The sequence below is a fragment of the Simiduia aestuariiviva genome (assembly GCF_014192475.1).
In the GTDB taxonomy this organism is placed as follows: Bacteria; Pseudomonadota; Gammaproteobacteria; order Pseudomonadales; family Cellvibrionaceae; genus Simiduia; species Simiduia aestuariiviva.
This window is the reverse complement of sequence record NZ_JACHXZ010000001.1, coordinates 113,875-171,545: the sequence shown is the minus strand read 5'-3', so window position 1 is coordinate 171,545 and position 57,671 is coordinate 113,875. Positions and strand designations below refer to the sequence as shown.

The 57,671-nt window shown below is 53.5% G+C and carries 55 protein-coding genes (2 of these 55 only partly in view); 22 read left to right on the top strand and 33 right to left on the bottom strand.

The window, feature by feature from the left end; translation table 11 throughout:
* From FHS30_RS00790 to FHS30_RS00780, 3 genes are all read right to left on the bottom strand, one after another.
* On the bottom strand, window positions 1–509 hold the 5' portion of the coding sequence (locus tag FHS30_RS00790) for a calcium/sodium antiporter (protein WP_183907344.1). Its footprint begins 550 nt before the window's first position; only the first 509 of its 1,059 coding nucleotides appear in the window; it begins with the start codon at window positions 507–509; its stop codon lies beyond the left edge, outside the window.
* Between the two features lie 125 nt (window positions 510–634).
* On the bottom strand, window positions 635–946 hold the full coding sequence (locus FHS30_RS00785) for a DUF4156 domain-containing protein (RefSeq protein WP_183907343.1): 312 nt from the start codon (window positions 944–946) through the stop codon (window positions 635–637).
* 135 nt (window positions 947–1,081) lie between these two features.
* Entirely contained in the window at window positions 1,082–2,575 is a 1,494-nt protein-coding gene (locus FHS30_RS00780; RefSeq protein ID WP_183907342.1) for an aldehyde dehydrogenase, read from the bottom strand.
* Between the two features lie 494 nt (window positions 2,576–3,069).
* Between FHS30_RS00780 and FHS30_RS00775 the strand changes: the two genes are divergently transcribed.
* Genes FHS30_RS00775 through FHS30_RS00765 form a run of 3 tightly spaced genes read left to right on the top strand, consistent with a single transcriptional unit; the run spans window position 3,070 to window position 5,916 of the window.
* Window positions 3,070–4,215, top strand: coding sequence for a Re/Si-specific NAD(P)(+) transhydrogenase subunit alpha (locus tag FHS30_RS00775; protein ID WP_183907341.1), 1,146 nt, complete (start codon window positions 3,070–3,072; stop codon window positions 4,213–4,215).
* A 28-nt stretch (window positions 4,216–4,243) separates the two neighbouring features.
* Complete coding sequence (locus tag FHS30_RS00770) at window positions 4,244–4,552, top strand: NAD(P) transhydrogenase subunit alpha part 2 (protein WP_183907340.1); 309 nt, start codon at window positions 4,244–4,246, stop codon at window positions 4,550–4,552.
* A complete protein-coding gene (locus tag FHS30_RS00765; protein ID WP_183907338.1) occupies window positions 4,549–5,916 on the top strand; it encodes an NAD(P)(+) transhydrogenase (Re/Si-specific) subunit beta in 1,368 nt (455 codons plus the stop codon). Before FHS30_RS00770 ends, FHS30_RS00765 begins: the two co-directional genes overlap by 4 nt.
* 384 nt (window positions 5,917–6,300) lie before the next feature.
* On the opposite strand, the gene nhaA is transcribed toward FHS30_RS00765, so the two are convergent.
* From nhaA to FHS30_RS00745, 4 genes are all read right to left on the bottom strand, one after another.
* The gene (gene nhaA / locus FHS30_RS00760; RefSeq protein ID WP_183907336.1) at window positions 6,301–7,506 is read right to left on the bottom strand and encodes a Na+/H+ antiporter NhaA; all 1,206 of its coding nucleotides are present in this window, start codon (window positions 7,504–7,506) and stop codon (window positions 6,301–6,303) included.
* Between the two features lie 294 nt (window positions 7,507–7,800).
* Window positions 7,801–9,315 carry a trehalase family glycosidase gene (locus FHS30_RS00755; RefSeq protein ID WP_183907334.1) on the bottom strand — a complete coding sequence of 505 codons (1,515 nt, stop codon included), beginning with the start codon at window positions 9,313–9,315 and terminating at the stop codon, window positions 7,801–7,803.
* A complete protein-coding gene (locus FHS30_RS00750) occupies window positions 9,312–10,565 on the bottom strand; it encodes an MFS transporter (protein WP_183907332.1) in 1,254 nt (417 codons plus the stop codon). Before FHS30_RS00750 ends, FHS30_RS00755 begins: the two co-directional genes overlap by 4 nt.
* A 172-nt stretch (window positions 10,566–10,737) precedes the next feature.
* Window positions 10,738–13,017 carry a TonB-dependent receptor gene (locus tag FHS30_RS00745; protein WP_183907330.1) on the bottom strand — a complete coding sequence of 760 codons (2,280 nt, stop codon included), beginning with the start codon at window positions 13,015–13,017 and terminating at the stop codon, window positions 10,738–10,740.
* A gap of 202 nt (window positions 13,018–13,219) precedes the next feature.
* Here FHS30_RS00745 and FHS30_RS00740 point away from each other — a divergent pair, with 202 nt between their 5' ends.
* Window positions 13,220–14,218, top strand: coding sequence for a LacI family DNA-binding transcriptional regulator (locus FHS30_RS00740; protein WP_183907328.1), 999 nt, complete (start codon window positions 13,220–13,222; stop codon window positions 14,216–14,218).
* 23 nt (window positions 14,219–14,241) lie between these two features.
* On the opposite strand, the gene FHS30_RS00735 is transcribed toward FHS30_RS00740, so the two are convergent.
* Window positions 14,242–15,648: an HDOD domain-containing protein gene (locus tag FHS30_RS00735; RefSeq protein WP_183907326.1), complete on the bottom strand. Its 1,407-nt coding sequence runs from the start codon at window positions 15,646–15,648 to the stop codon at window positions 14,242–14,244.
* A gap of 134 nt (window positions 15,649–15,782) precedes the next feature.
* Here FHS30_RS00735 and traF point away from each other — a divergent pair, with 134 nt between their 5' ends.
* Window positions 15,783–17,207 carry a conjugal transfer protein TraF gene (traF, locus tag FHS30_RS00730; protein WP_183907324.1) on the top strand — a complete coding sequence of 475 codons (1,425 nt, stop codon included), beginning with the start codon at window positions 15,783–15,785 and terminating at the stop codon, window positions 17,205–17,207.
* Between the two features lie 75 nt (window positions 17,208–17,282).
* Here traF and FHS30_RS00725 read toward each other — a convergent pair whose 3' ends face one another.
* From FHS30_RS00725 to FHS30_RS00705, 5 genes are all read right to left on the bottom strand, one after another.
* The gene (locus FHS30_RS00725) at window positions 17,283–18,596 is read right to left on the bottom strand and encodes an amidohydrolase (RefSeq protein WP_246341100.1); all 1,314 of its coding nucleotides are present in this window, start codon (window positions 18,594–18,596) and stop codon (window positions 17,283–17,285) included.
* 48 nt (window positions 18,597–18,644) lie between these two features.
* Window positions 18,645–19,127 carry a thioredoxin family protein gene (locus FHS30_RS00720; RefSeq protein WP_183907320.1) on the bottom strand — a complete coding sequence of 161 codons (483 nt, stop codon included), beginning with the start codon at window positions 19,125–19,127 and terminating at the stop codon, window positions 18,645–18,647.
* A gap of 73 nt (window positions 19,128–19,200) precedes the next feature.
* Window positions 19,201–19,752: a hypothetical protein gene (locus FHS30_RS00715; protein WP_183907318.1), complete on the bottom strand. Its 552-nt coding sequence runs from the start codon at window positions 19,750–19,752 to the stop codon at window positions 19,201–19,203.
* 40 nt (window positions 19,753–19,792) lie between these two features.
* Entirely contained in the window at window positions 19,793–20,533 is a 741-nt protein-coding gene (locus FHS30_RS00710; protein ID WP_183907316.1) for an SDR family oxidoreductase, read from the bottom strand.
* A gap of 61 nt (window positions 20,534–20,594) precedes the next feature.
* Window positions 20,595–21,278, bottom strand: coding sequence for a fumarylacetoacetate hydrolase family protein (locus FHS30_RS00705; RefSeq protein ID WP_221197109.1), 684 nt, complete (start codon window positions 21,276–21,278; stop codon window positions 20,595–20,597).
* Window positions 21,279–21,563: 285 nt separating this feature from the next.
* Here FHS30_RS00705 and serA point away from each other — a divergent pair, with 285 nt between their 5' ends.
* The 9 genes from serA (at window position 21,564) to FHS30_RS00660 (ending at window position 28,388) form a co-directional block, all read left to right on the top strand.
* Window positions 21,564–22,790, top strand: a complete 1,227-nt coding sequence (gene serA, locus FHS30_RS00700; protein ID WP_183907314.1) for a phosphoglycerate dehydrogenase — start codon at window positions 21,564–21,566, stop codon at window positions 22,788–22,790.
* A 111-nt stretch (window positions 22,791–22,901) separates the two neighbouring features.
* Complete coding sequence (rarD, locus tag FHS30_RS00695) at window positions 22,902–23,801, top strand: EamA family transporter RarD (protein ID WP_183907312.1); 900 nt, start codon at window positions 22,902–22,904, stop codon at window positions 23,799–23,801.
* Between the two features lie 140 nt (window positions 23,802–23,941).
* Window positions 23,942–24,799, top strand: a complete 858-nt coding sequence (locus FHS30_RS00690) for an SPFH domain-containing protein (protein ID WP_183907310.1) — start codon at window positions 23,942–23,944, stop codon at window positions 24,797–24,799.
* An 8-nt stretch (window positions 24,800–24,807) separates the two neighbouring features.
* Entirely contained in the window at window positions 24,808–24,999 is a 192-nt protein-coding gene (locus FHS30_RS00685) for a type II toxin-antitoxin system antitoxin (RefSeq protein WP_221197194.1), read from the top strand.
* Window positions 24,996–25,403, top strand: coding sequence for a PH domain-containing protein (locus tag FHS30_RS00680; protein WP_183907308.1), 408 nt, complete (start codon window positions 24,996–24,998; stop codon window positions 25,401–25,403). The genes FHS30_RS00685 and FHS30_RS00680 overlap by 4 nt, the downstream gene beginning before the upstream one ends.
* An 89-nt stretch (window positions 25,404–25,492) precedes the next feature.
* Window positions 25,493–26,272 carry an SDR family oxidoreductase gene (locus FHS30_RS00675; protein ID WP_183907306.1) on the top strand — a complete coding sequence of 260 codons (780 nt, stop codon included), beginning with the start codon at window positions 25,493–25,495 and terminating at the stop codon, window positions 26,270–26,272.
* Window positions 26,273–26,406: 134 nt separating this feature from the next.
* Window positions 26,407–26,895: a 2TM domain-containing protein gene (locus FHS30_RS00670; RefSeq protein WP_183907305.1), complete on the top strand. Its 489-nt coding sequence runs from the start codon at window positions 26,407–26,409 to the stop codon at window positions 26,893–26,895.
* Window positions 26,896–26,920: 25 nt separating this feature from the next.
* A complete protein-coding gene (locus FHS30_RS00665; RefSeq protein ID WP_183907304.1) occupies window positions 26,921–27,277 on the top strand; it encodes a VOC family protein in 357 nt (118 codons plus the stop codon).
* A gap of 484 nt (window positions 27,278–27,761) precedes the next feature.
* Window positions 27,762–28,388 carry a PEP-CTERM sorting domain-containing protein gene (locus FHS30_RS00660; protein WP_183907303.1) on the top strand — a complete coding sequence of 209 codons (627 nt, stop codon included), beginning with the start codon at window positions 27,762–27,764 and terminating at the stop codon, window positions 28,386–28,388.
* Between the two features lie 380 nt (window positions 28,389–28,768).
* On the opposite strand, the gene FHS30_RS00655 is transcribed toward FHS30_RS00660, so the two are convergent.
* From FHS30_RS00655 to tkt, 19 genes are all read right to left on the bottom strand, one after another.
* A complete protein-coding gene (locus tag FHS30_RS00655) occupies window positions 28,769–29,503 on the bottom strand; it encodes a hypothetical protein (RefSeq protein ID WP_183907302.1) in 735 nt (244 codons plus the stop codon).
* 251 nt (window positions 29,504–29,754) lie between these two features.
* On the bottom strand, window positions 29,755–30,060 hold the full coding sequence (locus FHS30_RS00650) for a hypothetical protein (RefSeq protein WP_183907301.1): 306 nt from the start codon (window positions 30,058–30,060) through the stop codon (window positions 29,755–29,757).
* A gap of 80 nt (window positions 30,061–30,140) precedes the next feature.
* Complete coding sequence (locus FHS30_RS00645; protein ID WP_183907300.1) at window positions 30,141–30,563, bottom strand: hypothetical protein; 423 nt, start codon at window positions 30,561–30,563, stop codon at window positions 30,141–30,143.
* A gap of 690 nt (window positions 30,564–31,253) precedes the next feature.
* A complete protein-coding gene (locus FHS30_RS00640; protein ID WP_183907299.1) occupies window positions 31,254–31,553 on the bottom strand; it encodes a hypothetical protein in 300 nt (99 codons plus the stop codon).
* Window positions 31,554–31,629: 76 nt separating this feature from the next.
* Window positions 31,630–31,956: a hypothetical protein gene (locus tag FHS30_RS00635; RefSeq protein WP_183907295.1), complete on the bottom strand. Its 327-nt coding sequence runs from the start codon at window positions 31,954–31,956 to the stop codon at window positions 31,630–31,632.
* A 120-nt stretch (window positions 31,957–32,076) separates the two neighbouring features.
* Window positions 32,077–32,514 (bottom strand): hypothetical protein, encoded by a 438-nt coding sequence (locus tag FHS30_RS00630; protein ID WP_183907298.1) that lies wholly within the window; start codon window positions 32,512–32,514, stop codon window positions 32,077–32,079.
* Window positions 32,515–32,599: 85 nt separating this feature from the next.
* A complete protein-coding gene (locus FHS30_RS00625) occupies window positions 32,600–32,905 on the bottom strand; it encodes a hypothetical protein (protein WP_183907297.1) in 306 nt (101 codons plus the stop codon).
* Between the two features lie 82 nt (window positions 32,906–32,987).
* Complete coding sequence (locus tag FHS30_RS00620) at window positions 32,988–33,284, bottom strand: hypothetical protein (protein WP_183907296.1); 297 nt, start codon at window positions 33,282–33,284, stop codon at window positions 32,988–32,990.
* 64 nt (window positions 33,285–33,348) lie between these two features.
* Window positions 33,349–33,675 carry a hypothetical protein gene (locus tag FHS30_RS00615; RefSeq protein WP_183907295.1) on the bottom strand — a complete coding sequence of 109 codons (327 nt, stop codon included), beginning with the start codon at window positions 33,673–33,675 and terminating at the stop codon, window positions 33,349–33,351.
* A gap of 842 nt (window positions 33,676–34,517) precedes the next feature.
* The gene (locus tag FHS30_RS00610; protein ID WP_183907294.1) at window positions 34,518–34,895 is read right to left on the bottom strand and encodes a hypothetical protein; all 378 of its coding nucleotides are present in this window, start codon (window positions 34,893–34,895) and stop codon (window positions 34,518–34,520) included.
* A 106-nt stretch (window positions 34,896–35,001) separates the two neighbouring features.
* The gene (locus FHS30_RS00605; RefSeq protein WP_183907293.1) at window positions 35,002–35,394 is read right to left on the bottom strand and encodes a DUF6228 family protein; all 393 of its coding nucleotides are present in this window, start codon (window positions 35,392–35,394) and stop codon (window positions 35,002–35,004) included.
* 102 nt (window positions 35,395–35,496) lie between these two features.
* Window positions 35,497–35,781: a hypothetical protein gene (locus FHS30_RS00600; protein WP_183907292.1), complete on the bottom strand. Its 285-nt coding sequence runs from the start codon at window positions 35,779–35,781 to the stop codon at window positions 35,497–35,499.
* 140 nt (window positions 35,782–35,921) lie between these two features.
* Window positions 35,922–36,389, bottom strand: coding sequence for a hypothetical protein (locus FHS30_RS00595; protein ID WP_183907291.1), 468 nt, complete (start codon window positions 36,387–36,389; stop codon window positions 35,922–35,924).
* 47 nt (window positions 36,390–36,436) lie between these two features.
* A complete protein-coding gene (locus FHS30_RS00590) occupies window positions 36,437–36,862 on the bottom strand; it encodes a hypothetical protein (protein WP_183907290.1) in 426 nt (141 codons plus the stop codon).
* Window positions 36,863–37,364: 502 nt separating this feature from the next.
* Window positions 37,365–38,378, bottom strand: coding sequence for an alpha/beta fold hydrolase (locus FHS30_RS00585; protein WP_183907289.1), 1,014 nt, complete (start codon window positions 38,376–38,378; stop codon window positions 37,365–37,367).
* Between the two features lie 35 nt (window positions 38,379–38,413).
* Complete coding sequence (gene fba, locus FHS30_RS00580; RefSeq protein WP_183907288.1) at window positions 38,414–39,478, bottom strand: class II fructose-bisphosphate aldolase; 1,065 nt, start codon at window positions 39,476–39,478, stop codon at window positions 38,414–38,416.
* Between the two features lie 282 nt (window positions 39,479–39,760).
* The gene (locus tag FHS30_RS00575) at window positions 39,761–40,924 is read right to left on the bottom strand and encodes a phosphoglycerate kinase (RefSeq protein ID WP_183907287.1); all 1,164 of its coding nucleotides are present in this window, start codon (window positions 40,922–40,924) and stop codon (window positions 39,761–39,763) included.
* Window positions 40,925–40,985: 61 nt separating this feature from the next.
* On the bottom strand, window positions 40,986–42,014 hold the full coding sequence (locus FHS30_RS00570) for a glyceraldehyde 3-phosphate dehydrogenase NAD-binding domain-containing protein (protein ID WP_183907286.1): 1,029 nt from the start codon (window positions 42,012–42,014) through the stop codon (window positions 40,986–40,988).
* Window positions 42,015–42,044: 30 nt separating this feature from the next.
* Window positions 42,045–44,045, bottom strand: coding sequence for a transketolase (gene tkt / locus FHS30_RS00565; protein ID WP_183907285.1), 2,001 nt, complete (start codon window positions 44,043–44,045; stop codon window positions 42,045–42,047).
* A gap of 280 nt (window positions 44,046–44,325) precedes the next feature.
* Here tkt and FHS30_RS00560 point away from each other — a divergent pair, with 280 nt between their 5' ends.
* From FHS30_RS00560 to FHS30_RS00540, 5 genes are all read left to right on the top strand, one after another.
* Entirely contained in the window at window positions 44,326–47,946 is a 3,621-nt protein-coding gene (locus FHS30_RS00560; protein WP_183907284.1) for an Ig-like domain-containing protein, read from the top strand.
* A gap of 117 nt (window positions 47,947–48,063) precedes the next feature.
* On the top strand, window positions 48,064–48,450 hold the full coding sequence (locus FHS30_RS00555) for a BlaI/MecI/CopY family transcriptional regulator (RefSeq protein WP_183907283.1): 387 nt from the start codon (window positions 48,064–48,066) through the stop codon (window positions 48,448–48,450).
* Between the two features lie 17 nt (window positions 48,451–48,467).
* Window positions 48,468–49,916: a M56 family metallopeptidase gene (locus FHS30_RS00550; protein WP_183907282.1), complete on the top strand. Its 1,449-nt coding sequence runs from the start codon at window positions 48,468–48,470 to the stop codon at window positions 49,914–49,916.
* Window positions 49,917–49,983: 67 nt separating this feature from the next.
* Window positions 49,984–50,604, top strand: a complete 621-nt coding sequence (locus tag FHS30_RS00545; RefSeq protein WP_183907281.1) for an energy transducer TonB — start codon at window positions 49,984–49,986, stop codon at window positions 50,602–50,604.
* Between the two features lie 81 nt (window positions 50,605–50,685).
* Window positions 50,686–51,405: an SIMPL domain-containing protein gene (locus tag FHS30_RS00540; RefSeq protein ID WP_183907280.1), complete on the top strand. Its 720-nt coding sequence runs from the start codon at window positions 50,686–50,688 to the stop codon at window positions 51,403–51,405.
* 75 nt (window positions 51,406–51,480) lie between these two features.
* Here the strand turns inward: FHS30_RS00540 and FHS30_RS00535 are convergent, their stop codons facing one another.
* The gene (locus FHS30_RS00535) at window positions 51,481–54,393 is read right to left on the bottom strand and encodes a S8 family serine peptidase (RefSeq protein WP_183907279.1); all 2,913 of its coding nucleotides are present in this window, start codon (window positions 54,391–54,393) and stop codon (window positions 51,481–51,483) included.
* A 179-nt stretch (window positions 54,394–54,572) separates the two neighbouring features.
* On the opposite strand from FHS30_RS00535, the gene FHS30_RS00530 reads away from it, so the two are divergent.
* The 3 genes from FHS30_RS00530 to ahcY all read left to right on the top strand — a co-directional run.
* Window positions 54,573–55,556, top strand: coding sequence for an ArsR/SmtB family transcription factor (locus FHS30_RS00530; protein ID WP_183907278.1), 984 nt, complete (start codon window positions 54,573–54,575; stop codon window positions 55,554–55,556).
* Between the two features lie 30 nt (window positions 55,557–55,586).
* Complete coding sequence (gene metK / locus FHS30_RS00525) at window positions 55,587–56,741, top strand: methionine adenosyltransferase (RefSeq protein ID WP_183907277.1); 1,155 nt, start codon at window positions 55,587–55,589, stop codon at window positions 56,739–56,741.
* A 78-nt stretch (window positions 56,742–56,819) separates the two neighbouring features.
* Window positions 56,820–57,671: the 5' portion of an adenosylhomocysteinase gene (ahcY, locus tag FHS30_RS00520; protein ID WP_183907276.1), read on the top strand. The gene runs 573 nt beyond the window's last position; only the first 852 of its 1,425 coding nucleotides appear in the window; the start codon lies at window positions 56,820–56,822; its stop codon lies beyond the right edge, outside the window.

Sequence of the window (57,671 nt, the reverse complement as noted above, 5' to 3'; positions counted from 1 at the left end):
CCCAGGTCCCGCCAGTAGGGGCTGTGTTGCGAGGTATCAATCGGCAGCGCTAGTTCGCTATCGGTACGACGACTAAAGTAAAACAGATAGCTCAAGTAGGCCGCCAACCCCGCGAGCAATAGCCCGCCTTCTACGCGAGAAAATTGCCCATCGCGGGCCAACCACCACACCACACCGCTGACCAAAATCATCACCGGCACATCAAATCGAATCAGCTGGTGTGTGACCACCAAGGGCACAATGAGCGCCGTCAATCCCAATATGAACAGCACGTTAAAGATGTTGCTGCCCACCACGTTGCCCAAGCCCACCGCCGCTTGACCCGCCATGGCGGCTTTCACACTCACCGCCAACTCTGGCGCACTGGTGCCAAACGCGACCACCGTCAAACCGATCACCAGCGATGACACACCCCACCGGCTCGCAATTGCCGTTGCGCCGGCGATTAACCAGCGCGCACCCAGTACTAAACACCCCAAACCGACAACAAACTGCAATAGACTAAACATAGCGGCTACCTTAATGAACCTCGGTTAATATAGGGCCAGCGACACATAAAAAATAGCGTGAAAAAAAATATATTTTGGGCACAAAAAAGCCGGCAATTGCCGGCTTGTTAACGCGAAAAAACACCTTAGGGGCAGCGGTAGATGCCAAAGGTCATGGAGCCATCTTCCTGCAATTCCGACTCGCGCACCAAGCGATTGCCGCCCATGCCGTAGGCAGAATCTTTGGCTAGCGCCGCCAGCTCGGTAACCACCTTTTCGTCTTTGCGCACAAAAATGCCCACTTTATTCACACCTTTGGCGGTGGTTTCGCCCAAGCGCTCGCAGTGCTGCACCTGGTTGAGCGCCACCACCGATATGTGGGCCGCTTCGGGCTTGGGCTCAACCCATGTACAGGCAGCCGCCAACGCCGATAAACCAACAAGAGAAAAAATTCGCATAACACACTCCGTAACTGGGGGGTGAACATCAACAGCGCCCACTTTACCGCAGCGCGGCGGCAACGCAAGTGCACACCGTCGCAAGGCAGGCAAAAAAAAAGCGCCGCAAGCGACGCCGAAGGAAAGCCGTTAGCGCTAGTCGAATTCCACCCAGGTGGTTTTCAGCTCGGTGTAATCATCAAAGGCGTGCATAGATTTATCGCGCCCGTTACCCGATTGTTTAAAACCGCCAAAGGGCACGGTCATGTCGCCACCAAAGTAGTTGTTGATGCCCATGGTGCCCACGCGCACGGCCTTGGCAACGCGGTGCGCAACATTGATGTCGCGACTCCAAACCGCACCCGCCAAGCCAAAGATGGAATCGTTGGCGATGGCGATGGCCTCGGCTTCGGTATCGAAGGGAATCACGGTCATTACCGGGCCAAAAATTTCTTCCTGAGCAATGCGCATTTGATTGTTGGCGCCGGTGAAGATGGTGGGCTCGTGGTAGTAGCCACCCGCCGTCACTTCCACGCGCTTGCCGCCGAAGGCCAGAGTAGCGCCCTCGTCACAACCAATGCGCACGTACTCGGCCACGGTGTTGTATTGGGCTTCATCTACCATGGGCCCCATGCTGGTGGCGGGGTCCAGTGGGTTGCCCGGCATCCAGCCCTGAGCGTGCTCGATGACCTTGGCCATAAATTCATCGTGAATACTGCGCTGCACCAACAGGCGCGTGCCCGCGGTACAGGTTTGGCCACCGTTGTAAAACACCGCAGTGGCCGCCATGGCTGCCGCCTTTTCCAAATTGGCATCGGCGAAGACGATGTTGGGGCTCTTGCCGCCAAGCTCTAAAAAGGTGCGCTTTAAATTGGATTCGCCCGCGTAACCCATGAGCATTTTGCCCACCGGGGTTGAGCCGGTGAAGGTCAAACCCTCCACATCCATGTGTTTGGCCAAATGGCTGCCGAGGCTGCCGCCCGGCCCTGGCAATACTTGCAAGACGCCATCAGGCAGCCCCGCTTCTTTGGCTAGGCCCGCGACCCGCAGCGCCGTGAGTGGCGTATTCGAGGCAGGCTTCAACACCACCGAGTTGCCCGTGGCAATGGCCGGCGCAATTTTCCAGGCCGTGGTGGAGAAGGGAAAGTTCCACGGCACAATGGCCGCCACCACGCCCAGCGGCAAGCGCGTAACTAACGCCAGCGTATCGTGGGGCGTGGGCGCCACCTGATCGTAAAACTTGTCGATGGCTTCGCCGCTCCAGCGGATGGTGCGCGCCGCTGCGGGGACATCCACATTAAGCGTGTCGCTAATGGGCTTGCCCACATCCAAACTTTCCAGCAGCGCCAACTCTTCAGCATTGGCCTCAATCAATTCCGCCCAACGCACCATCACTTTTTTGCGCTCGGCAGGCGCTAAGTTTGACCAGGTGCCCGCCTCAAATACCGCTTTGGCAGAGGCCACCGCGCGGTCTGAGTCCACCGGCCCACAGCTGGCGACCTGCGCCAACACTTCACCGGTGGCGGGGTTTTGGGTGGGGCGGGTATTGCCATCGGCGGCATCCACATAGGCGCCATCAATAAAAGCGCGACCCTCAATGGTTAGGCTCTGGGCGCGTGCCACCCAGTCCTGCAAGGTCAAATCCGACATAGTGTTTACTCCTGATTAATGGCCCTATTGTAGCGTCTTGCAGAGAAACCCAAATGACCCAAATTGGTATCCACCAAACTGATTGAGCGTCAAAACGACATACAGCAAGGAAATACAAAATTTCCACTGCGCAGGGTGAGATGGGGCAAGGCCGGTTAATTAAGGCATTAAATCTATCTATTGTCGTTATTGCGACAGCAAATACTGTAACTGCACTATTTTAATTGCCCGTTTTTTGTACAAGCCGTCAGCGTTGCAGGGCAATAAATTCAGGACTATGGACAATCACACGCAATTCCCGCTCACACTTTGTAACTAAACTACATAATCATACCCTTTATTTATGACATCTATAGGTAGCCGCTGACCAATAGCCTTAGTTATGATGTCCTACCGCGAATTTCCGGCTGAGGGTTCAGCCGTGGCCAAAGGCTGGAAACACAGCCGGTGTCATACCGACAATAAAAGGGCGGGTGCTACAGAGGAAGACAAACATGCTAATCGGTATCCCCAAAGAAACGGATGCAGGTGAAACCCGCGTCCCCCTATTGCCAGATGGGGTCAAGAAATTGGTGGCCGCCAACGCCACCGTGGTCATCGAATCCGGCCTTGGCGCGTCACTGCAGATTCCAGACAGCGCCTATACCGACGTAGGTGCCACACTGGCCGTAAATCGCGATGCCCTGCTCAGCCAGGCCGACCTGATTTTGCGCTTGCGTAAACCACCGCTCGACGAAGTGGCCAAGCTCAAGCGCGGGGCGATTCACATTTCGTTTTTGGATCCCTTCAATGAGCACGCACTGGTAGACGCCTTTGCCGCACAGGGCGTTACCGCCATCAGCATGGAAATGATTCCGCGCATTACCCGCAGCCAAAAAATGGATGCGCTGTCTTCGCAGGCCAATCTCGCCGGCTACGCCATGGTGCTGCTGGCCGCTGAACGCCTCGATCGCATTCTGCCCATGATGATGACGCCCGCGGGCACCATTACACCGGCGCGCGTGTTTGTTATTGGCGCCGGCGTTGCGGGCTTGCAGGCCATCGCTACCGCCAAGCGCTTGGGTGCGCGCGTAGATGCATTTGACACCCGCCCCGTGGTGAAAGAACAAGTGGAATCCTTGGGGGCAAAATTTTTAGAAATTGATTTGGGCGAGACCGGCCAAACGGCGGGCGGCTACGCCAAGCAACTGACGGAAGAGCAGATTGCCAAGCAACGCCAAGGCCAGATGGATGTCATGGCCAACAGTGACATCGTCATTACCACCGCACAGGTGTTTGGCCGCAAAGCGCCGCGCATTATTACCAAAGACATGCTGGCGGTGATGAAGCCCGGCGCCATTGTAGTCGACATGGCCGTCGACAGCGGTGGCAATGTGGAGGGCAGCGAGCCCGATCGCGAAGTGAATATTGGTGGGGTAAACGTCATTGGCTATCGCAACCTGCCCGGTCGCGTGGCGCAAAACGCGAGCCAGATGTACTCCAATAACTTAATCAATTTGGTGTTTGATTATTGGCAAAAAGACGAAGGCACTTTCACGCTAAACCTTGAAGAAGAAATTCTAAAAGGGTGTGTGATCACCCACGGGGGTGAGCTGGTGAATGCCGTCATAAAAAATGCCCGCGCACAAGCCGCCGCTTAACGCGCCACACCAATTAGGAAGACATACCATGACACCTGAAATTCAACAGTTGGTTTACTTAACGTTTATTTTGATGCTCGCCATTTTCGTGGGCTTTGAACTCATCGCCAAGGTGCCCGCCACCTTACACACACCGCTGATGAGCGGCTCTAACGCCATCTCTGGCATCACGCTGGTGGGTGCACTGGTTAGCGCCGGCGCCGAACATGCGCAACTTGCCACCTGGCTGGGCGCAGCAGCCGTTACCCTGGCCACCATCAACGTGGTTGGCGGCTACCTCGTCACCGATCGCATGCTCGCCATGTTCAAAAAGAAAGCGACCGGAGGTGCTAAATGAACAGCGCGCTGATCATTAATTTCGCCTACATCCTCTCGGCATTGGGGTTCATCATCGGCCTAAAAATGCTGGGCTCACCGGCCACAGCACGCAAGGGCAACGGCCTCTCGGCGCTCGCCATGTTGCTGGCCATTGCCGTGACCTTACTCGATAAAGAAATTATTACCTTTAGCTGGATTGTGGGCGCCATGGTGCTGGGCACTGTGATCGGTGTCTTGGCCGCGCGCCTCGTTGCCATGACGTCCATGCCGGAAATGGTGGCCCTGTTTAACGGCTTTGGCGGTGCCGCCAGTTTGCTGGTGGGCTGGGCGGCGCTCTACAGTGGCGCGGCGACTACCTTTGTGGCCATTACCATTGTGCTGTCGATTCTCATCGGTGGTGTCACGCTATCGGGTTCGTTCATTGCGTGGGGTAAACTCGCGGAAAAATTACCGGGGCGCGCCATTACGTTTACTGGCCAAGCCATCGTCAATGGGCTTATTGTCATAACCTTGTTGGCCAACGCTCTGTGGTTTGTGCAATCGCCCACTGTCGACTCCGTGCACTTGTACGCCGTCATCGGCGTGGCTTTGTTATTCGGCATTATGCTGGTAATACCCATCGGTGGCGCCGACATGCCGGTAGTAATTTCGCTGCTAAATTCCTACTCGGGTTTGGCCGCCTGTGCCGCCGGCTTTGTGCTGAACAACAACCTATTGATTGTGTCCGGCGCGCTCGTCGGCGCCAGCGGTATCATCCTCACCAACATCATGTGCAAAGCCATGAATCGCTCGCTGGCGAACGTATTGTTTAGCGGCTTTAAAGCGGTTAAAAAATCCACCACTGTGGTGGAAGGTGAAATCAAACCCATCAACTGTGATGACGCCTACTTAATTTTAGAGGCAGCGGCAAACGTGGTGTTTGTGCCCGGCTACGGCATGGCCGTGTCGCAGGCGCAACACGTCGTGCGCGAATTGGCGGATCATTTGGAAAGCAACGGCTGCCAAGTGCGCTACGCCATTCACCCCGTAGCCGGTCGCATGCCGGGCCACATGAATGTGTTGCTGGCAGAAGCCAGCGTACCCTACGACCAACTTCTGGAAATGGACGCCATCAACCCGCAAATGGGTGCCGTTGATGTGGCCATCGTCATCGGCGCGAACGACACCGTCAACCCCGCCGCCACCGAAGACGAAGGCAGCCCCATCTACGGCATGCCGGTGATTAAAGTGAGCGACGCGCGCACCGTATTCGTGTTAAAACGCGGCATGAACGCCGGCTATTCCGGCGTCGAAAACCCGCTGTTCTACAAAGAAAATGTGCGCATGCTGTTCGGCGATGCCAAGGCGTCAATTCAAGCGATCGCGGGGGAGTTTGCAGCCTAAGCACCTGCCCTCATCTGTAAAAAGAAATCCCCGCCGGACACCGAGCGGGGATTTTTAACGTCTACTGTTATCAAACCACGGCTGCGAATGTTGAATCAGCTGCACTAAAACCAAACTTTGGTTTATTCAATTTTGCACGCATATTTTTGCCGAAGAAAAGTGAGTAGGTAGTCGCCAGACAGACCGGTTTTCGCTCAGTTGGCTTCAGCGTATTTATTGAGGTTCGCCACCAGATCATTAGTCGTCAACTGTTGCGGCACGCAGTAAGCCGCCCGGATATTCATCCCGTAGCGTTGGTCGATGCCACCCGCTCGCGTTCGCTGGGCGCGTTCTACAAATTCAGATTTTTTCTTCCCAATGTTATTAAAATCAATTTAATCGCTTTCATGCCGTCTTTTCCTTTGAAGATATACGCAGAATAATATACCCAAGCACCGCACTTAACCCAGATCCCAACAAGATACCCAACCGATCTATGCGAGCATAGCCGGCCCCGCCCTCTGCGAAGGCCAAGCCCCCCACGAAGAGGCTCATGGTAAAACCAACACCACACAGTACAGCAACGCCAAACAACTGAAACCAATTGACCTCTTTTGGCAATCTAGCCATGCCTAACAGAATAACCACGCCGGCACAGAACATGACCCCCACAGGTTTGCCCACAAACAATCCCAGCGCGATACCCATTGGCACCGGTTCCATTAAGCGCGACAAGCTAAGGCCATCAAATGAAATTCCGGCGTTCACCAGCGCAAAAGCCGGCAAAATGATAAACGCAATCCATGGGTGAATAGACTTAATCATTAGCGCGGCCGGCGACAACGACTGCCCTTCCTGCGCGCGTGTAGAAATAAAGAACGCAGTCACGACCCCAGCGAGTGTGGCGTGCACACCCGACTTCAAGACGCACACCCAAAGGATCACACCCAGCAATATAAACGGCGTCGATTTTCGCAGGCCCGCCGCCTTTAATGCCGCCATTAGCGCCATGACACAGGCCGCCGCCGCCAGCGAAGTTGTTGACAGCCCCGATGTATAAAACAGCGCGATAATTACGATGGCAATAAGGTCATCGAGGATTGCCAACGTCATCAAAAACACTTTTAACGCCACGGGAACCCGAGACCCAACCGCCGCCAAAACGCCCAGCGCAAACGCAATATCCGTCGCGGTGGGAACGGCCCAGCCCTTTATGCCTATGGGGTCCTGCCAGTTGAAAAACAGGTAGATAGCAGCGGGCACCGCGACACCGCCAATCGCACCAGCCAGCGGCAAAACCAGCTGGCGACGGTCCGCCAAATGGCCATGCAAAAGCTCATGTTTGATCTCGAGGCCAATGGCGAAAAAAAAGATCGCCATCCAACCATCGTTAACCCAAAGGAAAAGGGGTTTACTGATGCTCAACTCGCCAAACTGCACCATGCCCGGTATATTCAAAATTTGAATATACAGCTCAGACAAGTCAGAGTTTTTGACAGCCATGGCGGTAATGGTTGCCAAAATCAGCATTATGCCGCCCGCGCTCTCTAGGCTAAAAAAATAGCGAAGGGCGCTTAGCACTGACGGTTTAGATTTACGATCTACTGCCATAGGGATACCGAGCCTCACCGATAAACCACGGGGAAAGACTCGTACGCAGCAGAGTCTTCCCAACAACTTATATAGCTACTTTACTGGAAAAAAAAACCAGAAAGAACCTGTAGCACTCGGAAATTTCGGTCCACTATATCTGCTTAGGAATTTGCATGGTGAAGCGCAGGCTGTCAGACGACACCACCTGAATGCGAAGCTGATCAGTTTGCCGTGGGCTCTGCGAGGGCGCAGCCGCTTGCAATGCAACAGGAAGACAGGAAGGCACATGCAAGAAGTCTTGAGTAACCTGCATCAGTCTTTACTGCGTTCTAGCGCCGCCTGCAGTATAAGCACCACCGCATTAGTCCAACCAAAGCCGTGCTGAACAGGGTATTCGCCGCCCCCGGCAAGAGTGCCAGGGCTTTCAACATTGTATTTTTCAAAAAACTTTCCCGTGCGCTTAAAGCAATCTAGGGTGTTAGCGAGCCAGCGCTGCGCGCCTTCCGCTGCATCAGCGTGGCAGCCATAATCTTGCAGCCCCTTAAATGTCACCCACTGCAAGGGCGCCCAGCCATTCGGCGCATCCCACTGCTGGCCAGTATGCAGCCCAGTAGTCACCCAACCACCGGGGCGCAAAAATTCCTGTTTAAGGGACAAGGCAACTGCGTGAGCCTGTTCATTTGTCGCAACGCCAGCGAACAAAGGCCAACTCGTTGCCAGCGATGTCGTTTCACTCAGGCGAAAGTCCGGCAGCAGACAATCGACAAATTGTTGTCGATTGCTACAGAAAAAATGATCGCGAATCACCTGCGCGCGGGCGTCAGCGCGCTCGGAATATCGCTCGGCCAACGCATGCTTGTGCAGGGACTCATAGGCTCGCGCCAAGGTTTGCTCCACAAATACCAAAATACAATTGAGATCAACGGGTACCACCTCAGTTGTTCTTACTGTGCGCAAGTCATCCGGCTGTGCCAGCCAGCGCGAGCTGAAATCCCAACCTGTTTCGCACGCCGCTCTGATATTTCGATACAGGCTGTTGACGTCCCCGCTATAGCTCTGGGCTAGCTCAACGTCCTCCCAATAGCTTTCCTGACGGGGCTGGTCAGCATCATCCCAATAGCGATTGAGCAACGCACCGGGATGGTAGAGCACGCGCCGACAGGAACAATTTCCCGGGCTAACAGAATCCTCCCCCTGCATCCAATAATCGTATTCGCGCTGAATAGCAGGCAGGTAATTGAGTAAAATAGTTTCGCTTGGAAAGGCCTCGGCCAGTAGCGCGACCATGTGGGTAAACAGCGGCGGCTGTGATCGCGTCAAGTAATACGTTCGATTGCCATTGGGGATATGCCCTACGACTTTAATCAGATAGGCAAAGTTATCCACCATATTTCTTACACTTTGCCACTGGCCGCTCGCAGCCAATCCCAACATTGTGAAATAAGAATCCCAATAATATATTTCTCGAAATCTACCGCCTGGCACTGTGTAGCTTAAGGGTAGTGCCAATAGACTACTATCGGCTGTCACTGCGTCTGGCGGTCGTCTAAGCTGCCGCCACATAGTTTCGATATAGTCCGCAACGTCACCGTCACCTGCTTCGGCACTCGCCTCAATTTCCATCGGCAGAGTGAAATTATGCGCTACAAACTCTGACAAATTAAATGCCTGATCATTGCGCGCCCGCAAATACTCTGCCTCTATATCTGCCGCCGCGCGCATGGGCTGGGCATCGACAAAAAGCTTGGAATCAGCGAACAGTCGACCGCCCTGAACGGCTTTAAACAATTCGGGCATTAAGGTATCTGGTGGCAGTGAATTGCTCACAAGGCGGCTCCACTGTGATCGGCGCGCCGCTGTTGCGATACGTTTGCATCAACGTAGTGACGCAAACCGTAGAGTGCCAGCAAAATTGCAGCCAACGGCAACAAGGCACCGTAGAAAGCCTGCGCGCCACCAACCCATTCGAAAAGCCTGCCAGTAATGAGCGAACCAAGAGTGCCACCAAGTGCAGAGAAAACCACTATTAGCCCAGACATAGGTGCATGCTGCCGAACTGGCAGAGCTGATAAGACCACCGAATTAATCGCTGGATAGACCGGCGCCAAACACAGACCAATCATAGGGAACACATAGGCTGCCACAGGTGCTTGCGACCAAGCAGCAATGGGTTCCGAACTGGTGCCAGCCGCAAGTGGCAAGGCAAGCAGAATTAGTACACCAGCCAAAACAAGTGCCGTATTCAATACCGGGTACCAATGGTATTTTCTGAACACCCAACCAGCGAGCAATCGCCCCATGGCCGTTGAGGCAGCCAGAATGCTCGCCATTTGAATACCCAGTGCTGGCGTTAAATTTAGCACCTGACTGTTATAACTTGGCAACCAGGACATAATCGCCTGTTCGACAAGCACGTAGAGAAAAACGCTCATGACAAACACCACTACCAGTGGCTGAAAACTGAGCGAGATCATGCCCGAAAACTCCTTTGTGAGCGGTTTCGCAGAATGCCTGAGCTCAGATTCATCTAAATCCACAAACATTGTCAGCACTAAAGCCAGCGCACAAAGTCCCGCCAACAAATAGTACACATTGAGCCACTGCAGGTCGCCCGGATCTTGCGGTGATACAAACGCACTAAAAATAAAATAGCCGCCCATCACGCCAAACATAAAAAACGCTTCCAGATAATTCATTGTGCTAACGTGCGCTTTTTGATCCTTGGCAATTAATCCAAGACTCGAAAACACCGCAACCTTTATCACCGCGAAGCTGATTCCCGTCATTAAAAAGAGTACTTTTGTCATCCAGAAATGGGGTAAAGCGGGCACTGCCAAACAGGTTACAGCCATTGCCGCGAGCGCCAGCATCACCGATCGTCGATAGCCAAGTCGCGCCAGAAATGACGCGATTAAAAATGATGTAAGGGCAATACTCAGATCCTTGTATGCTTCCAACACTGCGGCTTCTGAGGGCACCACTGAAAAACTGTTTTGCACCTGCAAAATAACGGTGCCGACGCTATTCAACAAAATGGCAAAAATAATATAGGTCAAAAAAAGCCAAATTCGGGTCATACATATTCACCGGTTTAAATCGCGCTATGGCGTGCCATGACTTAAAAGAATACGCAAAAAAGGGCGCCCGTAACGAGCAACTAGCATTGAAAACTGAGCTGCCACTGAGCGCCCAAGCACTGCGGGCTAAACTGTTAACAAGCGCAACGACATCGCCGCGCCTGGCTGGGCATCAAAAGTGATAGCCCACACTGACTTTCAGATTGCGCGGCATGATGTAGCGACCATTGGGCGCACTCGGGTTGCGAGGATCACCTTCTGTCAGGGCCTGCTCGTCGGTGGCATTATCCAGCGCGATCTGGAGCGACAGGTTTTCACCTGCATCAAAAATCGCGCCCACATCGAGCTTTTCATAGCCATCCAGCGTGACCGTATTGCCCTGATCTGCATAGCGCTCGCCCACAATGGACAGGGCACCATAGAATGTCAGCAATTGATTATCCGCAAGGTTCAATTGGTAACTCGGTGTTAAGCGCAATTGCATACCTGGCTGACGCGGCGCTTCGTTGCCATTATCGGTAGGACTTTCAGATATTTCCGTTTCCTGGAAGGTACCGTTTACGCCTAGGGAAAAACCACTGTCGTGTAACCAGCGGCCATCTAATTCTATGCCGTAGGCCTGATTGGTATACACCTGTGCTGGCGCACCGGGCTGAGTAACAAATGTATCGCCCTTCACCTCATTACTGAACAGCGTCACATAGGCAGAAACACTATCAAACACTGCCTTGTAGCCCAATTCAAACTGGGTCACTTCTTTAATTAGATCTTCACCAGCGGAATAGGCACCGTAGTTGTCTCGAATGTCGTCAAAGTAAGGAAACTTGTAGCCGAGACTGTAGCGAGCAAATACACCTTGCTGTTCATTGATGTCGTAGTTGCCACCAAGGGTATACGACATCTTATTTTCGTCGTAATTTGCGGTTTTGGTGATGACGCCATCCAAACCCTCATCAACTGTGTATTCCACTTGATGATTTTCCTGACGCACGCCCACATCTAGGCTAAGCGCCGTATTCAGATGATAGGTATATGCGCCGTACAATGCATTGGAGCGGGCATCGCCAGTGGCATCAATGTCATAATTCCATCCACAGCTGTCGACACTGCTGTCGTTGCAGGCGATACCGTCTACTCGTTCACCGCCCTGCTCAACCAAATAGTACTTTTGATTACCGAGCGACCACCATTCATCCACGGAGGTAGTGGCAACGTAATATCCGAGCGTCAGTTCCGACTGCTCAAACTCTCCAGTAAAAGCCAAATTGTTGGTAAACGATTCGATGTCTTTGCGCACTTCCCATAGGCCCAGTTGCTGCAGGTAGGCATCACTGCCTACCGCCTTGCCGGTCACGGCACCGGTGATAGGAGCCACCACCAGCGCACCTGAGTCGACATTGGGATCGGCCAACAAACTACCCACGTTTACCGCGCCGCCGTTGGGAACCAAACCCAATGTGTCGGCATCGCCCGCAGTGACGTTGAGTGCATTGGTCAACGACCAAGTTTCGTTTATCTGTAAATCGAAATTTAAACCTGAAACCGAACCAACCCAGCCGCGACCCTCGCCAAGATCAACGGCCTTTTCTGTGGCGTCGGGCCCATAGCGCAAACTGCCCTGGCGATTTAACGTGCCCACCTGATTAAAGCTGGCGTCTGCACCGGGAACATTGAGAGCGATTGGCAAATACCAAACACCCGCATCATCTGTAACGCGGTGATAAACACTTACACTACCCTGCTCGAGCTCTTTTGTAATATTGACGGTAAATTGCTTGCCCTCTTCGGCATTGAAGCCTGCGTCGCGAATGCCGGGAGAAGAGCTCACATAGCCGCCCACCATGTAGTAGAGGCCATCCGACAACTGCCCACTTAAGCGCGCATCGAAGCGCTGCAAGTCGTAATCAGAGGTGGAGTATTTCACTAGGCCCTCGGTCTCTTCACTGCCGCGCTTTAACAAAAAGTTAGTAGTCAGTCCGGGCTGGCCATTATCCTGAACGGACTGGGGCCCGCCGCGCAGTCCCTCCATGCGCTCTATGGTCTCGTCGATGCGAAACAGGCTGGTGTTTTCAAGGAAGGAAACGGTGGGCGGTGGGAATATTGGCGCGCCCTCTAGCTGTACTGTTAAAAACGGTGCATCGCCACTGGCGGGAAATCCACGCACAAACACATTGGCACCCGCTACACCGCCCGAACTTTCAGCCCAGACTCCGGGTACTGTCTTCAACAGATCAGCGGTGCTCTTGGGCGAAAATCGCTTGATGTCTTCATCGTTGACATTGGTGATAGCAAAACTGGCATCCAGCTTACGCATTTCGGTGCCGCCGGCAGTACCGGTCACTACCACCTCTTCTAACAAATTAGTGTCAGCACTTTGCGCTAAGGCGCCAGTTGCTGGGCCGATCAGCAGCGCGGCAATTGCCGCGGCCAACGGAGTTTTAGCATTGCTCATGCGGGATACCCCCTCGAATAGTTTATTATAGCTATGCAATGCAATCGTTTGCATTGTGGTTTTGGATACTATGCAATCAATTGCATGAATGCAAGCAGGGTTTTTCCAGCGGCTGGCCGATAGTGCTTCACGCAAGCTACTTTTTTTGTCAGGATGCAGCCCTTCTACCAACAAAATCAGAGTGTTAGGGAACTATCACCCTATGAAACGCGCTAAAACCCTCGCCGACATAGCCCGGCTGGCCGGCGTGGCAGAGTCCACCGTATCCCGCGCCCTAAAAAACAGTCCGTTGATCAGCGACGCGACCCGCGCTCGGGTGCACGCCATTGCCGAGGCGCACAATTTCCACCTAGACAGCCGTGCCCGAAGCTTCAAAACCGGTCGCAGCCAGACACTCGCCGTGGTAATCAACTTGAGCCCTGGCAGCGGGCAAGTGTTGTCCGATCCGTTTCTGCTCGGCTTAGTGGGCTGTTTGGCGGACGAAGCGGCGCTACAGGGCTATGACCTACTGTTCTCTACACAAAGGCAATTTAATGCGCACCAAACACTCGCTTACGTGGCAGGCCGCCGTGCCGACGGTTTGTTAATCATAGGACAGGGCAATGCGCCGGAAAGTTTGGCCCAGCTCGCCGGCCAACAGGCGCCGTTTGTGGTGTGGGGTCAGGCAACGCCAACCAATCTCTACCCCACCGTGGGCACAGACAATGTGCAAGGTGGCTATCTCGCGGCACAACATTTGTTGGCCCGTGGGAAAAGCGCATTGGTATTTTTAGGCGACACTCGCCACCCAGAAATTTTGGCGAGATATCAGGGCTTTCAGCAAGCGCTGACTGAAGCCGCCAGAAGCGAAGCGCATGCCGATGTGCAAGCTGCGTTTTGCATGCAGTCGGGCCAAGAAGAAACCGCCCGCTTACTCGCGGAATGTCAATTTGATGGGCTGGTGTGCTCGAGCGACCTTATCGCCATGGGGGCTATTAACGCCCTGCAGTCACAGGGCAAACACATCCCCCAAGATGTCGCCGTCACCGGATTTGACAACATCTCGCTGTCGCAGTTTATGAGTCCAGCGCTCACGACCATTGAGCAGGATATTCGCCAAGGTGCTCAGCATATGGTGCAAGCCGTTATTGCCACAATAGAAGGCAAAGAAGCCCACAATATTGAGCTAGCACCTAAACTTGTTGTGCGTAACACCAGTTAGTATTTTGCCGCACTGACTATCACCTAGCGCCGCTTCTTCAGCGCCATAGCGGCCAGTGATTGTTGGGCTTGCATGGCGAAATGGCCGAAGGCGGCCTGCTGGTCTTCGGAGATGGCCAGGCCGGTTTTGTCGGCGTAGAACAGGGCCGTGGTGCGGCCCGAGATTTCAATGGGAGCAATCACACAGGGGTGGCCGCCCAACAAGTCTTGCAGCAACGGGGTAAATAAGTGTGCGCATTTTTTTAACCGTTCGGCGTCGAAATGCTGCGACGATTTGTAGCACAGCGCCTCGGAGAAGAAATTCACCTCATCGATTTTCACCATGAGCTTTTCGCGCCACAAATTGGCCTGTGTGCCCAACGCATAGCGCATTAATAATTGATCGCGCACCACGAGCAGCACCCCCACCCTTGGCAATCCAACTCCCTTGTACAAGCCTTCCATGACAATTTGGAACAAGGTGTTCACATCGGTTCCTTGTTGTACGGCGTTCGATAAATCGCGCAGCACTTTGAGCTGCACGCTCACATCGGGTTCAGTGGGCACGCCTATGTCGGGCGCGCGGCCCGCTTTGGGTATCAGCCGAGAAATATTTTCGGCGCCAAATACCGACACGACGTCTGCCGCTTGTTCCGCGACCTTTTGGGCATCCTCTTTGGCCACTTTAAAACTGACCTTTCGATACTCGGCGATTTTCTTTAGCACTTTGGCGGTGTCAGGTGTGTCCCAACCATAGCGGGAGGCAGCGCTGAGCGCATCCCCCAATTTCACGGCAACCATCAACGGTGTGGGATTGCGGGGCTGGGGCTGCGCCAGCGTTTGATCGAGCAGCGCACTCAGGTGCCAGTGTTTTACCAGTGCACGGGTGAGCTGTTTGAATTGCAGCGATAGCACTTGTGCGCAGGCTTCAGCCTCTTCAACCCCCTCACTCAACTGTCGATCCAACTCATCTGCCTGTGCTTCGCCCTTGGACCAGATCGCCAGCTCGCCCACGTGAAACAGCAGCGCGGCGATAAACACTTCCTCGCGCTCATCGGGCGTTCCGCCGGGCAACATGGCCTTGGCCTGCAACGCTGCGTGAAACGCTTTGGCCATCACCTGCAACAATCGAGTGCGCGGATTCGCCCCGAGCAGCTGATCCACCAACAGCAGTGAGATACAGATATTTTTTACACCCTCAAAGCCCACCTGAATAATCGCGCGGGTAATGGTGTTGATGTTGCCACCGCTGGGGTTGAAATGGATGCTGTTGGCCGCACGCAGCAATTGCGAGGTAAGGTTGGAATCTTTCAACACCACGTCGCTCAATTGGTTGACGCGAGTGTCATCACTCGTGGTGAGCTGATTCAATGTTTTCACCACAGAGCCCAACACCGGTAAATCCACCGCGTTCAGCTTGCTGACCCAGGCATCAACACCCTTTACCGCCATCAGTTTCTCCTGTTGCTCGTCGCTATGCCGATGGATTCACCCGTAAATTGGCACATCGTTCTACTAAGACTAGCACTACGCTCTGACAAACAGCCGCTATAATTTTTGCTCACGTTTTGACCGGAGACTGACGCATGCGCAACTCAACCCGAACAACCGCCGCAGTATTGGCCTTGAGCGCCGCTGTTGGCAGCCATGCCGGCACTGGATTTACGCTCAATGGCCCCGCGCTGACCACCGGCGGAGTCAGCAACGGCCAGAGCCTGCTATCACTCAGCGCCAATCCCGCCGCCGTGGGCTTCGACCGCAGCCGCGCCAAAGGGGACAGCCATGTTTTGGGCGGCATCTACGCCGGTGGCGGGCTCGAGTATGGCGATGCCGAAGAGCTGTTCGACCAGTATGACGCGCTCGCCGATGCACTCACCGACAGCGGCGGCTTCGTCAATGGCCTGAGCTTTACCGCCATAGACCCCAACAATCCCGACTTCAGCGCCCTAGTTGCCCAGATCAATACCGAGGCCCAACAGGTAGACACCCTGCTCGCATTGGTGGGCCAAGAGGGCTACGCCAATGCCGACCTCGGCTTTCACGGGGCGTTTATCATCAATGGCGATGTGTTTGGTGGCACCTTGGGGTTTGATCTCAACTACAGCGGCTCCGCCTCCGCCAGCAGCATCATCGACCCCCTCGCCTTTGACGCGGATGCGGCCCTGACGGAATTGGATACCGCCTACACACTCACACCCGGCGATCCGGTCACCACCTTCGACCTCACCGGCGGCATCTCCCTCAACATTAACCCCACCACTGGCGCCGTCAGCGGTGCCTTTACTAACGACAGCCTGTTGGCCGTGCGCGCCGCCGAGCAAACCCAGCTGGGCATGAGCTACAGCTACCCCATAACCTTGAGTGACAATAGCCGCGTGTATCTGGGCGCTAAAGCCAAGGTGGTGCAACTGGGGCTGAGCCGGGTGATGCCCCGCATTGGCGACATCACTGATTCAGAAGCCTTGTTCGACGACATCAGCGATGCCGACATGAAAACCACCAGCAACCTCAGCCTCGATCTAGGTGCTTTGTGGGTCAGTGAGCACGTCAGTGCTGGCATTAGCGTTGAAGATATTTTGGAGCCGGAATATAAATTCAACGCCATCGATACCACCGGCTATTCCGCTGCGGCCGCCGCGGCCGTGGCGCGCCTGGGAAATTATCAACAGGAGGCCAAAGTCAGCATTGAGGCGAGCGTTTACACGGCCGACCGAACCTGGGCGCTCAGCAGCTATGTTGAAACGCAAGCCACCACCGATGCCATGGGTGAAGAACACCAGTGGCTGCAAATCAGTGGCGGCTGGCACAGCGACAGTTTTTGGTTGCCCAATGTGCGGGTAGGCTATCGCGCTAACCAAGCGGGCAGTGAAGTGAGTATCTACAGTTTTGGCGTCACCCTATTCCGCTACGTGAATGTGGATGTGGCAACGGCAACACAAAAAGTGACCATAGAGGGCGAAAGTCTACCCCGTGGTGCCAGCGCCAGCATGGGAATCAACTTCGCGTTTTAAGTCGTTTAAAAAACCACTGCACCATAAAAAAGCCCCGCAAAAATGGCGGGGCTTTTTGTTTGCGCAGCGAACCACTTATGGTTTTTGTAACAATTCCATTAGGGCTACCACTGTGGCTTCCACACCCGTAGTCACTGCGGGTTTTGGGGTAATTTTAAACAGCGGGCTATGGTGACTGGGCACCGGTTCGCCGCCCGCCTGCTCGCGCTCGAAATCCGCTTTGGGCGTACCGCCCACTTGAAAGTACACGCTCGGAATGTAGGGGTCCGTGGTGAAAAACGGGAAGTCTTCCGCACCCATGCCTAGACGACGATAGCGCTGATCAAAAATATCTGCACCCAACTTGGCCGACCAAGTGGCCTTTAAACGCTGCGTTAATGGAATGTTATTGACGGTGGGTGGCGTCGGCTCGTCGCTGATTACCACCTTGGGCAAGTTATCTTCTGGCAAGCCCGCGGCGCGGCCGACGTTCACGGCCACGCGCTCAATGGCCTTCATTAAATATTCGCGAGTTTCCCAGCTGTCGTTGCGCACGGTCACCTGCAGGCGCGCCTCATCCGAGATGATGTTGTGCTTGGTGCCGGCATGGAAGGAACCCACGGTAATGACCGCCGGCTCTTTCGGCGCAATTTCGCGGCTCACGATGGTCTGCAACGCCAACACAATTTGCGAGGCGATCACCACGGGATCTTTGCCGCGATGGGGCGAGGCTCCGTGCGCGCCCACACCGGGCACAATGATATCGAGGCTATCGACGCCGGAGTAGGGCGAGCCCTCCACGGCCACCAATTTGCCGGCCTCAATCTCTGAACTAACGTGCAGCGCCAAAGCATAATCTGGTTGGCCGAAGCGCTGCCAAATGCCGTCCTCCATCATGCCCTTGGCACCGCCCACGCGTTCTTCGGCGGGCTGGCCAATCAACATTAAGGTGCCAGACCATTCACCTTTGCGCTTAGCCATTTGGCGCGCGGTGCCCACCAAACTTGTGATGTGTACATCGTGGCCGCACGCGTGCATCACCGAAACCAGATTGCCGTCCCAATCTTTTTGCTTCGCCTTGGAGGCGTAGGCAAGACCCGACTTCTCTTCTACCGGCAAGCCATCCATGTCGGCGCGCATCATCACCAACGGCCCATCGCCGTTTTTCATGATGGCGACAATACCGGTTTTGCTTAAGCCCTCGGTCACTTGAAAACCGGCGGCGCGCAACTCTTTCGCCAAGCGTTTGGCAGTTTGTGTTTCAAGGTGCGACAGTTCGGGATTTCTATGGAAATGCTCGAATAACGGCGACAGGTGCTGCTCATAGTCGCGCGCAACATCTTGACGTAGATCGGCCTGCGCCTGGCTTGCCAACAGTGCCACACACAGTGAAAGGGCGAGTCGTTTCATAGGGGTTCTCATCAAGGTTAAGGGTAAAAAAGATTGTGAAAATACGCGCTAGTGCGCTTGCACAATGGCCAATAAATCTGCCGCCCAACTGCGCTTGGGGGTTTCAGTCACGCGACCCAACTCGACGCCACCGCGCATCACAATCAAGGTGGGCGTGTAGGCCAACTGGTATTGCTCCGTAGCACTGAGCGGCTCGCGCTTGTCTCTATCAACGGCAATGGCCGTAAGACTGACGTTGGGCAATTGCGACACCAAGGCCAACACCTTGGGCACCTCCCTGTGACTGTCGTGACACCAGCTGCCAAACAACAACACAAGTTTTACCGGTGCGCCCGCGAGCGCCTTGCGCAGCGGCTGCAATTCGGCAGCATCAATGGACACGGGTGTACGGGTGCTAAAAGCCGGGTGCTCGCCAATCTCGGCGGCGCTGACTTCGCCTAACATCTCCACTGTCGCGGGCAGCACTTCCAACTCGGCCTGCGCAAACTGCACGCTAAACAACAATACAAAACTCGAAAACAAACGGCGCATAATCTGAAACCTCTCGGTGATATGTGGCCAACAATGTCTGGCCGACGACCTAAAACATCGATTCAATATACATTTATTGGGGCAGCTCTTTTTTGGCCATGCTCGCCATCAGCTGGCCGTAGGCCTTGGTTAATTTATTCACGGCGTCACTGCCACCGGCCAGCACGCTGCCCGTCAATAGAATATCGACGGCGCTAAACAAACGCCCTTGCCAACCCGCGGGCACATCCAACACCAGCTGCTCTAAAATGCGTAGCCCCACCAGTGCCACCAAGAGCCCCATGCACAAACCCATTTGCTGCGCGATGAGTCGCGAGTGACTGCGGTAGTCGCTGCGCGCCTGCTGCAACATACGGTGTTGTGTGCGCGCGCTCTCGTCGGGATTGACCAGTGCGTCGAACGCGCGCAGCTGTTGATCCAAACGATCGGCGCCGCCGCCGCGCAGTGCCGACAAAAAAACTTCAATGGCGCGCTCTAAGAACAGACAGACCAACACCACATAGCCAAACACCATGGGCAACACTAACAGGGGTTGGGGTCGCCACGGCAGACCAGTGGGCTGCCAGAAAAAACCCAGGAGCGCCAAGCACAGGACGAAGAGTAGAGTAATGAAGTAACGCTGCATTGAACCATCCTGTGGTTGCGATATGTTTATTGTTTGGTCGCTAGCCGAAACGCGCCAACAGGCCGGTTGGCAGCCAGCGCAACAGGCGCGCCACTAGCGCCCAGGGCCAACGCGGCACGGTGGCGCGGGCCACTTTTGCCTCAATTAAGTCCGCCAGTAGGCGGCCGCCCCGCTCAACGGGAATGCAAAACGGGCGCGAGCGCGCCGCTTGATTGATGGGCGTATCAATGTAGCCGGGCCACAACAATGTTACATCAATGGGCTTACCGTGCAGCTCTGCGCGCAGGGCCTCCATAAACGTCGTTACCGCAGCCTTGGAGGCGCTGTAAACGGCACTGCTGGGCAAGCCGCGAAACCCCGCCACGCTGCTGATTGCGACGATATGCCCACTGCCCTGCTGCTTAAACATTTGCACGGCCACGTCCACAGTGGCCATCAGGCCCAACACATTGGTATCCACAGTGGCTTTTATTTTTTCAAAGGCCAGTTTACCCACCCGCTGAGAATAACCCACGCCCGCATTGGCGATCACTTTATCTAACCGACCGAAGTGTGCTTGGGCGGCCTGCAGGGTAGCAACCACCGCTGCGTAATCAGTGACATCCAGCGGTGCGACCCACACGCGCGCATCGTAATCTGATTCGAGCTGCAATTTGAGTTCGGCCAGGCTGTCTAATCGCCGCGCGGTGAGTGCCAGTGCATGTCCACGCCGGGCAAACTCAATGGCCATTTGACGCCCCAGTCCGCTCGATGCGCCGGTGATGAAAATAGTGTCTGCCATGGTGGCTCCGTGATGTTGTTTAGCGGGCGGCGATAATGCCTAGGTGTCGGCAATGCGATGCCTAGCGCACCTGACAACTGACGCGCAGCAGATCACCCAACTCTGCCACCAGTTGGTCGCCGCTGGCAAGCGGCCCCACACCCGCCGGTGTGCCGGTCAACAATACATCGCCGGGCTGTAAATCGAAAAACTGGCTGGCGTAGGCCAACAGTTGCGCCACCGGCGTGAGCATTGCGCGGGTATTGCCCTGCTGGCGCACCGCGCCGTTTTGGGTCAGGCGCAAGTCTAACGACTGCAAATCCTCGGGTGCGGGTACGAAGTGCGACAGCGGCGCGCTGCCGGTAAAGCCCTTGGCTTTTTCCCATGGGTGTCCCTTTGCCTTTAGTGCCGACTGCAATTCACGCAAGGTTAAATCAAACGCCAGCCCGACGGCCGCCACCGCCTCGCGCGCCTGGGTTTCATTGGCGCGGGAAAGGGGCCGATCAATAAGCACGCTCATTTCGGTTTCAAAATGACAGCTGCCCCACTGGGTAGGCACCGTAAAACCGTCCTCCATGGGGCAGGCGCAAATCGCCGTTTTAATAAAGAGCAGCGGCTCGGCCGAGACCTTGCTGTTCATCTCGGCAATGTGGTCTGCATAGTTCTGCCCCACGCACAGGATTTTGCCGAGTGGGAGCCTGGCCATGCGCGCTTGGAATTCCTCGGGCCCGGTAAAACGGTGTTGGTATTGGCTCGCGTGCGACATGGGTGTTGCCCTCCTGCGCGGGGTGGATAATGGCGTAATTCTCAAAGTCTCTTAATGCGACCAGCCGCTAGCACAAGCGTGACTGGCCGGCCGTTTTAGCAGCACACTCACGTAAAAATGCCGTCTAGCACCGCAACAACTGGCAGCATTCGCACAAAAAATGCCGACTATCGGTCATTGATTGCGCGCTGACGGTTGGTCTATTCAGGAGCTGTGGTATCATGGCGCCCCATTTTCCCGGGCCTATTTCACGGGCCCTGCACGGTTCATTACAGGTGGTATTGCATGGCTAAGGTGTCGCTCGACAAAAGCAAAATCAAGTTCCTTTTGCTGGAAGGTGTGCATCCGTCCGCCGTAGAGAAATTGACCGAGGCAGGGTACACCAACATTGAGTACCACAAAACCGCACTGCCTGAAGCGGAGTTGCTCGCGAGCGTTAAAGACGCGCACTTTATCGGACTTCGCTCACGCACTCAGCTCACCCGCGACGTCTTTGCCGCGGCGCCCAAATTGATTGGCGTAGGCTGCTTTTGCATCGGCACCAACCAGGTGGATCTCAGTGCCGCACAGGAGCACGGGGTGGCGGTATTTAACGCGCCCTACTCTAACACCCGCTCGGTAGCTGAACTGGTCATCGCAGAAGCCATTTTGCTGTTGCGCGGCATCCCCGAAAAAAATGCGGTGTGCCATCGGGGTGGCTGGATGAAATCGGCTGAGGGCTCCTTCGAAATTCGCGGCAAAACCCTTGGCCTTGTGGGCTATGGCTCCATTGGCAGTCAGGTGAGTGTGCTGGCGGAATCGCTCGGTATGAAAGTGCTATTTTCAGACGTTGTGGCCAAGCTGCCACTGGGCAACGCCGAGCAGGTGCCCCTCAACACCTTGCTGGCGCGCGCCGATATCGTCAGCCTGCACGTGCCGGAAACCAGCGACACCAAAATGATGATGGGCGCGGAGCAATTGGCGCTGATGAAGCCCGGCGCCATTTTACTCAACGCCTCGCGCGGCACCGTGGTCGACATCGACGCACTGGCGACACAGTTGAAATCGGGCAAGCTGTCGGGCGCGGCCATTGACGTTTTCCCGGTGGAACCCAAGGGCCCACAGGACGAATTTATCTCGCCGCTGCGCGAGTTCGACAATGTGATTTTAACGCCTCACATCGGCGGCTCTACCATGGAGGCGCAAGCCAATATTGGCGTAGAAGTGGCTGAAAAATTAATTAAGTACTCCGACAACGGCACCACCACCAGCTCGGTCAACTTCCCCGAAGTGGCGCTGTCGGCCCACGCCAACGTGCACCGCCTGTTACACGTTCACCACAATGTGCCGGGCGTGATGTCGGCCATCAACCAAGTGTTTTCCGAAAACAATATCAACATCATCGGCCAACATCTGCAGACCAATGAAAAGGTGGGCTATGTGGTCATTGAAGTGGCCGCAGCCAACTCCGAAACCGCGCTGGAAAAAGTGCGCGAAGTTGAGGGAACCATTCGCTGTCGCGTCTTGTTCTGATAGGCTAACGCAGCACGTCGTAAAAGGCCGCACTCGCGGCCTTTTTTTATTTAAACGCGCAACCAAGACGCGTCACTGCCCGCACAGGGCCAGCACCTTAGGACACAACCGGTGGAATTTACTCGCGAGCAAAAGCTGGGCGTTAGCCTGGCGGTTGGGGCTTTCTTTTTGTGGGGCCTGTTTCCCATTTTTTTGAAGGCCATCAGCATTATTCCACCCTTGGAGTTGGTGGCACATCGGATTGTGTGGTCGTGGCTGTTTGTCCTGCTGGCCATTGTGGTCACCCGGCAATTGTCGCGCCTGCTCGGCCACTACCGCCAACCAAAAATGCTGCTTGCGCTACTCGCCTCTACGCTGCTGTTGGGCGCCAATTGGTTTTTGTTTGTGTACGCCGTCAACACCGGCAAAGTGCTGGAAGCCAGCCTCGCCTATTACATTAACCCGCTGCTCAATATGGCACTGGGCGGTGTGTTTTTAAGTGAGCGCCTGCGGCCACTGCAGTGGCTGGCCGTGGCGCTGGCGTGCACGGGTGTGGCCATCGAGGTGGCGGTGTTCGGCTCCGTGCCCTGGTTGGCGCTGGGCATGGCCAGCACCTTTGCGCTCTACGGTCTAATTCGCAAGCTGGCACCCATCGACAGCTTGAACGGCATGATGATCGAATGCACCTACCTGCTGCTGCCCGCGCTCGCCTACCTCTGGTTCTACGGCCAAGCCACCTTTGCCTTGCTCACCGATACCCACTGGGCCCTGCTGGCAGTGTTTGGACCGGTGAGCACTGTCCCGCTGATGATGTTCGCCTCAGCGGCGCGCAAGATTCAATACACCACCATGGGCTTTTTGCAGTACATAGGCCCAACAATGATGTTTTTCCTGGCCGTTTGGATCTACAACGAAACCTTTGGCCCCGCCAAAACCACCACCTTCAGCTTTATTTGGCTGGGCGTGGCCTGCTTCTGCGCAGACGTCATATGGCGGGCCAGACGCAAACCGCCAATCAAAGCCATCAGCTAATTCACCCCAACCACACCGCCGGCGCGGGCTGGCGGTGAATGCCTCAAGTGTCTGGACGACCCTAAATAACAACTTGACGAGCGCCGCTCCTTTCGATTATTTTGATATCAAATAGATATCACCTAAAAAGGAGCTTTGCCATGGGTGCAGAACTAGACGGAAAGAGCCGCTCTGGCTACACAATGATTTTTGTTTTACTGGCATGCCAGATTGGCGGCATTTTCTTAATTGCCACGGCACCTATTCCACTGAAGGTACTGGCGTTAGTTTTCTCTGTAATCGTGCTGATTTGCTGGTTCGGCTTGTACATGGTGCACCCCAACCAAGGCAAAGTACTGCAACTGTTCGGCAACTATAAAGGTACCGACCGCACGCCGGGACTGCGCTGGAATAACCCACTCTATGCCAAGCGCGCAGTCAGCTTGCGGGTGCGCAATTTCGAGAGCGGTCGCCTAAAAGTTAACGACGCCAATGGCAACCCCATCGAAATCGCTGCCGTGGTGGTATGGCGGGTGGTCGACACCTACGACGCCGTGTTCGAAGTGGACGACTACGAAAATTACGTATCCATTCAAAGTGAGGCCGCGCTGCGCAACCTCGCCACCACCTACCCCTACGAGCACGACGCCGACGACGAACGCCTCACCCTGCGTGGCCACTCTAGCGCCATTGCCGACAAGCTGCGCACCGAGGTGCAAGACCGACTGGGTAAAGCGGGTGTCGAGGTGCTAGAAGCGCGCCTGTCGCACCTTGCCTACGCCCAAGAAATTGCTCAAGCCATGCTTCAACGCCAACAGGCGAGTGCGGTATTAGCGGCGCGCAAGATCATCGTGCAGGGCGCGGTGGGCATGGTAAAAGATGCCATCGAGCAACTGGCTAGCGAAGACGTGGTCGAGCTGGACGACGAACGCAAAGCCGCCATGGTCAGCAACTTGCTGGTGGTACTGTGTGGCGAAAATAACGCCCAACCGGTGCTCAATACCGGTTCACTTTACTAGGTTCTATTGTGGCTAAAAAAGCATATCCGCTGCGCATTAACGAATCGGTCCTCGCTGCCATGCAGCGCTGGGCCGACGACGATTTGCGCAGCCTAAACGCCCAAATTGAATACGTATTGCGCGATGCCTTGGTGAAAAGTGGTCGCGTGAAACTGGTGCAAAAAGTTGTCACCGAAGTGGAAGATAAAAACGAATCATGAAGCGTTTCCCCTCTAAAATTGATCCGCTCATTATTATGTTAGTTGTGGTCGGCTTAGTGGGCGGTCTGTTACCCACGCTGCTATTCGTCGATACCAGTGAATTGGCATTTTGGTTGACCCTATTGACGATGGCCGCCATGGTTTTGTTCGTCGGGTCGCTGCTGCTCTTTACCTACTACGACATAGACGGCAATCAGCTCACCGTGCGCAGCGGGCCCTTGTACTGGACTATTCGCATTAGCGACATCGCCGACATTACCCCCATTCACACACTCTTGTCGGGCCCCGCGCTGTCACTTGATAAACTGCAAATTCGCTACGAAAACGACCGCCGACTGCTAATTTCACCCAAAGATAAAGCTCAGTTTATCGCCGCGATAAATGCCCAGCGCCGATTAGCCTAGCCCGCTTGTTGTATAGCGCACGGGCAAGGTCCAGCGTAGGGTGGCAGCAGAGGATCCATTTGACTGTCACTCTCTGAAGGGCCTAAACCATGCACCCAGCCTTTGATTTTAACGGACAGACCGCGCTCATCACGGGCGCAGGCAACCCCAATGGCATCGGCTTTGCCTGCGCACGGCTGCTGGCCGAATTGGGGGCGAAAGTTCTCATTTCCGCCACCGGCAAGCACGTATTCGACCGCCAAGCCGAATTGCGAGCGCTGGGCTTTGACGCCTTTGGCTATGTCATTGACCTCACCGATCGCCCAGCCACCGACGCATTAGCGCAACAACTGGGTGACCAACACGGCGCCATCCACATTCTGATCAATAACGCCGGCATGACCCAACAGGGCCAAAGCGATGCAGACGTCGCCTTCAGCGCTCTCGACCCCACAGATTGGGACCTTTCGATCGCCCGCAACTTGACCACTTGCTTCAACATTACCCACGCTCTGGTACCGCAAATGCTGGCTAGTCAATACGGCCGCATCGTCAATATCAGCTCCGTCACTGGCCCGCTTGTGAGCAATGCACGCGAGGCCGCCTACAGTGCAGCCAAGGCAGCCATGGTGGGCATGAGCCGAAGCTTGGCTATTGAGCTGGGGCCACACATAACGGTTAACAATGTGGCGCCAGGCTGGGTGGCCACTGACTCGCAAACTCCATCTGAAGCTCGCGCCGGTCAGCACTGCCCCGCTGGACGCTCGGGCCACGCAGACGAAATTGCCCACGCCACGGTATTTTTGGCGAGTCCAGGTGCAAGCTATATCACAGGTCAGATGTTGGTGGTGGATGGCGGCAATTGCCTGCAAGAAACGAAAGGCGCCTAAACAGGGTGACAGATAGCCGCCGAAAGAATAGTCTAAGTCATTGATTTTAATAACATGTCGGGTGTCTGTCAGGTTTAAGGCGTGGTGTGCATCCCGCCGTTTGCAGACCATGGGCACCACAGCAAGGAGGACACATGATTATCAGGAAGCTACGTTTACAAAAGGGTTGGTCGCAAGAGCAACTGGCCCAAGTCTCAGGGCTATCGGTGCGCACTATTCAACGCATAGAGCGCGGCCAAACCCCTGGCCTAGAGACCATGAAGTCCCTCGCTGCTGTTTTTGATGTTGAACTTTCAGCGCTACGGCAAGAGGAACCCGACATGACCCCAGAAAATCTAAATGTATTGCGTCAAAACATGACCGAAGAAGAAAAGGACGCGCTTGAGTATGTGCGCGACCTCAAAGGCTTCTATTCCAACCTAGGCAGCTACGTCATCTTTATTGCGTTCCTGTTTTTTGTGAATTTGGCCACCAGCCCCAACTACCTCTGGGTGGTGTGGCCGGCATTAGGCTGGGGCATAGGCGTGGCGATTCACGGGCTCAATGTTTTTGAGCTGACCAGCTTTTTCGGCTCGGATTGGGAGCGCAAGCAAGTCGAGAAGCGTTTGGGCCGGAAACTGTAATCCAAACTAAGACACAGGAGCCACCATGGCCGAACATGAAAAATTGAATTACGTGGAATTTCCAGCCGCCGATTTGGCGGCCACCAAAGCATTTTTCACGGCGGCCTTTGGTTGGCGCTTTACCGATTACGGTCCAGACTACGTCGCCTTCGATCAACAAGGTTTAGAAGGCGGCTTCTATCGCGCAGATCTGGCATCCACCGCGCAGCAGGGCGGCGCCCTATTAGTGTTCTACAGCACAAATTTGTCTGACACGGAAGCCAAGGTGGTCTCAGCTTGCGGCACCATTAACAAACCCACGTTCGAATTTCCCGGCGGGAAAAGGTTTCATTTTCTAGAGCCCAGCGGCAATGAATTTGCGGTGTGGTCGGACAAAAACTGAATCCGTGTGAAACGCTAGCACTACAAGGTGCTAGCGATGCGCAGACGCTCTCCCACCATTTCCATTCCGTGCCCCTGATGACCCATCGCAACGCCCGTCAATGTGACATTTAACCCGCACGGCAAGCCAAGCGATTGCACAGTTTAACGGACCTTCTATTAGCACGAATGCCCTTTTAATTTTCTGATAATTCCTAATTCCTAATTCCTAATTCCCAATTCGATTTGGCACTTAAGTACAAAAATGCTAGGATCCGCCTGTCGAGACGTTGAGCGCGGGCGTTTTGGCTGGCCTTGTCTGTTATTTATGCCAAGGTATTAATTTAATCTACGTTGCACATACCATGCGTTTCGCTAGTTTGCACCTTTAGCGATTGTTTTAAATAGATCTATCGGCGTGTAAGCATGGTTGACGCTTGGGGTCACGCTGGCAGGTGGAAACGTTTAAGCTTGCGCACAAATAAAATCAAATGGAGCTATATAAGATGTTAAAAAAGCTATACATGCTTATATTTATAGGGATGTTTTCAAATCAGGTACACGCTTCTGTCATAGATTTTGATGACCGTGGTAACGGCTACCTTCCTTCAGACTATGCGGGCTTGGATTGGGGCACAATGAAATTTGGCGTTGTCACCGATACACCCTTCCAGTCAACACACGGAAATTCATACGGCTCACCCTCTGGAGAAAGCGCCTTATACAACAGCAATGGCGTTGATCAAAGTGTTGAATTTGGGAGCACGGTAGACTTTCAGGGTGCATTTTTTAGTGCTTGGGCCAATGGTGACGACTACGGTAGCTACGGTGCCACATCAATCACGATAAACGGTTTTTTGGCAGGTTCGCTGGTAGGCTCAAAAACTATGAGCTTATCCGCAACTAAATACGATTGGTTCGATGTCAATTTATTCGGTGTCGATAAGCTAGAATTTGTAACCAGTGGATTTGAAAAGTGGTGGGTGATGGACGACTTCACCTACGATGCAGCGACCGCATCAGTGCCAGAGCCCAACAGTGGTTTGATTCTTTTCGCTGGTGTTTTTGCGCTACTACTATCACGAAAAAAACTTACTTCTGCTCTTTCAGTTACAGACCGTTTGCGCGCCTAAGTCAGCGTAAACAACAGGAGCTTATCAATCAGCTGCGCAACAGGGCGAGCAACACAAGGTTGTCGCCTGTTGTCGTAGCTGACACTACGATTGCTGTATCACTGAAATCTATCCGACCTAGCATTGGCTCCCTCTCGAGCGGCCATCGACTCCGAGCGTGGCCGCGAGCACTGCCACCACCACCCTATTCGACTCTAATCGGCTCTAATGGGACAGCCATAGCGGCTCTAATGGGACAGCCAAAGTAAGCAGATAGCTCGGATGGGACAGCTACCCCTAATAGGACAGCCACTACCCCTAATAGGACAGCCACTGTAAGAGATCTTCAAACGTGGCAGGCCCTTTTATTGCCTTTTATTTCTTTTTGTAGGTCTGCAAACTTACGGCTTTGTTTCGTTATAGAATTTGCAGACGCCATCAATAAGAACGCGGCAGCTCGGCTCATTGGCGGCATCAATTTCTTTTTTTACGTACATCACCGCGATAGCCACCAGAAAAACAACTGCGATCACCCACTCCAGCCGCTGTTTACGGCGCTGCTTGCGGTCGGCGCGATGGTTTGCCTGTATTTGCGCCTCACGCGCCGCGTGATAGTTATCCACCCGCGCGCGCTCTTCCGCCTCCTCTGCCGCAACTGCCCGGGCAAACGCCACCGCATAATCTTCATTGCCCAGATAGGGAATTCTGCGCTGGTAAATTTCACACCACCCGGGCGCCAGCTTTTTCAAATGCTGGGCCGACCACTCGCCATACTTCTCTGCGAGTTCGGCGGATTGTGCTTTATTCAATACCAGAAACCCGTGGGTGTCATCACCCAGGGTTTCCCTATGCAGCCATACATCATGGCTATCTTGAACCAGCTTTGCCAGCGAGCACAGGGTGACGTAGCGGTCGCTGCCGGTATCGGTTAATGGGATGCGGTGGGCTTTTCCTTCATAAACAATGCTCATGCCTTCTTCATTTTCCACGCACTGCATCAGTGGCGCGTCGCCTGCCAGTGCTTCCAATTGCGCAATGAAAAGCCGGGCGACTTCGCTGTCGTACTCACGCCAATCCATCCAACTAAAAAACTCTTGCCGTTCTTCTTCGTTGGCAGCGACCAGCAGTTCAATCATATCCCCATCCCTTCTATGAATCACACTCCGCCTTGAAGCATTGGCGTTATTAATGGCTACAGCCGTTCAATCTAAAGTCCTGTTGACGCTTCCGAGGATTTCACATGAGAAGCACTCTAATGGGACAGCCACCGTAAGCAATCAAAATATGCAATTTTTTGGGAGTATTTCTTCAACCTCAACGCCGGCCACAACGGCGAGCAGCGATTAGTTGCGAGTCCAGCCGCGCTGCGGCGTGTTGGTGGCGTTTGTTATGCATTTTTATCTGAAACCGGATAGAAATAGCCTGAATATTTTACGCCTACCTTCTTAGAAAACCACCAATAGAAAGGATAAGCGAGAAAGCCAAGCAACGCCCCATTTATCATACCTACTACCGGACCCATAAAAACCAGCTGCAACAGCGCAATATCAAAACCCATTCCCGTGGCAAATGTGTACATGTAAAATGGAATGGCAACCACGCCTGCGCTAAATCCAATAACGGAGCTTATTTTTATTAACGATAAAAAGCTAAGCTCTATCTTAAATATTTCTTTCATTTTATCCTTGTGCATAACGCCCGGCTTTGGGGCGGCGAAGCGATAGCGTAGCCGTCCCGCCGCACGTCTTTTGTGCGGCTACCAAGAGCCGCTTGTTAGGCATTTTGCCCCCGAAGGTTTGCCACACCCCACAAACGAAACACTATACCAATATATGCAATGGTCATAATGCTATGTACGACTGGCTTTTCCCAGAAGGTACCAAGGACGATTGAAATTATGGGTATGGCTGCGAAAACCAAAGCTATTATTTTTAAGCTTACCGGTGAAATAAACTTGGTGCTACCTTTTGGATTTACAAACAGTAAGCGCAACGAGAGGTAAAACACCCATAGGCTGCCAGCTAAGAAAATGCTGCCTAGCGAAACAGTGAGTACTGTAGGCGGTACATTAGGTGCAACCAGTAGCGTTGCAGAACCGATAACACATATAAAGGTAAATGGCGCAAACAATATCCCTAGCGGTATTGTTACCCACCTTGGGAGCGGCTTCGGTTCAATTTCTTCGTACTGTTCCATCTGATGCCTAACGCCGCCCACAGGGGCCGCAGTGGAGGCGAATGTTTTGCGGTAGCGTAAGCGACAACCGCAAAACAAGCGCCGGAACGGAGGTCCAGCCCGCTTGCGGGCGAGCCTGATGGGCATTGTTAAATGCGCCCATGGACAGACAAGACAACATGTTTATTACTGTAGGACTCTATAAAAAGACCCTTGCTAACAAATTGGCAAGGCTCATTTTCTTTGAGCCCGTTACCCATTACTCCAAAAAGAACACGTTGACCTATTGACTCAGATAAGTAAGAAATTGATCTCTTGTGAGCTTCGACAGACATTGGCCTTTTATATGCGGCCCACCTAAGAGAGTCAAACTCTCCGACGACTGTTAGTGATTCACACTTTTCTTCATGCCAATGAGCTTCTACTCCTGTCGGTGATAATACGACAGTGTACTCATCCCAATTTTCATCGCTTATTTCGAAGGACTCCACTAAAACCTCAAAGTGATACCCCCCAGATAAAACTCCTTGTGAAAATAGTCCGAAGATAAAAATTAGGCATATTCTATTCATAGCATTTAACGCCGCGCACAAGGGCCGGAACGTAGTTGATTGTTTTGTGGTAGCGTAAGCGTTAAGCCACAAAACAAGCGACGCAGTGGAGGTCCAGCCACGAAGTGGCGTGCTTGATGCGCCTTGTTATGTGTTTGCATTACTTGCCCAGTATCTCTTCTTTGGCTTGCACGATTAATTTGCCAACCATAATGTCATGTTCATTGTTATTACTAGCGCTTAACCCTATATTTTGATTTATTGTGGATGTTAATGACGCTGCAATACGGATGTAATCATTTCCTTCTATCGCCAATCTAAAAATATGTGGCACGTAGTTATCGTATTCATCATCCCACTCGCTATCCTTTTCATAGACTCCAATTGGATCCCATTTTTCCCAAAGTATTCGCTGGATTTTCTTCCACAGCTCTTTCTGTTTCGGAGACAATTTGCTCATACTGATTTACACATAACGCCCGCAACAAACGCGAGCGTAGCGAGTCGAGGGCGTCAGCCCGTTTTGGTTGCGTTTGTTATGAGCCATTAACTATTTCTGCTATTCCAAGTAAAATAGCCACAACGGCTAGCAAAGAATATAGATATATCGATACTTTAAACATTATTGGATCGGATTTCTTAGTATATGTTCCAGCTGACCATAGATAGATCTCTCCATTTATTGCCCCACTCAAAATATAGACAAGAAAATACATCGAACCAAAAACTGCCCAGGAAGCAAGAACCTTGTCGGAGGGGGAGCCGTCGTTAAACACAACAGATATAATCACACCAACAACAAGTGACGCAATGAAAAAAAACGGTGCGATCCTTAGCAATCTAAAAACTAAATGATTGCGCATACTTCTCCCGGTGCTCCAGCTCATAACGCCGCTATTACCGGCGAATTGTAGTTGATTGGATTTTTATGCTACCCAGCATAAAAACTAAGCAACGGAAATGGAGTCCGGTAGATAGCTTTGTTAGAAGCATTTTTGCCGATAAACCAAATATATTGATGATAACAAACCGCCTACTAATAAAATATGCCATGTACCAATAATAAACACTAAGCCTGGGAATAAACCACCTGACAATAATTGCTCAATATAGTTGGGTCCGATTCCGCCCATCAACATGGAAGCAAGGCTAAATATAAATGAAGCTACAACCACTGAACCCAAAATAACGCATAAAGGTACCATAAAGAGTTCCATAATTGGCTTTGTCCCCGCTATTGGCACATACCAATGGGAAAGCTTTATGCCAAACATAAACGCGCCAATTAGAACGGGCAGGTAGGCTGCCAACGCGATATATTCACCTCTATTAAGGAATCCGGCCTTGTGCTCAAAGTAAGTAACCGCCACTAAAAGTACAACACTAAAAGCAAATCCAGATTCTAGGGACCTTCTATCCATGCGGTGGCCTTCTAACGCCGCAAGCAAAGGCGCGCGTTAGCGCGTCCAGCCCGCAGGGCGATTTTGCCTTGCTTTGTTAAGGGTTTTACCAGAACCATGAAATAACAAGCCCTATGCCTAATAATGGAAGTAAACCTAGCCAAATGAAAACCCCTGTTTTGAATAGGAACTCCTGCCACTTAGGTAAATTGGAATCTTCAGCGGTATCCCAATCGTCCTCGGTGCAAACTACAGAAATAAAGTCCGACTTGTAAGTTGGAGAGGCTGACTTTTCAGATATAGCTTCATCGATTGATGCCTTCAGTGAAATAAGTCCATCACGATTTCCTACGATACAATCTTCGTAAGCATCACTCGCAGTCTTCACCCATGGTTCATTATTGGTGCTCAATTTCGATGACCCTTAACGCCGCCAGCAGCGGCCGAGTGAAACGAGGTCCAGCGACCGCAGGGAGCGATGCTGGCTGGCCTTGTTAAGTGTTTTGTATTTCATTAAAGCGCTTGGCTTCAGCGGCCAACCCCATATTTGATGCTGCAAGCTCTAAGTATTTCCAGAACTGATTCGGTGCATTACACAGCAAACCCAAATCATCCAAGGAATTCAATGCCAACCCCAGCTCGTTGTGCTCCAAATACTCAAGGTAATCTTTATCGAATTCTTTTGCTTCGTCAAAGAGCATGTCATTTGGTAATAAACCACGAGCAGAACTCAAGTGCTTAATCGTGACTTTCCAAGATTCTTCGACTGATGTCATATCGTTTTTTGACACTTAACGCCCGCAACAAACGCGAGCGTAGCGAGTCGAGGGCGACAGCCCGTTTTGGTTGCGTTTGTTATGAGCCATTAACTATTTCTGCTATTCCAAGTAAAATAGCCACAACGGCTAGCAAAGAATATAGATATATCGATACTTTAAACATTATTGGATCGGATTTCTTAGTATATGTTCCAGCTGACCATAGATAGATCTCTCCATTTATTGCCCCACTCAAAATATAGACAAGAAAATACATCGAACCAAAAACTGCCCAGGAAGCAAGAACCTTGTCGGAGGGGGAGCCGTCGTTAAACACAACAGATATAATCACACCAACAACAAGTGACGCAATGAAAAAAAACGGTGCGATCCTTAGCAATCTAAAAACTAAATGATTGCGCATACTTCTCCCGGTGCTCCAGCTCATAACGCCGCGGTAATGGGCAGCTGGAACAGAGCGAAGCGGCGTGTAAGCTGTCCCAGTGAGCAGAGCGAACGATATTGACCGCTTTGTTATACATTTTTATTGCTATGGATAAGAATCACATTTGAAATAGAAGCCATTAAAAGCACAGACATAACAAGCCCACCCATACCTATAAAGTACCCGCTATTTGTTGTTACATCTAAATATGCATAATAAAGAACAACATCTAATAGTAGAAAATTTAGAACTGTACCAGCCCACCTGAACGTGAAGTTAGTATTAGGGAGATACACAAACACCAATGGTATTGCAAACAGACCATACCAGCAATCGTCTATCGCAGATAAAACCAACGAACCCAATATCACTATAGGATTGAGTATCATCGTAAATATTATGGATAGAAAACGTATTGCATTCATGAGTATGTATAACGCCCGGCTTTGGGGCGGCCGGAGCGTAGCGTAGGCCGTCCCGCCGCGTATTTAGCGGCGCACAAGAGCCGCTTGTTATTGGCCGCCGGTTTGCACCTGCTACAACGCTGGTAAGCGGAGCGGTAGCGAAGCCAGTGGCGATTTAAGTGGTAAGAATACCTTACCTGACACCTTTTGAAACCCACTTAGGGCAAACCACAATGAAGGCATGCCGTACACAACACTGCGAGCAAACTACTGGCACCAAGAAAGTAACTGCGTTGGTGATACAGCACATTCCTTGATGCTGGCATGCCGATTAGTGGCACGCGCTAGAATTCAAATCCCTTACTTACCTACCGTAAAAAAGGTAAGGCTCAATAACGCCTCAAACAGGGGCGCGCGTTAGCGCGTCCCGGCCGCAGGCCCTTGCTGGTTTGATTTGTTATGCATTGACTTCGTCAGAACGAGCCATGCCATAGCATATGAACCTAAAACTAGCAGCGCAGCCTTAATGAAGATGCCAATTAATCTTATTAAAATCACCTTATCTTGAATGGCTGCTGGATCTACAGTTTGCGTACCAGTTTTAGTTGAATAAGATGAGAGATTTTTGAAACACTCGTTAACGCCACTCTCTTCAAATGCCTTATTTAAGGTGGCGACGACATCATGCTGCGTTTTATCTACAAAAAACCCTTCAATTTTCGCTGCAACGACCAACAGTAGCACTATCGCAATAAAGGATACGAAGTAATAGGCGGCTAATTTATGTATATTCATGTTCAAAACTTATGCATAACGCCTTGCTAAGGGGCAACCGAAACGCAGTGTAGGTTGTCCCGCGGAGGCCGCGCTTTTTGCGGCCGGAGTGAACTTGAGCAACTTGTTAAGCATTGAAGAAGGCACGAACTTCATTTGCCACCTGCTGTAGCTGACCAAGTTCTGTGTTCAGATGTACCGTAAGATGCCAATCTTCGCTACCGCTACTCCATTGAGTAAGCTTTACTTGGATAGTTACATGTCCGGTTGAATTACATGTTACGGCCATTTCAAATTCACCTTCTAGGGACTTCCAGCTCTCAACTCCCGTCCAAGGTGAGTTAAACTCACTAAGCTTTGAGAATAAATTGGCAATTCCAAATTCGTCAGTATATGTAGTGACTTTCCTTGATGCGTGTACGGATTCCGCGACCACTTCAAATTTAAAGAATTCCCCGTCACGCTCAGAGAATATGTACTGCTCCTTAGACGATGATGATGTAATCGAGAATTTATCCATACTCATGATGCTTAACGCCCATAGCAACGGCGGCTGGAACGGAGCAAAGCGTAGTGTAAGCCGTCCAGCCCGCGCTGTTTGCGGGCGAGTTGCCTATGTTTGTTAACTGTTGTTTTCATTAGACGGCAGATTGTCCATTGCGATAATGTAGGTATTTTCATATGGCTGAACCGTAGCACAGATGTTTTTGCCTGCTACAGACCAAAACATTGTCTCAATGCCACCTACCTCAAAGAGACCCACATAAGTAAAATCTTCAACTGTAAACGGCTTTTCATCGGCACTTTCATTCGATATGCCAAATTCAAGATTGAAATAATTTACAAACTCTTGGGGGTCAACCTCAGGCAGCTCATCAAATTTATTTTTAACAGGGGCATCAATCATAGTTTCAGAGCCAACTGACAGTTAACGTCGCAGTAACCTGCGCTGCGTGTGGAGAGAAGCTTTGTGGTAAAGTGGCGTAGCCACTACAAAGCTGAACGCAGCACGCGGCGTCAGGTTTACTGCCTTGTTAAGTGATTTTTCTACGGCCAATACCTTACACCCATTAATTCTTTTATACCATTTTCGTTTTCATCTTCATCGAAATCAACTATGACTCCGGAATTTACTTTTAGTACGTTTCTTCCGTAGTAATCAACGATTTCAAACTTTATTCCATTATCCGACAGCAACCTACTAATGTTTTCTATATTCTGTTCCTGCACCTCGTTTAAAAACCATGGGTCGATAGAAAACTTTTCGTTTTCAAAAAAGTAAGTACCTGTATCCTTTGGATTATAGTTATCATTTTGGATTGACTTTAAAATTCCATCGGGATCAAAAAACAATTCATACCATGCGTATAGCAATATACTTCCTGGGCCATCAAGGTCTGTATCATCGTCAGGTGGGCCTAGCATCTCTAAAACTTTGGCTTTGCTCATGCCTATTTCAACAGACCCAAATCTTCCTGTTTTTATAAAATCGAGTATTCGGATTATCATTTTCACTTAACGCCTAAAGCAGCCGCGCGCGCTTTTTGCGCGTCGGATTGCCTTTACTTGTTAGAGTTTTTTTCTTTTTCATTTAGTTCAATCAAATAACTTTCTTCAAAGTGATTGATTTTAACTACCCCTTCTGAGCGAACTCTAAGAACGCTAGAAGCTCGCACTGAACCCGTACAGATATTTGCTCGGTTATCATCTTGCAGATAGATTAAATAGTCACTTTGCTTATCGTGGCCAAGACCACAATCACCGTTACCATTACCTAAAAATACAAACTCCCTATCGGAAACGCTTCCTTTGTAGACTTTAATCACATCAAGAGAATAGGGCTCATTGTGATTTCTACCTTCTGAGATGCGCCCTATAAATATTTTGGAAGCATCTCGAAAATTGGTTTCGTCATCTATATCGCCGCAACTGCATGCTAAGGATATTGCAGGCATAGCAAGAGCTAGGATAGATACGATATTCTTCATATGACTCTAACAGTTTATTCATAGGACGCGGAGCGTATATTTTTTATGCTTTAAAAACCGTAAAAATAGTTAAACATCTGATTTTATTTACTATTTTTATTTTCATCTTTGGCGTATAGAACTTCTTTTTCAGAAAACAAACACCAAGCTGGCAATATATTTCCGCGAGAATTTCTCGAAATATACCCCATAAACTATTAATTTACATAGCAAATGTTCCCCTCACTCCGAATTTAATGACAACTAAAATTAAGACCCCGCTACTGAAAAACGGCATTTGAAAGCAACCTAGACGTCAAATCCCATAACAGCCCTCATTCCCCACCATTATTGCGCAAACCACAGGTATGTAGCGCGAACGACTCAACTAGGGACGCATTGATGGAGCGGCGAAGTAGCGGGGTGGAATTGGCGCTTGGGCGATAGGTTTTTGCTTTCTAGCCAGAGAGGGAGGTGGGCACACGGATAAAATCGAATCTTTATTGACCAGCGCCCAAGAATCTCACCCTGCCCGCTTATCACTGTCACGCGTCGCATTATATTGCGCACAAAGCCCATCAAAAAAACGCGCGGCTTCAATTAAATATTCGGTGCGAATATCCAAACGCTCGTTGATGAGTTGGTGGCGGCCTTCGGCGATCCAGTGGATATGGTGATTGGGTAGGCGCGCGGCAAGCACGGGTATATTAAAACGCCAGTCAACGGTGGTGTCTTCTTTACCCTGCACGATCAGCGTGGGAACCGTTAAGCTTTTGCAAAGCCAAAACTGGCGCAGCCACAGCTTCATGGCACTGACCCAGCGCACTGACAGCAGGTGCGGCTGTAGGGGATCGGCTCTTAAAAATTTAAGAAATTCTTCATCGTGGGAGTTGGCGGAAAATACCCGCCGAATGCTTTGTACAAACGGGCGCAGCAACCAATGGGCGATGCGGCTGAAGCGCCAGCCGTGGGGGCGCACTAGGGGTGCTAGCAGCACTTGGCCTTCGAGCACAGGAATGTCTTGGCCCTGTGCCTGTAAATCCAATTGGTGTTTGAGTAAGACAGAACAGCCCGTGCTTTGCGCCAGCGCTAAAGTGGGGCCATTTACTGGCAGCATTTTTGCCGTTTCAAACACGGCGGCGAAGGCGGCGGTGTACTGGCCAAAATCGTCAATGCTGGCGCGAGGGCCTTCGGACAGACCGTGACCGGGCAAATCGAAGGCCACCACGGCAAATTGTTGCTGCAAGCCGAATTCGATGGCATTGCCGTACAAACCCACGTGATCGTAGTAGCCGTGCAATACAAATAACAAGCCGCGCGGATTTTCTGGCAACCAGTAGTGAGTGGCAATTTTCTGGTCGGCCACGGTGACATAACCAAAGCCGTGACGGGCTTGCGCGAAACGATTGAGCGAGTAAAAACTTAGATACTGCTGAAACGCCTCGCTGCTGCGCCAGCTCGCTTCGCTCTCGCGACTTATCGTCAGCGGTTGCCACTGCTGATGAATGAATTTAATGGCCGTTAATAGTTCAGTCATAACAAAACGGCAGCCGAAGCTGCCGTTATTTCCACTCAGTTTACTTTGGGATCTAAGCTGCCACTTTCATAGCGCTTGTACATGACCTCTAGGCTCATTGCTTTTATCTTGCTGGCGTTGCCCGCCGTGCCGAAAGACTCATAGCGCGCGATACAGATGTCGCGCATGGCTTCGGTGGTTTTTGCCAGGAATTTACGGGGGTCAAATTCGCGCGGGTTTTCTGCCAAGAAGCGACGCGCCGCACCGGTAGAACACAAACGCAAATCGGTATCGATGTTTACTTTGCGCACGCCGTACTTGATGCCTTCGCAAATTTGCTCAACGGGCACACCGTAAGTTTCCGGAATGTCACCACCGAACTCGTTGATCACTTTCAACCACTCTTGCGGTACTGACGAAGAACCGTGCATCACCAAATGAGTGTTGGGAATGCGGGCGTGAATCGCTTTGATGCGATCGATGGCCAAAATGTCACCGGTTGGCGGACGGGTAAATTTGTAGGCGCCGTGCGATGTACCACAGGCAATGGCCAAGGCATCTACTTTGGTTTTGCGCACAAAGTCGGCGGCTTCCTCTGGATCGGTCAGCATTTGATCGTGGGTCAGCTTGCCCTCGGCACCAATGCCATCTTCTTCACCGGCTTCACCGGTTTCCAGTGAACCCAAGCAACCCAGCTCGCCCTCTACCGACACGCCACAGGCGTGTGCCATGGCCACAGCCTCTTGGGTTACGCGCACGTTGTACTCGTAATCGGCGGGGGTCTTGCCGTCTTCTTTCAGGGAGCCATCCATCATCACTGAGGAAAAGCCCAACTGAATGGAGCGCTGGCACACCGCGGGGCTGGTGCCGTGATCTTGGTGCATGCACACGGGAATGTGTGGAAACTCTTCAATGGCGGCCAGAATTAAATGGCGCAGGAAAGGCGCACCGGCGTATTTGCGCGCACCGGCAGAGGCCTGCACGATCACGGGCGAGTCGGTTTTGTCGGCCGCTTCCATGATGGCGCGCATTTGCTCTAGGTTGTTAACGTTAAATGCCGGCACACCGTAGTTGTGTTCGGCGGCGTGATCCAGCATTTGACGCAAGCTGATTAAGGCCATGGTGGTTTCCTTTTCGTTTCTCTTGCAGACGGTTTGCAGCCGTTCTGCTCTCGTTAAGTGTAGTGCCGGTTTGCCGGTCTGGTTCTAACTTGTTCTAACTATGCTGTCTAAGACTCTACGGCCTTTAGGTTCTTTTGTTACTTCAAAGCTTTTTACTTCAAAGCCCATTACTTCAACGTTTGCTATTTTACGTATTTTAGTTACTTTAATTTTTATATTTGCAGGACGAGTGAGTGAAGCCGCACCTGAAGGCACTCCACCCGCTCGCCTAACGCATACCGCCTACTCAGCCGCGCGCGCCTCTAGCATTGCCACCGCTGGCAACACCTTACCCTCAACGTATTCGAGGAAGGCGCCACCGCCAGTGGAAATGTATGACACCTGTTCGGCAATACCGTATTTATCTACCGCCGCCAAGGTGTCTCCACCGCCGGCAATGGAGAAGGCACTGGAATCGGCAATGGCTTGTGCCAAGGCTTTAGTACCTGCACCAAACTGATCAAACTCGAATACGCCCACAGGGCCGTTCCAAATAATGGTTTTGGCGGTTTTTAAAATCTCCGCTAATTGTGCGCTAGTTTCGGCACCGATATCAAAAATCATGTCGTCGGCGTCAACCGCGTCCGCAGATTTGGAAGTGGCCTCTGCTGTCTCGCTAAATTCTTTGCCGGTCACCACATCCACGGGAACGGGAATGTGGGTCTTGGCCATAAGCGCCTTGGCGGTATCGATCAAGTTGTGCTCGCACAGGGATTTACCCACGGGCTTGCCACTGGCGGCCAGGAAGGTGTTGGCAATGCCGCCACCCACAATCAGCTGATCCACCTTGTCAGACAAGGATTCCAACACGGTCAGCTTGGTAGACACTTTCGATCCACCGACAATGGCAACCAGCGGGCGCGCGGGATTGGCCAGCGCTTTTTCTAACGCGTCGAGCTCGGCGGCCAACAGCGGGCCCGCACAGGCTATCGGGGCAAACTTGGCCACGCCGTGGGTAGAGGCCTGCGCGCGGTGCGCAGTGCCGAAGGCATCCATCACAAAGATATCGCACAATGCTGCGTAGGCGCGGCTGAGTGTTTCGTCGTCTTTTTTCTCGCCAATGTTGAAGCGCACATTTTCCAACAGCACCACTTGGCCTGCGGCCACATCGACGCCGGCTTGCCAATCTTTGATCACGGGCACGTCGCAGCCGAGCAGTGAACCCAGGTGCGCGGCAACGGGCGCCAGCGAGCTGGCCTCGTCAAACACGCCCTCTTCGGGGCGACCCAGGTGCGACATCAACATCACCTTGGCACCGGCGGCCTGCGCCGCTTTAATGGTGGGCAGCGCTGCGCGAATGCGCGCGTCGGAGGTGACCTTGCCGTCTTTAACAGGGACGTTCAGGTCTTCGCGAATCAATACGCGCTTGCCCGACAGATCCAGATCCTTCATCAGCTTTACGGCCATTGATGTTTCCTCATTTCATTCAATAAATTGTGACGTAGATAATTTTTAGTATGGGTACTGCTTAAAAGGTTTTGGCCCAGTAACTGGCGGTGTCTAACATGCGATTGGCAAAGCCCCACTCGTTGTCGAACCAGGTCAATACTTTTAGGTGGTGGCGACCCGCCACTCGGGTTTGACCGCCGTCGACAATGCCAGAGCGGCTGTCGTGATTAAAATCCCAACTGGCCAACAGCTCGTCGGTATAGCCCAACACGCCGTTAAAATGCTGCGCCGCCACATCGCGCAAAATGGCGTTGACCGCGTGCGCGTCGGTGGCTTTTTCTACCACTAAATTTAAATCGATGGCCGATACATTCACCACCGGTACGCGCATGGCTTGCGCTTCAAACTTGCCGGCCAAATCGGGCAGCAATCGATCGATACCCAATGCTAAACCGGTTTCCACCGGAATAATCGATTGAAACGCGGAGCGGGTTTTGCGCAAGTCGGTGTGATGGTAGGCGTCGATCACCGGCTGGTCGTTCATGGCCGAGTGAATGGTGGTGAGCATGCCCGAGGCAATGCCCAGCGCCGCGTGCAAACTGTGAATCACCGGCACAATGCAATTGGTGGAACAACTGGCGTTCGACACAATGATCTGCTCGCCGTGCAATTGCTGGTGGTTAAAACCATACACGATGGTGGCGTCCACCTCGTTGGTGGCCGGGTGCGAAAACAGTAAATGCTTGGCGCCGGCATCGATGTGCAACTGCGCAGTGGCGCGATCGCTAAAGGTGCCGGTGCACTCTAACACCAAATCGATATTGAGTTCGCGCCACGGCAGCTTGTGCGGATTTTCTTCGTGCAGCAGCGCGATGTCCCAATGGGCTATGCGAATGGCCTGTTCGCTTTCCAACACCACTTGGCCACCAAAGCGGCCATGGGTGGAGTCGTAACGGGTGAGGTGCGCAATGGTGGCGCCATCGGCCAACTCGTTGATGGCCACCACTTCCAGCTCAGTGGCACGCCCGGCAAGCTGTGCTTCAAACAGCGCGCGCAGCACCGACCGGCCGATGCGGCCGTAGCCGTTAATGGCAACCCTTACCGTCACAGGCAGCTCACCGCGCGTCCGCTGCTGGCCTTAACCCAACAGTTCTTCAACGGTGCCCACCAGGTTATCGACGGTAAAGCCGAAGTGTTCCATCAACGCTGCACCGGGTGCCGATTCACCGAAAGTGGTCATGCCCACAACGCGGCCATCGAGACCCACGTATTTCCACCAGTAATCCACGTGTGCCGCTTCTACGGCAACGCGCGGCAATACCGATAGTGGTAAAACCGACTCTTTGTACATGGCATCTTGCTGGTCGAAAATATTGGTGCACGGCATAGAAACTACGCGAATCTTGTGACCGGCGGCGATCAATTTTTCTGCCGAGGCGAGTGCCAAGGACACTTCAGAACCGGTGGCGATGATGATCGCATCGGGCTCGCCGGCGCAGTCTTTCAGAATGTAACCACCGCGCGCGATGTCGGCCACTTGCGCATCGGTGCGCGCAACGGGGTCGAGGTTTTGACGGCTAAATACCAGCGCGGTTGGACCATCCTTGCGCTCGACGGCAGACTTCCACGCCACGGCAGATTCGGTGGCGTCAGCGGGGCGCCAGGTGTTCAAGTTGGGCGTCATGCGCAGGTTGGCAATTTGCTCGATGGGCTGGTGGGTGGGGCCGTCTTCACCTTGGCCGATGGAGTCGTGGGTGAATACAAAAATGCTCTGCTGTTTCATCAGCGCGGCCATACGCACGGCGTTGCGCGCGTATTCCATAAACATCAAAAAGGTGGCGCCGTAGGGCACAAAACCGCCGTGCAGGGCCACGCCGTTCATGATCGCCGCCATGCCGAATTCGCGCACGCCGTAGTAGAGGTAGTTGCCGCTGGCATCCCCTGCAGTCAGGCCTTTGCAGCCGCTCCACAGGGTTAAGTTGGAGCCAGCCAAATCGGCGGAGCCGCCGAGCAATTCTGGCAGCATGGGGCCGAAGGCGTTCAAGGTGTTTTGCGACGCTTTACGCGAGGCAATCTTGTCGCCCTTGGCTTGGGTTTCTTTAATAAAGGCGTCGGCCTTGGCGGCGAAATCGGCGGGCAGTTCGCCCTTGATCACGCGGCGCTCAAATTCGGCAGCCAAGTCTGGGTGAGCAGCTTTATAGGCGTCGAACTTGGCGTTCCAACCCTGCTCGCGCTCGGCACCTTTTGATTTGGCATCCCAACCGGCGTAGACGTCGGCGGGAATTTCGAAGGGCGCGTGCGACCAACCCAATTTCGCGCGGGTCAAGGCAATTTCGTCGTCGCCCAAGGGTGCACCGTGGCAATCTTCTTTGCCCTGCTTGTTGGGCGAGCCGAAACCGATAATGGTTTTGCAGCAAATCAGTGTGGGCTTGTCGCTTTCCGCGCGCGCCGCTTCGATGGCGGCCTTGATGGCGGCGCTATCGTGGCCGTCCACCGCGGGAATAACGTGCCAGCCGTAAGCTTCAAAGCGCTTGGGCGTGTCGTCGGTGAACCAACCTTCCACTTCGCCGTCGATGGAAATGCCGTTGTCATCGTAGAAAGCGATCAGCTTGCCCAAGCCCAAGGTGCCCGCCAGTGACGCCACCTCGTGCGAGATACCCTCCATCATGCAGCCATCGCCCAGGAAGCAGTAGGTGAAGTGATCGACGATGTCATGGCCGTCGCGGTTGAACTGCGCCGCCAAGGTTTTCTCGGCCACCGCCATGCCCACGGCGTTGGCGATGCCCTGCCCCAGCGGGCCAGTAGTGGTTTCAACGCCCGGCGCATAGCCGTACTCGGGGTGGCCCGGGGTCTTGGAGTGCAACTGGCGGAACTGCTTCAACTCTGACATGGGCAGGTCGTAACCCGACAAATGCAGCAGCGAATACATCAGCATGGAGCCGTGGCCGTTCGACAACACAAAGCGGTCGCGGTCGACCCAGCTGGGGTTGGCGGGGTTGTGACTCAGGTAATCGTTCCACAGCACCTCGGCAATATCGGCCATACCCATGGGCGCACCTGGATGTCCGGATTTGGCTTTCTGAACGGCGTCCATGCTGAGGGCACGGATGGCATTGGCGAGATCATTGCGTGAGGCCATGGAAAGGCTCCTGTGTAAGGCAAAAAACAGCGGGCGACCCACCAAAACGGCAGGGGCTTAAAAGGGGCGCTATTTTCGCGTAACGGGCGGGGGGCGTAAAGGTCAAACGGGTGTTTATTTCTTAATCACAGGCATTGGACTTAACCCAAAAATGCCTTGCAGTTCTGTTTTTATTTGTTAGATTCCGCCCGCCTCAACTATTCAGGCCCTAAATGGCAATGGACGCCGCCGTTGTTAGTAATTCGCATTTATTGCCTGCAACAAACCATAAGGACATGACATGCCGTACCAAACTATTAAAATATTTTTCATATTAATCAATATCTTAGCCATTGCCGCGTGCGGCGGTGGCGGAAGCAGCGATAACCCTCCAGCGGACGAAGTGCCCGCCGTCAGCCTTCAAGAGCAGACGATTAACTTCAGCGAAACAGGTACCATCGAGCTGCAAGTGGGAGACGTCCGTACTACTACGACCAGCGCGAAAAGTGAGGGAGCTCTCAATTTTCATAGTGCCGATACCGACATCGTCAATATTGATGCAAATGGCACCATTTCGGCGATGAGTGCCGGAGCAACGCGAATAACCATTACCGCCCCCGCAGATCAGGCCTACAAAAGTGCCAGCCTAGAGCTTGCCGTTGTGGTTTCTAAAAGGCCAGCAAACACTCGCTTTGAGGTAGATCGACTCACGCTCATGGCCGGCGTCAACCACCAAATCGCAGCCTTTACAGACAGCGATGCAGGCCTAGAATTTTCCAGTGCAAATCCTGAAATAGCGACGGTTAGCACAACCGGCTGGATTGACACAAAAGCGCAAGGACTGACCACGATCATTGCCAAGAGCAAAGAGTCCGCGCGCTTCTTAGCAGGAGAAACCACATTAGCGCTAACAGTAGGCCTTGCCCCCCAGTCATTGTCCTTGGCGCTAGGCACAAGCCCAACAGGCTTCATCGGCGAGCAACTAACCAACACTGCATCGAGCCCAGGTACGGGTAGTTTTAGCTTCACATCAAGTGATCCGACCATAGCCAGCATCGATGATTCCGGCGTATTGTCACTCTTAACGGCGGGGCAAGCTGATATCACTGTATCGCGTGCCGCTGACACGCTTTACGCCAGCGCGGAGACGAACTACCGAGTCACCGTTTTAAAACTGCCTGCGACCCTAAGCTTTGCGTACTCGGGTTCACTAACAAAACTGGTCGATGAAACCCTGGTCAACCCTGCCATTAGCAGCACCGGCTCAAGCCTCATTTCCTACAGTGTTTCAGACCCCAGCCGCGCAACGATTAGCGAGGACGGCGCAGTAACTTTACTGGAGGCTGGCACCCTAGTGATTACCGCCTACCAAGCAGCTTCAACTAATTACCAAGCCGCAGCGGCAAGCTACAGCATTGACGTGAATCGTCACCCCCAATCATTGATCTTTGAACACAGCGGCGACCAGACCCTATTGGTTGACGACCTATTCACTAACATTGCCTCTGGCGGCCCAGGCATAGGTGCCATTACCTACGAAAGCGATGACAGTGACATAGTCTATGTCGATGACGAGGGCGACATTTATGCCTTCGGTGCTGGGACCACAACCATACACGCAGCAAAAGCAGCAGACAGAAAATACGCTGCTGCAACGGCGAATTATTCCGTTACCGTTGAGCGGCACCCGCAAACAATTTCATTTGCCGATGCCACTCCATTGAAGACATTAGTCGGCCACGCCTTAACGCCCAGCCTCACTGAAGGAGACGGCACTGGTGAGATTAGCTTCAGCAGCAGTGACACTGCGGTGGCAACAGTCAACGATGATGGCGAAATTAGCGTGTTAACTAGTGGCCACGCGACGATAACCGCCACAAAAGAAGCTGATGAAAAATATGCTGCGGCCAGCGCCATAATTGATCTTCATGCAGTACCACGAAAAATCTCACTAACCGCATGGGTTGGAGCTGATAAGTCGCAGGTCGAATTTAACGAGGGCGCCACAGGCGTAGAATGGGCCGCAAGCAACACATCTGATTGCGACATGGACGATACCATCGCTTGCACCAACGGATCGAAACAAGACATTGGACACTTTCCAACGGATGAATACAGTTTTAAAGGTGCTCAAACGAGCTACTACCAATATCGGCACGGCAATTTTACAGCGAGCATGCCACTTCAAGTTGCTCGTTGGCGCGCGCGCACTGGAACCAAAGTGGCCCAACTCAACGGTTACCTTTACTTAATGGGCGGATCAGACAGCCCATACGGCAATTACATTGACGTATGGCGATCAGAAAACGGCGTCCAATTTACGCGCATAAACAAGTATAACGGATCAACAGGGAGCCGCATTGATCACAGTGTTATCGGCTTCAACAACAAACTGTGGTTACTGGGTGGGACGACAAGCGACGCTTCTATTTGGTCCAGCGCAGATGGCACTAGCTGGACCAAGGAGGTTATTAACGCGCCTTTCGACAAACGATCTAGAGCGCAAATGATTGTTAAGGATGGGCTGCTCTATCTGATCGGCGGCAACGATCCTGAGGGCAACACACTAAAAGATGTCTGGCGTTCAGCAGACGGCATTTCTTGGTCCTCCATCGCTACAGATCAAGCCTTCCCAAAAGAGGCCCATGCCGTACTCTTTAATGGCAAAATTTGGCTTGTGGGTGGCGATGGCGGCGACGGCTCGGGTCGCGTATTGAGTTCTAACGATGGCATTAGCTGGAATGTGGAAAACGCAGCACCGCCATTCAGCGCGCTCAGTGGCAAAGGTGGCGCAGCCGTCTTCGACAACAAAATTTGGCTAGTTGAAGGGGCCTCTGAGCACACTTGGTTTTCTGCGGACGGCGTTAACTGGCAGGCAGGTGCGCCCCTACCCGTTGCCAGCATCACGAACGCGGCTATTCACTCATTTAACAACCAGCTATTAATCTTTGCAGGCAGCCCGAGCAACGAGACAGCTATAAGCGAACATATCTATGCTTATCTGGGCGATAGCTGGGGGATTGTAAGCGATCGACACATAGGAAAACCGCACGAAGCAACCATTGTAGCTGGCGGCAATGCGCTATGGGTTTTAACTCAGAATGAGGATATCAACAAACGTCAAATGCTTAGCTCTGAAGATGGCAAGCAGTGGAGCGAGCTGCATGCGCCGCCAGGAACCAATCAAGGCGGCAACTTTGTATATTTCAACAACGCGCTCTGGCTAATCCAAACTGATCATGACGATGGCAAACGCAGCCACTACTACGATCAAAATGAAGGGTGGGTAAGTGTCGACCACAAGCCTGAGTTTTCAGCGCGAACCTATGCCCAAACACTTGTTCACGACAATAGAATTTGGCTAATGGGTGGCAATAACACCGGCTCAGGTGACGATCCCAACGACATTTGGACTTCGAGTGATGGGGTCACTTGGACGCTGGTTGGCAGCAATGAATTGCTAAGCCGCAACAACTACACCACTGCGTCCTTCAACGGCAAGTTATGGGTGACTGGCGGGCAGTCTTTCGATGATGGCACCCACTACTACCACAAGGATATCCACTCGAGTGTAGACGGCATAACTTGGGTTAAAGAGGCTGACAACGTACCCTATGGGCACCGCACGCACAGTGAACTGTTCGCGCAAAACGATCGGCTTTGGATAATTGGTGGCTGGTCAAATGAAGGTTTTAAACATTACCAAGATGTTTGGTCAAGTGCAGACGGCAAAACCTGGCAACGCGAGCTTTGGAGCACCAATTTAGGGCCCACACTGCTGCCCAGCATTGCCGTCTTGAATGGCACTGCCTACCTCAGCAGAGGGAACGGCTATAATGACGCCCGTCCTTATGGTTTTTGGCGCTCACTCAATGGCTATGATTGGGACCGTTTAATTTTGCAAGACGCTTATTTGAAATAGCTCACGCCAAACAGCGCCCCATAGGCCCCGCTTATCGGGGCTTTTTACAATCTCTAGTTGCTAAATTTTTAGCATAGTGCTATTTTTTTAGCACCTAATTGAAAAAGCCCTTATGCTATGACCAAAACTAAGATCAGCCGCCGCGAGCGGGAAATATTGGACGTGCTCTACCAGACCGGCGAGGCCAGCGCGCAACAGGTGCAGGAATTGATGCCAGACCCACCCAGCTATTCCTCGGTGCGGGCACTGCTGGCGCGGATGATTGAAAAGGAGTTGGTAACCCACCGACAAGAGGGCGCCAAGTATGTTTACCAACCGGCGCAGGCCCGTGAACAGGCGCAGCACTCGGCGCTTTCGCGCATGTTAAAAACGTTTTTTGACGGCTCCATCGCCAAGGCCGCCAACGCCCTGTTGGGTGAAAAGGGCGAACAACTGTCTGATGCCGAGCTGGATGCCCTCGAAGAGGCCATTGCCAAAGCCCGCGCTAAAAAACGCGCCAACTGATTGCGCCGGAGCTGCCCATGCTGACCATTAACGTGTTGCTGGCACTGATTGTAAAACCGCTACTGTTGATTGCATTGGCGTGGCTGCTTATTCGGCAAGAGCAACATCGTTCGGCCAGCCACCAACATTTGCTGACCACCGCTTTGCTGTGGGGTCTGCCGTTAGTTTTAGTCATCAGCACCGCGCTTCCCAGCATTCATTTCAACAGCGTATGGCTCGCGTACAGCGCTGACATCTGGCAGCTATCAGGATGGCAACTGCTGCAACAGCCGGAGGCAACAGCGCTGCTCAGCATTTACCTGTTCGGCTTGCTATTTCTGCTGTTTTATCAAGCACTGGGGCTGTACTTGTTAGTGCACGTCAGCCGCCGTGGGCACATCTGTGAACTGCCACAGATCCCGCGCTTGGTGCGTTTGACCGGTATGAAGCAAATGCCCCGCATTAAAATATGTGCAGAAATTAACGGGCCACAAACGTGGGGCTGGCACAACGCTGAAATTTTGGTGCCACAAACATTCTTGCAGCAACCCGAAGCGACCCAAACCTTGGCGCTTTTACACGAGCTGGGCCACATTCAACGACGCGATTGGTTGGTGCGCCAATTGACGCGCGTCGTATGTGCGAGCTTTTGGTTTCTGCCACCGGTGTGGTGGTTAGCAAAGCAACAACTGGAGCAAGCCGAGCGCGCCACCGACGACTGGGTATTGGCTCATCAAGGCCGCCCTGCCGACTATGCCGACCTGTTAGTACAGAGCGCCAAAGCCTTAAAAACACACGACCTGCCCACCCAAGCACTGGATGGCTCTCCCTTATTTCAGCGAGTTTGCCTGCTGCTAAACGGCAATTTGGATCGGCAACCGCGCGAGCCTCAGTCGGCACTGCAAGCGCTGTTGTTAGTGGGCCTGACAGCCGGCTTTTTAGGGGTTATCCAATTGCAGCCCCAATGGCTCGACGCCACGGCACGCCCAGCGAGCACCTTGACGTTATTACCCAAAGAAATGGCGCAGCCAGCAACGCAAACAGACACAACACCACATGAAATTTCGCGCGCAAGCTACACCGACGTGACAGTGCAACCCACTATGCAACGCCACATCGAATCGATACAGGTTATCGCTCACCAAAGCACACTGCCACCCGCTGGCGTGACGCCAGACATTCGCATTGGCCAGCCCAACATTCAATCTGTCATGGCGCTGCAACTGGTTACGCCCGACTATCCAAAACGGGCTCTGGCGCGCGGCATCGAGGGCACTGTCAAACTGGAATTTTCCATCGATCCCAACGGCATCGCGCACGACATCAAAACCGTCGGGCACGCCAACCCGCTGCTGGCGCAAGCTGCCATCAGCGCACTCTCACAATCGCGCTTTGCGCGACCCACGCTCAACCAACAGCCGTTTACATTGACCGGCGTCACCGAAGAATATCGCTTCCGCATTCGCACTAAACCACCGGACACCTGATCACTGTCCATCGCTCGCTGACGCAACCGCGTCGCTCACTGTAAAACCAACTGCAAGGAGGGTGTCTATGAACACCACAGCATTCGCTCGCCCTGAATTTCGCATCGCCAGTGCTCTGCCAACGGCAGCACTGACCACCATAACCCTGCTCTACGGCATGCATGTATTGATTGACCGCGACTATGTAGAGCCCGACGCAGAACCCGAACTGCGGGTAATCGACGTGGTGATGAAGGAGCCTGATCCAATTGTTGATCAATACGAACAGCCTAAAAAAATCACTGAACCCGAACAAATGCCAGAGCCACTACCGGTAGACCCCGATTGGGTGAAAGGCGATCCAACGGATATCAATGTCGCTTTCACAAAACCTACTCCCACAAAAACACTGCCCAACATCACCGTGGGAGACGGCAATTTAGTGAAGCAGGTCATGATCGCCCCCATCTACCCGCGGCGCGCATTGGAGCGGGGCATTGAAGGGTTTGTTGACGTGGCTTACGACGTTACCGCCTACGGCAGCACCACCAATCTGCAGATCCTGCACGCGGAGCCCGCGGGTGTCTTTGATCGTGCGGCACTGGCAGCGGTGGCCAAATGGAAGTTTCGCCCGCAGATTATCGACGACGAACCTGTTGCAACGCCCAACCTGCGCGAGCGGGTGCGGTTTTCTATCGAAAGAAATTAAACGAATCACGTGAGCAACAAGGACCGTTGCTCAAAGAAATGAATTTTCAAAAAACTCACACAAGCTATTCAGGACATTTCTATGAATAAATTTATTTTTCTACTTACAACTTTGCTCTACCTACCTACAACCTTTGCCAGCGGCCTACCCGCCTTTCCTTTTGTTAGCGTCGTTGGCGTTAGCGAGCAAGACGTCGCGCCCGACATCGCCACCCTACACATTCATTTGGAGGCCTTCGATCAACATTCAGACGTGGCGTTGCAGCAGGTCAACAGCGCCAGCCAAAAAGTCATAGACGCAATGGGCAGACATAACATAGCCCTCAAAAACTTAGCCGCCAGCGATATTCACAAAGCTGCTCACCGCGAGCGCTCCGATCGCTACGTGGATCTAAAAATCCTGGGCTACGAAGTGAGTCGACGCATGACCCTTACGCTTGAAAATCTCGACAATTATTCAGCACTCATGGCATCACTTGCGGCACTCGACAACGTCACCGACTTGCGCACCCAATTTGATGTTTCCAGTAGGGCAGAGATAGAGGCAACGTTGATTAAACAGGCAAGCATAGACGCGCGCCGTCAGGCCGATCAATTAGCGTCTGGGCTGTCTACCCAAGTCAAATCCGTGTACGCCATTTCACAAAAAAATGACTTTGGCGATCTGGTAGCGAACTTCAGCGCCTCACCATCGATGATGTACGACTTACAGTCGCCCAACAGAGCAAGCTCTACCGCAATGTTTGCACCAAAATCCATTGCGGTAACGCAGGTGGTCAATGTCGTTTTCAAGCTCAAATAGATCCTGCGATAAGACTGCGGGCATTCTTCCGCCAGCAGCCTTATCGCGCTATTAACGAGCGCGCACCAAGCACACCTACTCCACTCGACGCCGCGCAACGCCACGCTGGCTAGCCGCCTCACTGCGGTCGACCGCGCCACTGGCGGCCGCCCCACTTATCGCAGCGCCCAAGGCACCGCCCATCAGCACGTTAAAATTGAGCCCGCTGTAATCGGTGCTCACGGTTATTTTGGTGGGCAGGCCCAGGGTGGGATAGGCGCCGCACACTTCGCCGGCATCGCACAAGATGGCGTCGTTATCGGAGTCGGTGCCGGCCAGCAGGTAGTATTCGCCGGCGGGCACACCGGTGAACTCAAAGGGGTATTCGCCGTTATTGTCGGGATCTAGATGCCGCTGGCTGACGAATTCGAAATCGCTGTCTAGCAACAAAATCCACTGGTGACCGGCGCCTTCTTGCGCCACGTTGTCGCCCTGATAGAGGCTGGCACGCACCGATAATTTGGCACCGGAATCTGCGGTAAACGTGACGGTCGCTTGATAGGGGCCGTCGGCTAGCCCGCCGCGATCGGCGGTAAAGGTGTATTCACCGAGGCCATCGGCATCCACGGCGGTCGCAGTCGCGGTAAGCCAGCTGGCACTGGACTCCACAGTGACCACGCGAATGGCGCCGTCGCCCTCGCGCTGCACATCCACAGTGGCACTATTGGTGTCACTGCCAAAATCCACTTCACGGGGCGTCGCCACCAAGCTTGCCGGCACCGTGCCGCCCGCCAGCGTCGTGGCGTATTGCACCGCCTTGCGGGCATTGATGCGCCCGTGGCCATAGCGATTGTCGCGCCCGCTGGCACCCAAGTCATCGACGATTCCGCCGCTGCTGAGCGCCGTGTCAAACTGCGCCGGCGTGAGCGCGGGGTAGATAGACGCCATCAGCGCCGCGACGCCCGCCACATGGGGCGCGGCCATGGAAGTGCCCTGATAGTAGGCATAACCGCTGCGGCGCTGACTGCCCGCCTGATCCACCAGGGTACTCAAAATACCGTTCACCGCGCCCGATTGCTGGGCGCCGCCGGGGGCCGCCACGTCGACAAAGGCACCGGTGTTGGAGTAGGGCGCAATAGCGTCGAAGCGATCGGTGGCCGACACCGACACCACGCCATTGTAGGACGCTGGGTAGCCAGGGTCTGTGTTGCCTTCATTGCCCGCCGCCGCAATCAAAATGACGCCGGCCTCGCGCGCCTGCTGGTATTCGATCTCCTCAAACGCGGAGTAACAAAATTGGCAGCCCAAACTCAGGTTGATCACGTTCGCGCGCTGGCTCGGTGTGGTGCCTGAATCATTGCTGAGGCCCGCGGCGTAGCGCACGGCTTGCAGGATGTCATAGGAGCTACCGCCCTCTTTGCCCAGTGCCCGCAGGGGCATCACCTTGGCACCAAAGGCCACGCCGGCAACGCCCTTGCCGTTGTTGGTGGCCGCCGCCACCGTGCCGGCTACGTGCGTGCCATGCCAGGAGCTGCTGCCCGCAATGCCACCGTCGCCCGGGTCATCGGGGTTGTTGTCAATGCCGTTGCCATCGAGGGCATTGGCCGGATCGCTGATGAAGTCGTAACCGCTCACCAGCTGCCCCGCCAAATCTTCATGGGCGAGATAGACGCCGGTATCCACCACCGCCACGATGGCACCGGTGCCGGTGGCCACATCCCAGGCTTGCGGCAGCTCGATAATGGGATAGTGCCACTGCTGTAGGTACATGGGGTCTGTGGGCGTTAGCAGGGGCTGCATTTGGTAGTTCAGCCCCACGGATTTTACCCGCGGGTCGCGCGCCATGGCCTTGGCTTTCATAAAGGTTTGATAGCGTGCGCGCATGAGCGCTACTTGGCCTGCCGTGCGCGGTATGTGATCACTCACTACAATGGACGCCAAGCGCGTATCCAGGTCATCAACTGCCAAGCTCGCGGCATCGAAATGGTTCAGCAGGGGCCGCCCAGGCGCCGGGTTCAGCACCCGCATACCCATGCCCTGCGCGCGCAGCGCTAATCCTTGACGCCCTAAAATGACACTGTCTTCATACTCCACAATCAACTCGCCAGGGCGCGCCGGCGACTGGGCCCGCATGCCGCTGGCGCGCGCACTGCTGCCACTGTTTTTGACGATGAGACTGAGCTGGTAGTTGGACTGGCCCGCATAGGCCACCACTTCAATGCGGTAGCGCCCATCAATCAGGGGCGACACCACTTCGGTATCCGATTCACCGATGGAAAAGTCCATCTGTATGCCATTCATGTCGTACAGGTACAAATCCAGATCGACGTCGGTATCTGCCCAGTCGCCGATTTCCAACACCACTTCCTGGCCCTGCGTCAGCACCGCTTCATAGAAATCCGACCCATCGGCACGGCTCGCGAAGCGATCGCCATCGGCGCTGTTGTTGGTGGGATCTTTCGCGACAAAACCGCTTACATTGACCGGGCTACTGATCAGCTGAGCCTGCCCTTGGGCGTTGTTGGCAACCTCTTCACTAAAGGGGTCATTGGTGTCTGAATCCACTGCGGTTTGCGCCACGGCGGTCACCGTGCCACTGACGCTAAAACCGGGCACCACCGTAAACGCCTGACTCAGACTCGCCGTTTGGCCACTGTTGTCGGTGACGGTGAGGGTTACGGTGTAATCACCGGCCGCCGTATAGGTATGGCTTGTGAGCCGACCACTGCCGGCGCTGCCATCGCCGAAATTCCATTGATAGGCGGTGACGCTGCCGTCGCTGTCGGTCGAATCACTGGCATCAAAGTTCACCAGCGCCGGCGTGCCCAAGGTGTCTGCACTGATGTTAAAGCTGGCCACGGGCGCGATGCCCACCGGCGTAGCGCCACCGCCACCGCCGCCTCCACCACAGGCCACGAGCAGCGCAACGCACAGCCAACAACCGGCATGCCACCAGCCACCGCGCACCTTGCTCGCCCAACCACCGACCTCTAAACGGCTAGCCCACATACCCATTCCTCAATGTAAATTTTTGTACCCAATATCTGTTTTTACGGATCCAAAGCTAAACCCGACCATTGTTTCACAGCGCCCTAGATGAAACGTTAACGGCCTCGACACTTCTCCGCCACTCAAATCTATATCAAAATATTTTGATATAGCCGAGCATCGCTGCTAGACTTGCGCCCATGAATCAAGCTCCCGCCCAGCCCGCGGCTCACGTCGCCGACCTCCAGCAACTCAGCAGCCTGCTTAAAGCGGCCGCCGACCCGCTGCGCCTCGAGATATTGCGCCTGCTCGCCCAAGACTCATTTGGCGTCTTGGAATTGGCGGGACTGCTGGATATGCCGCAGTCGGGCATGAGTCACCACTTAAAAGTGCTCACCAAGGGCGATTGGCTCACTACTCGGCGCGAAGGCAACTCCATCTACTACCGGCGCAAACCGCTATTGCCGGGCCAGCCACTCACCGATGCCAAGGCCGCACTACTAACAACGTTAGACCAGCAACCCCTGTCCGCCGAGCGCAGTGCGCGATTGACCGCCCTCTATGCAGTGCGCGCCAAAACCTCCCAACAGTTTTTTGCGGAAAACGCCGACAAATTTCAGGCCCAACAAGACCTTATTGCCAGCTTTCCCGTATACGGTGAGAGCGTGCGTGAAACCTTGGCGGCCATCGACTGGCCCGCCGATGCCACCGCGCTGGAAGTGGGCCCCGGCGCGGGCGAACTGCTTCCGTGGCTGGATGCGCACTTCGCCTCGGTCACCGCGCTCGACAATGCACCAGAAATGCTAGCCCAAGCGCGCGCTAACAATACCGGGCTGCACAATGTCCGCTTTTTACTCGGCGACACCCGCACTGCCATTGACCATCAACTGCGCGCTGATTGCGTGGTGATCAACATGGTGCTGCACCACACCCCAAGTCCTGCGGAAGTCATTCAGGATTTGGCCGAGCTGCTTAAACCCGGCGGCTCGCTGGTTATCACCGATTTGTGCCGCCATGAGCAATCGTGGGCCCAGGCCACCTGCGGCGATTTATGGCAGGGCTTTGAGCCCGAGGATTTCAGCCACTGGGCCAAACGGGCCGGCCTGCAGGAAGGGCAAAGCAGCTACGTGGCGCTGCGCAACGGCTTTCAAATACAAATTCGCCAGTTCCAACTGGCGCACTAACATTACGCATACCGCAAACGGAGACACACCATGTCTGAGTACGCAATTTTTACCTCTGAGTCTGTCTCAGAAGGCCATCCCGATAAAATGGCCGATCAAATTTCCGATGCCATCCTCGATGCCATCCTCACCGACGATGCCGACTCCCGCGTTGCCGTCGAAACACTGGTGAAAACCGGCATGGTGGTTGTGGCCGGCGAAGTGCGCACCAGCACCTATGTGGATCTGGAAGACTTGATTCGTGAAGTGGTGTTAGACATCGGTTACAACTCCAGCAATGTGGGATTCGATGGTGCGTCCTGCGCAGTATTAAACGCCATTGGCAAACAATCCGTGGACATCGCCGTCGGTGTCGATGAAGCCGACGACAAAGATTTGGGCGCTGGCGACCAAGGCTTGATGTTTGGCTACGCGTCAAATGAAACCGACGTGCTAATGCCCGCGCCAATTTATTACGCACACCGTTTAGTTGAGCGCCAGGCCAAACTGCGCAAAAACGGCACCCTGGATTGGTTGCGTCCCGATGCCAAAAGCCAAGTGACGCTGCGCTACGAAAACGGCAAGCCCGTTGCCGTCGATGCGGTCGTGCTTTCAACGCAGCACGCACCCAACATCAAGCAGGCCGATATTCGCGAAGCGGTGTTAGATGAAATTATCAAGCCGGTACTGCCCGCCGAATGGTTGCACAAGGACACGCTTTTTCACATCAACCCCACGGGTCAGTTCATCATCGGCGGCCCCGTCGGCGACTGTGGATTAACGGGTCGCAAAATTATAGTCGACACTTACGGCGGCATGGCCCGTCATGGCGGCGGCGCCTTCTCTGGTAAAGATCCTTCAAAAGTGGATCGCTCCGCCGCTTATGCCGGGCGCTACGTGGCCAAAAACATTGTTGCGGCGGGCCTCGCCGAACGCTGTGAAATTCAAGTGTCTTACGCCATCGGTGTTGCAGAGCCCACATCCATTGCCGTGAACACCTTTGGCACCGGCAAGCTCAGCGATAGCGCAATCATCGATTTAGTGCGCGAACATTTCGACCTCCGCCCACAGGGTCTAATCACTATGCTAGACCTGAAGCGACCCATCTATCGCCAAACCGCGGCGTACGGCCATTTTGGACGCGAGCTAGATGACTTTACCTGGGAGCGCACCGACAAGGCTGCCGAACTCGCCAAAGCACTGTAATTAATTTTCGCGCAGCCACAAGCTGTCGCTATTTTCACAGCGCGCCCACAAGGCGCGCATCAGGACACAGGATTTACCATGACTTACTCTGTAAACGGTTTTACTGACTTTAAAGTGGCTGCCAAAGATCTGGCCCAATTTGAACAAGACGCCTCCTATGGCCGCCGTGAAATTGAAATCGCCGAGGGCGAAATGCCGGCGCTGATGGCGCTGCGTCGCAAATACCATAAAGCCCAGCCACTCAAGGGCGCGCGCATTATGGGCTGCATTCACATGACCATCCAGACCGCCGTGCTCATTGAAACGCTGGTGGACTTAGGTGCCGAAGTGCGCTGGTCATCGTGCAACATTTTCTCCACCCAAGATCACGCAGCCGCAGCCATAGCCGCAGCTGGCATTCCAGTGTTCGCTTGGAAAGGTGAAACCGAAGAAGAATTTTGGTGGTGCATTGAGCAAACCGTATTGGCTGAGAAAGACGGAAGCACCGTGTGGGATGCCAACATGATTCTGGACGACGGCGGCGACCTGACCCAGCTGTGCCACGAAAAATACCCCGCCATGTTAGACAAAATTCACGGCATCAGCGAAGAGACGACCACCGGCGTCCACCGCCTGCTGGAAATGATGGAAGAAGGTTCGCTGAAAGTGCCTGCCATCAACGTAAACGATGCGGTGACAAAATCCAAAAACGACAACAAATACGGTTGTCGCCACAGTTTGAACGATGCGATCAAGCGCGGCACCGACCACCTGCTAGCCGGTAAAAAAGCGCTGGTGATTGGCTACGGCGATGTGGGCAAGGGTTCTGCGGCATCGCTGCGCCAGGAAGGCATGATTGTTAAAGTGACCGAGATTGACCCCATTTGTGCCATGCAGGCCTGCATGGATGGATTTGAAGTGGTTTCGCCCTACCTAGACGGCATTAACACC

Coding starts and splice junctions, on each gene's coding strand:
- FHS30_RS00785 (WP_183907343.1), bottom strand. CDS start 946: ATGCGAATTTTTTCTCTTGTTGGTTTATCGGCGTTGGCGGCTGCCTGT.
- FHS30_RS00780 (WP_183907342.1), bottom strand. CDS start 2,575: ATGTCGGATTTGACCTTGCAGGACTGGGTGGCACGCGCCCAGAGCCTA.
- FHS30_RS00775 (WP_183907341.1), top strand. CDS start 3,070: ATGCTAATCGGTATCCCCAAAGAAACGGATGCAGGTGAAACCCGCGTC.
- FHS30_RS00770 (WP_183907340.1), top strand. CDS start 4,244: ATGACACCTGAAATTCAACAGTTGGTTTACTTAACGTTTATTTTGATG.
- FHS30_RS00765 (WP_183907338.1), top strand. CDS start 4,549: ATGAACAGCGCGCTGATCATTAATTTCGCCTACATCCTCTCGGCATTG.
- nhaA (WP_183907336.1), bottom strand. CDS start 7,506: ATGGCAGTAGATCGTAAATCTAAACCGTCAGTGCTAAGCGCCCTTCGC.
- FHS30_RS00750 (WP_183907332.1), bottom strand. CDS start 10,565: ATGACCCGAATTTGGCTTTTTTTGACCTATATTATTTTTGCCATTTTG.
- FHS30_RS00745 (WP_183907330.1), bottom strand. CDS start 13,017: ATGAGCAATGCTAAAACTCCGTTGGCCGCGGCAATTGCCGCGCTGCTG.
- FHS30_RS00740 (WP_183907328.1), top strand. CDS start 13,220: ATGAAACGCGCTAAAACCCTCGCCGACATAGCCCGGCTGGCCGGCGTG.
- FHS30_RS00735 (WP_183907326.1), bottom strand. CDS start 15,648: ATGGCGGTAAAGGGTGTTGATGCCTGGGTCAGCAAGCTGAACGCGGTG.
- traF (WP_183907324.1), top strand. CDS start 15,783: ATGCGCAACTCAACCCGAACAACCGCCGCAGTATTGGCCTTGAGCGCC.
- FHS30_RS00725 (WP_246341100.1), bottom strand. CDS start 18,596: ATGAAACGACTCGCCCTTTCACTGTGTGTGGCACTGTTGGCAAGCCAG.
- FHS30_RS00720 (WP_183907320.1), bottom strand. CDS start 19,127: ATGCGCCGTTTGTTTTCGAGTTTTGTATTGTTGTTTAGCGTGCAGTTT.
- FHS30_RS00715 (WP_183907318.1), bottom strand. CDS start 19,752: ATGCAGCGTTACTTCATTACTCTACTCTTCGTCCTGTGCTTGGCGCTC.
- FHS30_RS00710 (WP_183907316.1), bottom strand. CDS start 20,533: ATGGCAGACACTATTTTCATCACCGGCGCATCGAGCGGACTGGGGCGT.
- FHS30_RS00705 (WP_221197109.1), bottom strand. CDS start 21,278: ATGTCGCACGCGAGCCAATACCAACACCGTTTTACCGGGCCCGAGGAA.
- serA (WP_183907314.1), top strand. CDS start 21,564: ATGGCTAAGGTGTCGCTCGACAAAAGCAAAATCAAGTTCCTTTTGCTG.
- FHS30_RS00690 (WP_183907310.1), top strand. CDS start 23,942: ATGGGTGCAGAACTAGACGGAAAGAGCCGCTCTGGCTACACAATGATT.
- FHS30_RS00680 (WP_183907308.1), top strand. CDS start 24,996: ATGAAGCGTTTCCCCTCTAAAATTGATCCGCTCATTATTATGTTAGTT.
- FHS30_RS00675 (WP_183907306.1), top strand. CDS start 25,493: ATGCACCCAGCCTTTGATTTTAACGGACAGACCGCGCTCATCACGGGC.
- FHS30_RS00670 (WP_183907305.1), top strand. CDS start 26,407: ATGATTATCAGGAAGCTACGTTTACAAAAGGGTTGGTCGCAAGAGCAA.
- FHS30_RS00665 (WP_183907304.1), top strand. CDS start 26,921: ATGGCCGAACATGAAAAATTGAATTACGTGGAATTTCCAGCCGCCGAT.
- FHS30_RS00660 (WP_183907303.1), top strand. CDS start 27,762: ATGTTAAAAAAGCTATACATGCTTATATTTATAGGGATGTTTTCAAAT.
- FHS30_RS00655 (WP_183907302.1), bottom strand. CDS start 29,503: ATGATTGAACTGCTGGTCGCTGCCAACGAAGAAGAACGGCAAGAGTTT.
- FHS30_RS00650 (WP_183907301.1), bottom strand. CDS start 30,060: ATGCACAAGGATAAAATGAAAGAAATATTTAAGATAGAGCTTAGCTTT.
- FHS30_RS00645 (WP_183907300.1), bottom strand. CDS start 30,563: ATGGAACAGTACGAAGAAATTGAACCGAAGCCGCTCCCAAGGTGGGTA.
- FHS30_RS00640 (WP_183907299.1), bottom strand. CDS start 31,553: ATGAGCAAATTGTCTCCGAAACAGAAAGAGCTGTGGAAGAAAATCCAG.
- FHS30_RS00635 (WP_183907295.1), bottom strand. CDS start 31,956: ATGCGCAATCATTTAGTTTTTAGATTGCTAAGGATCGCACCGTTTTTT.
- FHS30_RS00630 (WP_183907298.1), bottom strand. CDS start 32,514: ATGGATAGAAGGTCCCTAGAATCTGGATTTGCTTTTAGTGTTGTACTT.
- FHS30_RS00615 (WP_183907295.1), bottom strand. CDS start 33,675: ATGCGCAATCATTTAGTTTTTAGATTGCTAAGGATCGCACCGTTTTTT.
- FHS30_RS00610 (WP_183907294.1), bottom strand. CDS start 34,895: ATGAATATACATAAATTAGCCGCCTATTACTTCGTATCCTTTATTGCG.
- FHS30_RS00605 (WP_183907293.1), bottom strand. CDS start 35,394: ATGGATAAATTCTCGATTACATCATCATCGTCTAAGGAGCAGTACATA.
- FHS30_RS00600 (WP_183907292.1), bottom strand. CDS start 35,781: ATGATTGATGCCCCTGTTAAAAATAAATTTGATGAGCTGCCTGAGGTT.
- FHS30_RS00590 (WP_183907290.1), bottom strand. CDS start 36,862: ATGAAGAATATCGTATCTATCCTAGCTCTTGCTATGCCTGCAATATCC.
- FHS30_RS00585 (WP_183907289.1), bottom strand. CDS start 38,378: ATGACTGAACTATTAACGGCCATTAAATTCATTCATCAGCAGTGGCAA.
- fba (WP_183907288.1), bottom strand. CDS start 39,478: ATGGCCTTAATCAGCTTGCGTCAAATGCTGGATCACGCCGCCGAACAC.
- FHS30_RS00575 (WP_183907287.1), bottom strand. CDS start 40,924: ATGGCCGTAAAGCTGATGAAGGATCTGGATCTGTCGGGCAAGCGCGTA.
- tkt (WP_183907285.1), bottom strand. CDS start 44,045: ATGGCCTCACGCAATGATCTCGCCAATGCCATCCGTGCCCTCAGCATG.
- FHS30_RS00560 (WP_183907284.1), top strand. CDS start 44,326: ATGCCGTACCAAACTATTAAAATATTTTTCATATTAATCAATATCTTA.
- FHS30_RS00555 (WP_183907283.1), top strand. CDS start 48,064: ATGACCAAAACTAAGATCAGCCGCCGCGAGCGGGAAATATTGGACGTG.
- FHS30_RS00550 (WP_183907282.1), top strand. CDS start 48,468: ATGCTGACCATTAACGTGTTGCTGGCACTGATTGTAAAACCGCTACTG.
- FHS30_RS00545 (WP_183907281.1), top strand. CDS start 49,984: ATGAACACCACAGCATTCGCTCGCCCTGAATTTCGCATCGCCAGTGCT.
- FHS30_RS00540 (WP_183907280.1), top strand. CDS start 50,686: ATGAATAAATTTATTTTTCTACTTACAACTTTGCTCTACCTACCTACA.
- FHS30_RS00535 (WP_183907279.1), bottom strand. CDS start 54,393: ATGTGGGCTAGCCGTTTAGAGGTCGGTGGTTGGGCGAGCAAGGTGCGC.
- FHS30_RS00530 (WP_183907278.1), top strand. CDS start 54,573: ATGAATCAAGCTCCCGCCCAGCCCGCGGCTCACGTCGCCGACCTCCAG.
- metK (WP_183907277.1), top strand. CDS start 55,587: ATGTCTGAGTACGCAATTTTTACCTCTGAGTCTGTCTCAGAAGGCCAT.